We start from the raw sequence: 54,343 nt of genomic DNA on the forward strand, positions 1-54,343 counted from the left end.
ATGTTCTCTTTGTTCCCTCGTTGTTAGTCGGCGCGTCTTTTCGGGGGGGGCTGGGGGGGGTGGGGCCGGCCGCCCGCCCCGGCGCGCCCCCCCACCCCAGTGGGATCGAGCAATGCTACCGGCCAATGATGATTTTGAGTCCGTTTGGGACTACCCGCGGCCTCCACGGCTGGAGAGGCTACGGCACCGCCTGATCGTGATTTTTGAAAATGTCCTCGTCGCCGACACGCAATCCGGCCATCGCGTGCTGGAGACAAGTCATCCTCCCACTTACTACTTCCCTCCCACAGATGTCGCGCTCGCGCTGTTGCGCCGCGCTGACGGTCATTCGCTTTGTGAGTTTAAGGGCGTCGCGGAATATCGGACGATCAGCGTCGGCGACCGGGTCTCGGTACGTGCGGCTTGGGTTTATCCGCGCCCGCTCGAACCATACAAGGAGATTGCGGGCCATTTTGCCTTCTATCCATCTCGGGTCGAGGCCTGCTTCGTCGGCCACGAGCAGGCCATGGCGCAAGAAGGTGACTTCTACGGCGGCTGGATCACCTCGGGGATCAAGGGCCCTTTCAAGGGCGGCTCAGGCAGTCGGGGCTCCTGCAAATTTGCGGTCTACCCGTCTCTGCCTGACATCGGCGGCCACGAGCCACAGCCTGTTTATGTCCACTCCTGCGCCGGGAGCGAGCCGCGGCCAACTCTCGAGACTTGCCTCGATGATGGCTACGTCGCGGCTTGGACAGAGCTTCCGGCTGGGTCGCGCTGAAGCTGCTTCTTGACCATATCCGACCGCAGATGCCCAGAGAAAGCAGAGCAGGCGCTGCAGGGCCAGGTCTCAGTCGCGGTCTTTTGGCACGACCACCAGCCTCATCGCAGCCCGGATAATGTCTTCGCGCCCTCTTCGTCGCTCGCGCCATTTTTCGAGCTCGTGGAGAGTCGCAACGAGACACGCACCGAGACTGATCACCAGCCCGATGAGCAAAAACGCCTGGTCGGTGGGCTCCATGTCAGGCTCCATGCGTGTGAAGCCGAACATATTCGCCGAGATCAATGGATAACATGTCACCACGAAAAGTCACGTGCCCCATTCCGCGCAACAGAGCGAGCACATCCTGCTCAACGAGATACTCCGGACACATAAAGGTGTGATAGCCTCGTCGGCCCGCAGCAAACGCTGCGAGCTGGAGGAGGTGCCCATAGATCATGAGGCGATCTTCCGCCGCCGAGCTTGCGAACCCCAGCTCCGTGCAACCGGCAAGGGTCCGGGCCGGGTGCAATTCAATCACAGCGACGAGCGCGTCGCGCGCGATGCAGGCGATCACAGTTGCTTCGTCAGCATCGAGACCCCCGCAGTAGCGCACGATTGCGTCGTCCGACATGCCGCATCCGAAGCGTGCGCGCCGTTGATCGAATGTCAGGCTATTGAAGAAAGGGACAAGAAGGGACCGGAGTTCGCCCGCCGAGAGTGTCCTGAACGACAGCGTGGAAGCGCCGGGGCTGCAAAATTCAAGGGCATTTGACGTCTTCATGTTTTTTCCAATGCGTCTGCTGAAAAAGTGTGCACGAAAGTCCAGCCTGGATGAAAAAAGCGGGTTTCCAAACGGCGTGATGCTAGTCCGATCTCGAAATTGATGCTGTGGCGTCCTTCACAATCAGCACTCGCGTTTGGTTTAGCGAAAATCATGCCGCTGGCAGGCGTTGGTCGTGAAGGTCACAAAAGTCGCTCACGCGACAATCTATGCTGCTATGCTGCAATCAGCCCACTCGAGGAGACGCCGCTGATGATGAACCGCAACCTCGTTGCCGCGCTGGTTACGTTTGGCCTGGCTTTGCCCGCCGTAACCCGCGCGCAGGACGCACCGGTCGAGGAGCAGATCGTCGACCAGATGAACAAAGTGTTTGGTGTCCACGCTGGATTCCGCGCCAATCACGCCAAGGGCGTCGTGGCCGAGGGGAAGTTTAGGGCCTCTCCAGAAGCCGCAGGCTTGAGCAAGGCGGTGCATTTCGGCGGCACCGACATCCCGGTGACGGTGCGGTTCTCGGACTCCACGGGAGTACCAAATTTGCCCGACGGAGCGGATGACGCCAATCCGCATGGCATCTCGGTGAAATTTCACCTGCCCGACGGCAGCGACACGGACATCGTGATCAATTCGCTGAAATTCTTTCCCGTCGCGACCAGCGAGGAATTTCGCGACCTGCTCGTCGCAATCGCACAGAGCCCGCCCGACGCGGCCAAGCCGACGAAGTTTGAGCAGTTCGTGGCAAGCCACCCCACTGTCCCAGCTGCCTTCGCCACGGTCGCCACGCCGAACAGCTTTGCTAACGAGGCCTACTTCGGCATCAATGCGTTTGTGTTCGTCAACAAAGGTGGTCAGCGACAGGCCGTCCGCTACCAGATGATTCCCGAGAAGCTCGTGCACCTGGACAAGGCGGAGGCTGCGAAGATGACGCCGGACTTCCTGATGGAGGAGCTGCCCTCACGATTGAAGCAGGGGCCGGTGACCTTTCGGTTCAAGGCGCAACTCGCTGCCGAGGGCGACTCCACCAAGGACCCATCGAAGCCCTGGCCTGATGATCGCAAGCTGGTCGAGCTTGGCGTGCTGACGATCGACAAAGCCGTGGCGAACAGTGAGGAGGCGCAAAAGAAGCTCCTGTTCCTGCCGGGCCAACTCACCGACGGGATCGAGCAGTCCGACGATCCGATGGTCGATGTCCGCAACGGCGCCTACGCGATCTCGTTCTCGCGGCGCAATCCTTGACGGTCGGTTAGTCAGCAGTTCATCTCGGAATGCTAAGTGGGTTGGCCGCGACCTACTCGGAATTTCCGCCGACGCTGACCAGCAGCGCGGCGGCCGAACTGGCGTGCTTTCCAGGGCGGTACCGACTGGCTTCCGCTCGCCGATCGGATCTATTGGAACGACCGGAGCAGAGGTCTGTTAGTGGCCGATGTTCGTACACGCGATCGAGATTGCGGCAGGCGTCGTCCTCGTCGTCTTCGCGCTTCGAGACGTATTCGACACTGTGGTGGTGCCGGGAGAGAGCCGCGGTGCACTACGCGTGGCGCGACGACTCCTCACGGTCGCGCTTCCGGTTTGGAAGTGGGCTCGACGTGGCAAGAGCGGAGTCTCGACCAGCTTCGCTCCGGCGATCCTCATGGGCTCCTTCCTCATCTGGATGATCCTTCTGTGGCTGGGCTTCGGCCTGATCGCACATGCGTTGGGGGACTGGTTCTCTCCACCAGCCGATTTCCAGGAGGCACTTTTCATCGTCGGAAGCGCGCTGTGCACGGTGGGACTGAGCGGCATCGAGGCCCATGGCCCGGCACGCTGGGCCCTCATCCTGGCCGGCCTTTCGGGCCTCTCGGTCCTGACAATGGCTGTTACTTACCTCCTCCAGGTACAAGAGGGTATTTCCCGCCGCGATGCCGGAATTCTCAAACTTACGACGGCTGCGGGTCAGCCACCCTCGGCTCTCGGACTGCTGGAGCGTTACGCCGACCTCGAGTCTCCGGAGGAAATCAGGCGCGTGCTTTACAAAGGACGGGACTGGTGCGCCACCGTCCTGCAGAGCCATGCTTCCCATCCATCCCTGATCTACTTTCGATCGGTTGGCGTCGGCTCGGGTTGGCCTGCAACGCTCGGGGCCATGCTGGACCTCGCACTGATGTTCGAACTGCTGATCGAGGACCGCGAGAGCCGAGCGCTGGCGATCCTGCTCCGAAGCGAAGGATTGCGCCTCATCGACGACCTGAATGGACTGATCGGCCTCAAGCCACAATCCGACGACACCAGTGCTGCGGCAGTGCCGCGGGTGTGCGCTCGCTTGACGGCGGCTGGCTACGAGGTGCGTTCGTCGGTCGACGCTGCGGAGTTCGCGGATCGGCGGCGAAAGCACGCTGGTCGGGTGCGCGCCGCGGCAGAACATCTGGGCACGCTCACCTCACCCCTACTTCCGTAAACGCCATGTGGCATGGCGGCTTCGCTGCTCAATCAGAGCCCGCCAGCAGTTCTGCCAAAGCGGACTGCAGTTCCTGAACCTTGAAGGGCTTGTGCAGCATACGCGAATGTTTGCTTTCCTGCACCGGGCTGAGCGCCGCAGTTTCCGAGTAGCCGCTGGCGAAGATGACTGGCAGATCGGGAAGGGTCCGTCTGGCCCTCTTCGCAACTTCCGCGCCATTCATGCCAGGCATCGCGAAATCCAGTATCATCGCCGCCGCAGGGGTTTCTTGGAGAGCCCTCAGCGCCGAGGAACCGTCCTCCGCGACAATGGAGGCGTAACCCAGGCTCTCCAATGAATCTGTCAGGAAGGCTCGCACGTCGGGATCGTCATCGACGATCAGCACCGTGGCCGCAGCCGCCCGCTTGGTCTCGACGGAGTGCTCCTCGGCTCGCCGCGGCTGGATCTCCGTCCTGCGCAGGTAGAGCCGCACAGTAGTTCCGGTACCTGGCGCACTCTCGATCCTCACAGCGCCTCCGGATTGTTGAAGCGTGCCATAGACCTGACTGAGGCCGAGGCCCGTGCCTTTACCGACGTCCTTCGTCGTGAAGAACGGTTCGAAGGCACGCTCCGCGACCTCTGCGCTCATTCCGGTTCCCGAATCCTTCACCGACAGCTCCACATAGTCGCCATCCTGTAGTTCGGGATCACCCGTGAGGCGCCACGGGCGGGCGCCGATCACGAGTTGGCCTCCGCCCGGCATGGCATCACGCGCGTTCAGGGCGAGATTGAGCACGGCCAGTTCGAGCTGCGTCTGATCTCCCTCGGCGAAGACGCCGTCGGCGTCGAGATCCATGCGCAGGTCGATCGACGGTCCGATGGTCCTGCGGAGCATGTCAGCGAAGCCGGTGAGCGCGCTCGAGATGTCGATCGATGCGATATCCAACTTTTGGGTGCGGGAGAACGCGAGAAGCTGTCCGGCAAGGCGCGCGCCGCGGTCGGCCGCCTTCAGTCCCGCATCCGCCCATCGGCTTACGCGGCCTGCATCGTCTGGCTTGCGGCGGATCAGATCAAGGCTGCCGGTGATGCCTTGGAGAAGGTTGTTGAAGTCGTGAGCTATCCCGCCCGTCAGCCGGCCGACAGCCTCCATTTTCTGCGCCTGGCGCAGCGCGACATGGGCGCGCTCGAGTTCGCGGCTCCGCTCCATGATGCGCTGCTCGAGCGTCTCGTTCAACTGGCGCAGGCGAGCTTCGCTCTCCCGGAGTGCCGCCTCGGCCCGCACGCGCTCGGTCGTCTCCGAGACGATGCACAGCACGCCTCCGACGCCGCCATCTCCCTCCGGAACGGCCGAGTAGGAGACGTCGAAATAGACGGTTTCGCCGAACCCGTGCCGCTCGATGTAGAACGGCCGATCCTTGGCCGAAAATGTCCGACCGGTCTCCCGTACGCCGCGCAACAGCGGCTCCAGATCGTCCCACAGCTCGCTCCAGCTCTCTCTGGCCGGTCGTCCCAGCGCGCGGGGGTGCTTGTCGCCTATCGTGGGAGCGTAGGCGTCGTTGTACAGAGCCACGAACTCCGGACCCCAGAACAGCACGATCTGAGCTTCCGCCCGAAGCAGTAGGGACGCTGTAGTCTTGAGATCGGCCGACCAAATCTGCGGCTTGCCCAAGGGCGATCCAGACCAATCGAACCCACTCAGCAGGGCCCCGATTCGGCTGCCCACCGGAAAAACCGCTGTGTCTGAGGAGGTCCCCATAATTGCCCCGATCGCCGAGCGATCCGCGTAAGGATTGGGTTCGAAATGCAACCCTTCACAATGCTTTCGAATCCGTTTGGTTCCGAGGCTGCACAGCCACCGCGTTCGGATTACGAAAGGGATTTTAGGCAGCAGGAGTCGAGTCTTCCTTGACGCCGCGGGCGACGATTCGCAGCGCCCCGTCAGGTAGCGGCCGCTGCAGCTTCAGGGCTTCGTCCGCCGGCGCCGTCATCCAGGTCTCGACCTCATCTGGCGTGGTCAGGATCACGGGCATCGCTTTCGGGTGGATGGCGCCGACCTCGGCGTTCGGCTCCGTCGTCAGGAACGCGTAGAGGTCGTTGGTGGTCTCGCCCTCCTTGACCTTCCGGACCGACGTCCAGTTGGTCCAGATGCCGGCGAAGCAGGCGAGCGGCCTGGTCTCGTCGAGCGCGAACCAGATGTCGCCGCCCTCGGCCTTGTTGAATTCGCTGAAGCTGTTGAACGGCACCACGCATCGGTTCTCGACGCCGAGCCAGCGCGTCCAATGTTTGCTCTTCACGTTTCGGATGTTGGTGGTTCCGCCGTCCGGCTCCATCCGGAGCAATTCCTTGAAGTCGACCGTCTTGCCCTTCGCTTGCAGCTATTGGGCCCGCTTCTTGGTAGCGTCCATCAGCGCCTTCGACGACGAGGGCATGATCGTCGTAAAGGGCCTGGGTACTGGCCTGTTTCCATCGTCAGTGGCGTAAGTTGATTCAGCAGTGGCCCATTTTGATTTGGCTCTAGGCATGAGCGAGGACGAGAAGCCAAAACCGCCGCCCAAACCCTCCCGGGACAATGAAGCCCGGAAGGTCGTCCAAGACGTTGACGACCAGCGGGCGATTGCCGAGAAGCTCCGCCGCAAGATGAACTAAGGCCCTTTTTGAATCGACGGGCGGACATATAGAGAATAGGGTTCCGATTATCACCGGCCCATCACGGCCTCTAACGGTGACTGAGAGCCCCGTGCTCCCGCCAGTTCGCGGAGCCATTTATGGTCAAGATCCTCCCCTCCCTAACGGAACGCCTTACTCAATTGGCGAGCGCCGCTCGCACTCGGGCAGAATCAGCACCTCCGGGCCCCAAACGGGAAGCCTTGTTAAAAGCGGCTCAACTGAGTGAGAACGCAGTCAACATTCAGAAATGGCTGAGTTCAGGATTGCGAGCCCCTAGTTGAAGCAACCGCGCTTCAATAACGAATTAAGGCCGCCTCAGTGGGCGGCTGAAGGTGTCAAGAAGTGCCGAAGGACTGCTTAGGTTCTTCCAGGCGGCACCAGGTGGTGGCGCCCGACGCATTTCTTCCGAGATATCTTGTCTTCGCGCGGCGGGCGGCAGTAGATTTCGACGAGGCGGCGAAATCCAATGTCGACGCTGCATGCGATCCGGAAGCCGTGCCCGGTGTGCGGGCAACCGATGAAGCTCGCGCCCGAACAGACTGATCCCGGACGGGAGCGCTACGTCTGCAAGACCTGCGACGACGATCCGTTGCACGATCCTGCCGCCCGCAGGTGGGCGGAGAGCCCGCTCAGGCCGCCGGCGAAGTGACGGCGCGCCGGTTAGAATAGGTCCGCCGTAATGTTCAGACCGTCGGTTATGGCGGCCGCGAGCGACAGCAAAAGCCCGAGTCCGCAAAAGATCAGGATGGTTTTCAGATCCTCGGCCTCGACATTCATCCCCGTCGAGCGTGAGAGCGCCTTCACCAGTCCGGCCATCATCGGTCTCCTCGGAGAAAGCGGCAGCATAGCCGGTAACGGTCTAGCCGAGTGTGAACCAGCTCTCAGGTCCGGTAGCGCTCCGCTGGTCCGTCGGTCATCGACTTGGGCGTGTCCTCGGACGATCAAGAAATGATGCGGTGGACGGGGCCTGCGGTGTCGGAACCAAGCACCCGCATTCGTCTTGAATCGGAGCCAACACAACGGAGTTCCGCGTATCATGGCCCCCCGCGCCAATTGGAAAGGCTTTCTGAGGCTCTCGCTCGTCACCTGCCCGGTTGCGCTGTACCCCGCCACCTCCGAGTCCGAGAAGATCAGCTTCAACCAGCTGAACCGGGCGACTGGTCACCGGATCAAGTACCTGAAGGTCGACGCGGACACCGGCGAGGAGGTCCCGAACGAGGACATCGTGAAGGGCTACAAGGTGGACACCGACACCTTCATCGAGGTCACCAAGGAGGAGCTCGAGAACGTCGCCCTGGAATCCACCCGGACCATCGAGATCGACGAGTTCGTCGACCGCAGCGACATCGATCCGCGCTACCTGATCCGCCCCTACTATCTGCGTCCGGACGGCAAGGTCGGCCACGACGCCTTTGCGGTGATCCGCGAGACCATCCGTGAGATGGACAAGGTCGCGATTGGGCGGCTGGTGCTGACCAACCGCGAGCACATCATCGCGCTCGAGCCGCTGGACAAGGGGCTAATGGGGACGCTCCTGCGCTACCCGTACGAAGTCCGCGATCCCAAGGAATATTTCGACGAGATCGAGGACGTCAAAGTCACCAAGGACATGCTCGACCTGGCCAGGCACATCGTCGATCAGAAATCCGGCTCCTTCGAGCCCGACAAGTTCGAGGACCAGTACGAAACGGCGCTGGTCGAACTCATCAACCAGAAGCGCGCCGGCAAGCGCATCGTGCCGAAGGATCGTCCGAAAGGCGAGAACGTCGTCGATTTGATGGACGCGCTGCGCAAGAGCGTCGGCGGCGCGGCGGCGGAGAGCAAGTCTTCGAAGAAGCCGACCAAGAAAGCGAAGAAGGCGGCGGCCGGTCAGAAGGAGATGCTGATGCCGATCGCGGGCAAGAAGCCGGCGAAGGAAGCAGCGGCAAAGAAGTCCGCGGGCAAGCCGCAGCGAAGGTCCGCCTGACCCAAAATTAGGAGAGCGGCATGGATATCAAGGAAGCCTCGGCGATGACGGAAGCCTCCGGGCTGGTGAACGAGCAGGAGCAGGCCGCAGAAGAGCGCCGGCCGCGATCGATTCAAGACGCCGCCGCCGTTTGGGCGGATCGCCTCCGCAAGGCCACCGTCGAGGCGCCGCTCCAATCGCTGGCCGTCGCCTTCGTGCTCGGAATGTGGTTTAGCCGCCGTCGGTGACCGAGAGCGGTGCCCGCCGGCTGGTAGCATCTCCTAACGATCTTTCGAGCGACTGCGCCCCGAAGGAAGGGCAACCCCCGCCGATCCGCCGCGGTTTCGAGCAGTTCTCAGGCGGGCTCTAGCGGCATCGAGAACAGGAATCGGGTCTCCTCGGGCGATGAGGTCACGGTCAGAGTTCCTGCATGCGCCTTGGCGATTTGGGATGCGATGTAGAGACCCAAACCCAGTCCTTGGCGGCTCGCACGCGCCTTCCCGCGAAAAAACGGCTCGAACAGCTTATCCATCGTGTCGGGCGCGATAGGCTCTCCTACATTGGAGACCCAAAGCTCGAACGTGGCCCCGGCCGTAGCGGCATGAACGACGACGGGCTTGTTTGCCGCTCCGTGAGTCAGAGCATTACCCAGAAGGTTGGACAGGAGCTGGCCGATTCGGGTGCGATCGCATGGTACCGGCCGATCTATCTTGAAGTCGGTTTGGATTTCCCGCCCTGCGGAGGCCAGTCGAAGCTCATCGACGACCTGCGTCAGGACCGGTTCGAGCGGCTTGTCGGCATCTGTTTCCAGAGCGATACCGCCGCCCAGCCGGCCGCGCGCGAAGTCGAGCACGTTGTCGATCATCGCAGCCATCCGCATGATCGTGGTCTGCATCATTGCGATGATCTGGTGCTCTTTTTCGCTCTGCGCGGTCCGGTCGAGGATGCGCGCGCCGGCGCTGATGGATGCGAGCGGATTGCGAAGGTCGTGGCCGAGCACGGCGATGAACTGCTCGCGCAACTCAGAGCTCTGATGCTCGAGGCGCAGCACTTCCTTGGTCGCCTTCTCGGCGGTGACCGCCAGCTCGCGGGCGGCCAGAAGCTCCAGTTCGTAGCGCCGCCGATCCGTCGCCTTGATCAGCGCAAGACGTACCAGCAGCAGCTTCCCGTCCGGATCGCGGCGCTCGTTCGCGTTCGCGATCATCTGCAGCGGGGTATCGTCCGCAGCGAGCATGTCGATGGCGAATTCGTGGAAGGAGCCCTGCATCCGCAGGAGGGGCATGATGTGCGTCTCATAGTAGATGCGGCCCGGGACCGTCAGGAAATCGCTGAAGCGCTTGCCAATCATCTGCTCCCCGGAATGCCCGCTCCACTCCAGGAAGGTCCGGTTCACCTGATCGACGCGGCCGTTCGCCTGCACGGTGATGTAGCCGCAGGGTGCATTCTCGATCAGATCCTGGAAATCGGGAGCGGAGTCGTCCACTAGACAAAGGTCCGCATCGCATCGACGACTTCGGCCGGCGCGCTGAGGTTGGGACAATGCCCGGTCGCCTTCAGAACGATCATCCGGCTTTTTGGAATGCTGCGGTTCACGTAATCGCCGACTTCCTGGGATGCGATGATGTCCTCGCTACACTGCAGAACCAGCGTCGGCACGCTGACGCTTGGCAGATCCTTGCGGTTGTCGGAGGTGAAGGTCACGCGGGCGAATGCCTTTGCGATCTCGGGATCCGTTCGGCAGAAGCTGTTGGTGAGCTCGGCTCCAAGCTCTGGGCGCTCCGAGTTGCCCATGATCGCCGGGGCCATCTGCGCGGACCAGCCCATATGGTTGGATTCCAGAAACTGAAGGAGCTCCTCGATCTGCTTTGCGCTGAACCCGCCCACATAGCCTTCGTCGTCGATGTAACGGGCGGAGGGGCCAATGAGCACCAGCTTGCCGAACATGCCGGGCGCCTTCTGAGCGGCGAGCACCCCGATCATGCTGCTGACCGAATGACCGACGAAGACGGCGTCCTGGAGATCTAGCTCGCGGCCGATTTCCACCACGTCGTCCGCGTACCCGCCCAGGCTGGAATACTTGCTCCGGTCGTACGCCGCCAGATCGGAGCCGCCGGCGCCCACGTGGTCGAACACGACCGTCTTGAAGTCCTTCTCGAAAGCGGGCGCCACGAACCGCCACATGTTCTGGTCGCAGCCGAAGCCGTGAGCGAACATCATCCCCTTGCTGCCGGCTCCCCGGACGTGGACATTGTTTCGTTCGATCACGCCCGGCATCGGTAGCCTCTTCTTTTTTCGGGAGGTTTTTGTCATCGTAGTCGCCGCCGAGTGGCTCGCCAACCGATCTCTTCCTGGACCGGCCGGAGTACCCGAGGACGAGGCGGATGTCTCCGCTTTCAAGCGAAGCTCGGCCTTTCCTTGCCCATCGTCCTGATGGCCTCGACGATGCGGTCCGGGTGGTACGGTTTGTGGAGGGTCAAACTATCCGGGACCGGCCTGGCCTCGACCGGCGAAAAGCCGGTCACGTAGATCACGGGGAGCCCTGGATCGCGCTCTCGGCACCGCTCCGCGATCTGCCAACCGTCGATATGTCCGGGCAGCTTGATGTCGGTGACGAGAACGTCCGGATGTTTCGTTCGGCACAGTGACAGTGCCTCCTCGCCTTCTCCGGCCTCGATTACGTTCCAGCCTTCGTCCCGCAGCGCCTCGACTACGAATTCCCGAACGAGCGGATCGTCCTCGACTACAAGTATGCGCACCGGACGACCCTCAAGACTTTGATTCGCAATCAGTTTCGAACGTCTGAGGTACGGGGAGGTTCCGCTGCTGCCGTTCTTGGTCGAACGGCTACTCCTCGGGCTGGCACTCCGGGCAGGTATCGCCGATCGAATCCAGCACTTCGCGGACTTCCACGACAGCCTGGTCCGGGGACAAGCCGTCAGGTGGCTGCTGCCTGGCGATATTCAGCGCGTGGTCCCGCGCATGGGGATCGGCGCGGTCTTTTGCCCAGCCGTGCTCCTCGCATTCATGGATGGCACCGGCCTCCTGCAGCACGTGGATAGCCCAGCCGCGCAACGTGCGGATCGTCCGTGGTTTTTCCCTTGTCATCAGCATCGCGATAGCTCCTGCCGAGACGAATCCTTGGGGCCGCCGGCTCGTTCCTGGCGGTTAGCACGGGTCAGGGATTCCGAAATGCAGAGGCTCCGGCTTGTCCACCTGTTCCGCAGGGCTGTGCAGAACCTACGCGGCCGGCGCCGGATCTTCCTTCACGCCGCGGGCGACGATCCGGAGCGCCCCGTCCGGGAGGGGCCGCTGGAGCTTAAGCGCCTGGTCGGGAGGCGCGGTCATCCAGGTCTCGACCTCTTCAGGCGTCGTCAGGATCACCGGCATCGCCTTCGGGTGGATGGCGCCGACCTCGGCGTTCGGCTCCGTCGTCAGGAACGCGTAGACGTCGTTGGTGGTCTCGCCTTCCTTAACCTTCCGGACGGACGTCCAGTTGGTCCATATACCGGCAAAGCAGGCGAGGGGCCGGCTTTCATCGAGGGCGAACCAGATGTCACCGCCTTCGGCCTTGTTGAACTCGCTGAACGAGTTGAACGGTACCACGCAGCGGTTTTCCGGACCAAGCCAGCGCCTCCAGTGCTTGGACTTCACTTTGCGGATGTTGGTTGTGCCGCCGTCCGGCTCCATCCGGAGCAATTCCTTGAAATCGACGGTCTTGCCCTTCGCTTGCAGCTTCTCGGCGCGCTTCTTGGTGGCGTCCATCAGCGCCTTTGACGAGGACGGCATGCCCCACCGTGCGGTGGCGAGCTCGCGGCCCTCGGCGCCGGTCCGGATGATCGGCGCCTTGTAGTCCGGAAACACGCCTGGCATGGGCGCCAGGTTGCCGACGTAGCGGTTGACCACCCGGAACAGCTCGCTGATGGCGGCCTGGTTGGTCGTGATCGAGTAGAGATTGCACATTGTTCAGGGATCGGTTCGGGAATGACGCGGCTGGGTGGCGAGTTGTAGCAGAGTCGCTGCGGGTCGCCGCCCCGCTGTCGCGCATTTGCGGCAGCGCAGGCGACTCGCCAGATCGTGGATGAACGTGGTCGGCACATGCTTCATCGCGGCCAGGTCGACATCGCTCGGCGTCTTGCATCGCGGGCAACGGATTTCCAGCCACGGAAAGCCCGCGTTGATCGCCTGTTCGATCGTAGGTGAGGGATCGATCGGCTCGCCGTCCGACCACATCCGCTCGTTCCAGCTTTCGCATAGCAACCTGTCGGCCTGCTGCAGCATGATCTCGGCCTTGGCTCGCATCTCGGTCGACTGCGCAGCCAAGATGTTGGCCATCGCCCGCGACTTGCCGAGCTCCTTGTTGAGGGCCTTGCGGTCGCCTCCGGAAAGGGGCGTCGGGTGATACTTCGGCGCCATCGAGCGGCGCCTAGGCCAGGTCGAAGGTGGGCCAGCAGCCGTCTTCCTCATGGCGCCCGGTCCGGATGCTGCAGGTGTTGTCGAGCAGCCGCTGACCGACATCCCTCCAGACCGCCTCGGGACCGTAGAGCCGGGTGGCGTCCGCCTTTTGAATCTCGACGGTCCTGCCGCAGCCGGCAGCCGACCCTGAGAAGGTGGCCGGGTATCTGCCTCAGATGCAGCAGGCGTCCGGAAGGGCCCGGGCCCGGCCTGAGCGCTTCCGCGCGAGGGTCCTCCAGTAGGGCCTGCCAGTATTCCGGCGACATATCCTCGTTCGGGGCCAACCCGCGTACCGGCGGGGCCTTTCTGCCGACGTCAGGGGCCATCTTTTCCATCTGCTTGAGTGTCGGCATGCGCCAGCTCGCGGGTCGATCGGCCATAAGCAATTAGAACATATCAGGAACATAAATGTCGAGTCAGCCCAAGTCGGAAACTGGGGAAATGATGCGCGCCGCCGGCTCGGTGTCGGAACCGGGCCGCGCCGTTCGTCTTGAGTCCGAGTCCCCGTAGCTGGAGCGTTGCTACCCATGGCCCCTCGCGCGAACTGGAAAGGCTTCCTCCGACTGTCCCTCGTCACTTGTCCGGTCGCGCTCTACCCGGCGACGTCGGAAAGCGAGAAGATCTCGTTCACCCAGCTCAACCGTCAGACCGGCCATCGGATCAAGTACCTCAAGGTCGACGCCGACACCGGTGAGGAGGTGGCCAACGAGGACATCGTGAAGGGCTATGAGCTCGAGAAGGGCCAGTACATCGAAGTCTCCAAGGAGGAGCTCGAGGAGATCGCGCTGGAATCCACCCGCACCATCGAGATCGACGAACGCTGCGGCGGAGCGTTGGTCAGGAGGCCGCGCCGGCCAAGGCGGCAAAAAAGTCCGCCAAGAAGCCGAAGAAGGCATCGGCAGGCCAGAAGGAAATGCTGATGCCGATCGCTGGGAAGAAGCCGCCAAAGGAGGCCGCAGCCAAGAAGCCCGCGGCCAAGCCGCAACGGAAGTCCGCCTGACGACAGATTGGGAGAGGCGCATGGACATCAAGGAAGCCTCGGCGATGACGGAAGCCTCCGGGGTAGTGAACAAGCGCGAGCAGCCGGCAGAAACGACACGCCCGCAACCGCGGGAGGATGCTGCCATGGTTTGGGCGGATCGCCTCCGCAAGGCGACCGTCGAGGCGCCGCTGCAATCCCTGGCCCTCGCGTTCGTGCTCGGAATGTGGTTTGCCCGCCGCCGCTGACTCGCAGCGGAGGGCCTGCAGGACGGTATGCCCTAGTCCTGGCTTTCGGGGTCCGGGCGGCTGATCTCCCGCTCGGCTTGCAGCCAGAACTCCACGTCCCGTCCGGATGGGCGTCCGGCCTGCTCCCAAAGCTGATAGGCGCGTGCGGTATCTGGAGCGCCGGGAAGCGGACGGGAATAGCGCGCGCCTGAGCTGGTCTGCGAATTGCTGCAGCCTGCTCGCGGTACCATCATCCCTTGTGGACGCGGCAGTGCGGATAGCCAGTGCGATCTGATGCTCGAGTTTTTTCCTTTCATCCGTCGCGGCGCTCCGTTCTCCTCGCCCAAGACGATTCCCGCCGCGTGCAATTGTTCGCGAACCATCAACGCGTCCGTTCACTTCTGCACAAACGCCCTTTAACCTCGCCGCGATCCTCCGCTGTACCCGCCGCAGAAAAGTGCTTAGCTTTCCGCCGTTTTTTCCTCCAAGGAGCGAAGGGCATGGGCGAGTTTCCGGAACGAGTTCAAGCGAACATGGACGTGGTCCTGGAAGAGGTCTGTCGGGAATTGCCGAACGGCGGCGATCACGAAAGCCGCAGATACGTCGCCGAGGAACTGATCCAAACCGCACTGGAGGGGAAGATCACCCTCACTGACCTCACCTCTGCGGGTCGTCGAGCTCTCATTCATTTGAGGAATGCGCCTAAGTCAGCCTAGAGCGCCTCTTCAGACGCCGCAGCTTGTCTACCATCTGCGAACATGACCCGCTGCGGCCCGACGAGAGCGCTCAGGCAGCTTTTTCTTCGGGCTTCTCGATGATCTCGACCTCGGAGCAACCCATGTCGCGGAGTTCGGCAGCCTTCTTTTCGGTCGCAGCCCGCGTCTCTCGTCTCAATATGATCCGGCACGCACCGTCGCGCGCATATATGAAATAAAGCATTTTCTGATCCTATTTCGTTTGCATACACATGACATTCGTTTTTGCGCAACCATCCCGGCGTGATCGGCGGCGGGCGTGATTCTGCCGACGCGGCGGGTGGGTTTTGATTGCCGTTTCCGCATAGCGAAGCATCCTGGTTGGTGCTAACGTCCTCCTGCTACCTAAGCGCGCTCCGATCATAAGTGCGACCGGCAGGAGTTGTTCAGATGCTTACGAAACGAGACCTGCTTCGCTCTGCTTCGATGACAGCGCTCGCGGTCACCACGGCGAGGTCCGCCCCGGCGTTTGGGCAGAATAAGGCCGAATGGCCGAACCTAATCGAGGCCAAGGACATAGCCGAGGAAGGCTTCATCTACGGCTTACCGCTCGTGATGAATTATGCGGTCATGCAAGAATTTGCCGTGAACAAGAACTCGGGGCAGTTCAAGGCACCGTTCAACCAGATCAACAACGAGCACCACGTCGCTACCCCGGAGGACACCGCCGTCATCACGCCGAACAGCGACACCCCTTACTCGTTGCTCTGGCTGGATTTGCGGGCTGAACCAATAGTCGTCTCGGTGCCGACGATCGAGAAGGAGCGCTATTACTCGGTCCAGTTGATAGACGGTAACACCTACAATTTCGGCTACATCGGCGCCCGCGCCACGGGGAGCGAGCCGGGCGACTATCTGGTGGTCGGCCCCGACTGGAAGGGTGAAACGCCCAGCAGAATCAAGCAGGTGTTCCGATCGACCACGCCGTTCACGCTTGCGATTTTTCGCACTCAGCTCTTCAATCCCGGCGACATGTCGAACGTCGAGAAAGTTCAGTCCGGCTACAGGGCGGAGCCGCTTTCTGCCTTCAGTAAACAACCCGCCCCGCCGGCGGCGCCCAAGATTGAGTTTCTTCCTGCCAGCACGGCCGGCATCAAAGATAACTTCTTCCAATATCTCGATGCAGCCCTTCAATTCGTCCCCGAGACAGCGAGGGACAAGGCGATCCGTGCGAAACTTGCAAGGCTTGGCGTCGGTCCCGGCAAGACCTTCGCCTTCAAGGATCTATCCCTCGAACACAAGGCCGAAATCCTCGTGGGCATGAAGCAGGGTGACGACAAGGTCGACAAATGGCTGGCTGGTGGGAACAAAAACATCAACGGCTGGAACGTCGGTTCGTTTTTTGGCGACGAGACCTTCTACAACGGTGATTGGGTGATGCGGGCCGGGGCTGCCAAGGGCGGTCTCTATGGCAACGATGCGGTGGAAGCCATGTACCCCTATACGCGAACGGACGCGACCGGGGAGGCGCTCGACGGCAGCAAGCACAAGTACACCATCACCTTTGCGCCCGGCCAGTTACCGCCGGTCAATGCGTTTTGGTCGGTTACGATGTACGATGGCAAGAGCCAGTTCTTGGTCAAGAACCCGATCAATCGCTACCTCATCAACTCTCCGATGCTGACGGCGATGAAGAAGGACGCAGACGGCTCGGTGACGCTATACATCCAAAAGGATAGCCCCGGCGCAGATGCGGCAGCAAATTGGCTTCCAGCGCCGGATGACAGAATCTATCTTGTCATGCGCCTGTACTGGCCGAAGCCAACGCCGCCTTCGATCCTTCCGGCGGGCGCAGGGACGTGGCAGCCGCCCGGCGTCAAGCGGGTCTCGTAGCAGGCGCAGGCCGACACACTCGGTTGCGTTGCGATCCACCACCACGACCGGCCCCTCGAAGCCGGTCGGCTCCAGAGGAGCGCGGGTGCATCTCCGCATCGATCTCCGCGCCGCGCAGAACGACGATGGCCGAGATCCACAGCCAGGTCGTGAAGCCGATGATAGCGCCGAGCGAGCCGTAGGTTTCGTTGAACTTGCCGAAATTCGCCGGGTACCAGGAGAAGGCGCCGGAAACTGCGATCCAGAGTAGGGCGGCGATCGCACTGCCCCAGGCGACCCACCGCCAGCGCGCCGTCTCCCGGCTGAGCCCATAGCGATAGATCACTGCGAGCGCGAGCGTCAGGATCAGAAACATCGCTGGCCACCGTCCGATCCGGAGCAGCAGGTCGCCTGCGCCACTCAGACCGACATAGCCCAAGATGATGGGCACCGCGACAATGGACCCCAGCGCCATTATCACAAACACGATGCCGCCGAGCGGAGCGCTGCGTACCCATGGTCCCCCGCGCGAACTGGAAACGAATTTTGCGTCTCTCGCTCGTCACCTGTCCCGTCGCGCTCCATCCGGCCACCTCGGAGAACGAGAAGATCTCGTTCAATCAGCTCAACAACCTCGATCATGCGAATGGCCTAGGGGCTGAGCGGCGTGAGAGCGTTGCGCAGTGGCGCATCGGAAATTTGCATCAAACCCGCAAATGGCTGACCAAGCTCCAAGACCAGGTAGATCGCTCCCGCGGCCGACAGTGCAAAAACGAACAGCGCGCAGAAAACGGTTGTGCTGGGTTTGGCAAACAGGCCGAGGCTTCCAAAGATTATGGTGAGCCAGAAAATCAGCACCACCAGGAACGGCATGGGGATCGAATTGCTCGTTTGTTCGAACAGCAGCAGGCGGCTTTGCGCAATGTCGGTGGCGATCTGTACGGCCCTGGCCTGCACGGAGCGCTGGGCATCGTTCTGCGGCGAAAGCTGCTGCAGCTTGGTGAAGAATGCCTCGCTTGCGGCGCTCGCCTCGAAAGGGGTCCCCTTGGCCGCCTCGGAACTATTCTCGCGCCACATTCGATCGGCCAAAACAGCGACGCTGCGCCGTAACAGACGGCGTACGTCGTTCGTCTCCGGTCCGTACTGCGCCAGCAGATTGTCCAGCACTACCACGCTGCTTGTCATATGCGTCACTTGAGTGCTCTGCGTGTCGTAGGAGCCCTTCGCCGAGCCAATCAGCAGGCCGAGGACAAGCGCGGCTATCGTCCCGATGAGGCCGGTGCCCAGCCTGACCACATCCTTCTCATCGGTGCTCAGGTGATGCCCAGGAAGGAACATACCGAACAGGGCGCCGCCCGCGATGCATACAAACGTGATGCCCGATAACGCGATTGCATTCATGATTCACCAGTGTCGCGAGGCAGCGGGGTCACTCCGTCCATTTTGCGTTCCCGCAATCGCCGTGCCACGGCATGCCGCGACGTTGCGGCGTCGCCTAGGCCGCCGAAGCAACTGCGGGCCTCTTCGCGAGCAGGGCTCGTCGGTCGTGGATCAAGCCCTCCAGCCGGTGCGCTGCAACGTTCAATGTGGCATCATCCACGGCGCGCTCGTCTCCACCAGCGGATTTGGCGCGCTCCGCTCTTAGAATGCCGTCGATTTCTTCTTCGATATCCGAAAGCTCAGCCTCTGTATCGACTTTCCGAATCCGACGTGCCAGGGCGTAGAGAGAGTCGAGCGGGCCTTCAGGTGCGGGGCTACCGAGCCCCAGGAATTTCCACGCCGCCGCCAGCATAGTGGCGGCGCCGCCCAACACCATCGGCGTCAGATAGATCCAGTTGCCGTATTCATCCATGAAGCTCTGCGTGGTGCTGTTGTAGACAGCGGCCGCACCGGGGTGGAGCGGAAGGTAGGCATCCTGGTCGGTGCTGGGCGCGGTGATCTGCGCGAAAATCGGCTGCTCGCGCAGAAGATTCCTGCGCGCGCTCATGATCGCCTGCGTGAGTCTGGTCACCAGATCGGTGCCGAGCTTATTTTGCGCAACCAAGTACAACGACGTCCTCAAGGTCGTCAGATCATCTTCCGGGACCGGTGGCGATCCCCGCAGCGTGCCCTTCGGCACGTCGAAGCTTTCGAAGGCGCGTTCAGTCTCTGCAATTGCTCCCGCTGAATCGATCGGGATCAATACCGGGACCTTTTTATGGTCGAGCTGAAAGAATCCGCGAACGAGTGAGAGGTATTTTTCGGCGAGCGGAATCACGACCAGCAGGGCACTGACCTGTTTTGACTGAATGGCCTGCCGGACGTCCGCCAAAGCAACATTCTTGAACACAACTTTTGCGTTTGCCAAATCATATTCTTTGGTCAGCACATCGACAATTTTGGCGTTCGCCACCCCACCGACCACGCCGATCGCGCGTCCTTTGAGGTTTTCAATGCTGTCGATGGCCGATCCCGGCGGCGCGATGACCAGTACGACCATATGGCTGACGACGACGACGGCTTGCGCGTGCGACAAATCGCCGACATCGCCGCGAACCACGGCCAGATCGACCTTACCCGCGGAGAACGCGGCAGCGGCCTCAAGCGCTGTGCCGCTGTCGATGACCTTGAGCCGGACCGGCGCGTTCGTCGAAACGAGTTCGCTCGCCATCGCCGACATTGCCTTGGCTGCCTCGCCGTCGATCGACCCGACCGCCACGGTCAGCGTGACCGGGCGAGCGTAGTACCGATAGGCGAGGAGACCTGCGCCTGTCGCAACGATCACTACTCCGACAAGCGCGAAGAAGCGAAGCCAGAGCGGTAATTTCCTCGACATCCTCGCCACTCCAGACACGTCGTCCGATGGACATCGCTGAATCGCCTTGATTGCAGCGGCCCCTGCTCAAACGCACCGCACTATGGATCAGAACTGTCGGCCGATGCCGGCTATGCCCAAGTCGGCGCGAGAATGCGTCGCGAAGGGTATTGCCTCATCTGACCAATTGACGAGCATTGGCGGGGCGGTCTGTGCGGGGCCAATTGTGGCAAGGTCAGCGCGGCGCTGACCGCAGTGACTGCAAGGCGGCTAAGAAGGAGCTTCATTATATCGTCTCCGTTTTTAAGCCTCGAACCGAATGCGTGGAACACTACCGCGGGTTGCGATGGTTAGCTATGCCAAAAACGGCAGAGGTTTGATCGGATGTTGCGTCCGAGATTGGTGTTCACTGTGTGACAACGCAGAGACGCCCGATGACGAAGGACCAAATCAATCGTCTGAGACTGTGAAATCGAGGCGGCGATGAGGTGGGGATGGAAGATATCAGCGAGTAGCGGACGGACCTGGCCCTCCGTCGTGCCGTACGAAAATTCCTGGAAAATCGACATCATGACAGACGGGCCGGAGCGTCAAGTCGTTTGATCAGCCCCTTTCGACCCCTCGCACCATTTGGAATTTTGCGGAGGGGCCACATGGACGTGGAGGCGCATAATAGCAATGGCTGACGCTTGCGTTCGGTGCTAGGGTGATACTCGTTGAGGTAGCCGAGGTTTTTCGGCCCCTCGCGGCGATCTCGTCCTGATGATGCGGCTGTACTGGCCGAGCGAAAACGATCCCTTGATCATCGACAATTCTTGGAAGCTTCCGCCGGCGAAGAAGATGAGTTGCGGGGCTGCAAACAGCTCGAATTGATCTCAAGCCATTTGCGGCGAACAGTGACCAAATAGGCCTCGCGCGACCAGGCTGAACAATGGTTGGATGGGCTTGGCCATGCGAGCGATGCGAGCGGTAAGGACGGCGAGAAGGACGAGATCATGGGTAGATCGCTTGGACCAATGATGCTGGCCATCGCTGTTCTTTTCAGCCCGGTTGCGCAGGCGCAGCCGCTTGCGGGGGCCCACAATCCGCAGGAGGTGCTGGCCGCGCAGATACGTCTGCAGGGGTTCGCATGCGACAAGCCGCTTGGGGCGGTGAGGGACAAAAAGCGCTCCAGGCCGGACTACGCCGTCTGGACACTGAATTGCGGCAACGGGACGTACCGGATCGGACGCGCCCCCGATATGGCCGCGAAGGTCGAATCTGTTCGATGAGGGCAGGTTCTTCGGGGCACATTACTGCCTTGGCACTGGTGAGTGGGAGATTTCAGATGCCTCTCTCGATTTCGCTGATAGTTCTGAGCTCGCAATTGGTCGTCGCCGCGGCTGATACCGTCCCTAAATTTGACATCGGGGGTAGCTGCAAGGCCACTGCCAGTGCGACGGCTGGCATGTCCGAGGACCAGCCGCTCAAGCGGTGCATAAGCGACGAGCAGGACGCGCAGCGCCAGCTCGAAAGCCAGTGGTCAACATTTACCAGCTCGAGCCGAGTAAGCTGCGCCGGGATGGAAAACAGCACGCGAAGCTACGTCAGCTTGCTGACCTGCCTGCAGTTCGCCAACCAAGCCAAGTAGCTGAACCGCCCTGGTCGATGCGAAAGCGCCTGGCGAAGCGGTGCGCTTGAGATCTGCATCAGGCCTGCGAATGGCTGTCCGAGCTCCAGGACAAGGTAGATCGCTCCGGCGGCCGACGGCGCGAAGGCGACGAGCAAGGCCGGCGACGGTTGCGCCGGGCTGGGCACACAGGCCAAAGCTCACGCAGATCATGGTCAGCCAGAAAATCAGCCCGACCATGAAGGGAATGGAAGGATTGTCGTTTTCCGTGAACATCAACAGCGCAGTAGCCGCTGGATGGATTGCCGGCCCCGCGAGAACGCGATGGCCGCTGCGTCGGAGCATCGGCCAGGAGGGCGCGCCGGCGAGGCTGTTGCTCTTTCGTCGCAGTTTTTACCTTTTTTCTGGCAAATCAATCGTGAGCGAATTTTACATAGCAGTCCTGCTTTCTCCAGGGCTACAGTATCGCCGAGTTGTATTCGGAGGCGACACATCCTGCGGGGGACGGCTATGAAGGCGAGAATTGCACTGGCCTCGGCTAATGGTGCGCGGCCAATCACAGCACATCGACGCAGAGTTATTTCTGCAGCCCTCCTGACGTCCACTCTGCTGCTTTCCGCCCCGTCTGCCTTCGCCGACGAAAACGGCATCAGTTTCTGGATCCCCGGCCTCTTCGGAAGCCTCGCGGCCACGCCTCAGCAGCCGGGTTGGTCACTCGCAAATATCTACTATCACACCTCCGTATCCGCCGGCGCCGACGTCGCGCGGGCGCGCGAATTCACGCTCGGCAGAGTTCCCGCCAACCTCAACGTAAACGCGAATCTGAATTTGCATCTCAACGCCACCGGCGATCTTGGCCTTGTGCTCCCGAGCTATGTGTTTGCAACGCCGGTGCTCGGCGGCCAGGCCTCGGTGTCCCTCCTGGCAGCCTATGGCGTCGTCGGCACCAGCCTGGCGGGGACCTTGTCCGGCGTTCTCACGACGCCCTTCGGCAATGTTCCCTTCGCGCGGTCCGACACCATCAGCGACACCACGTGGGGCTTTGGGGATCTGGCGCCGCAATTCGCATTGCGCTGGAACGCCGGTGTCCACAACTACATGACCTATATCACCGGCGACATCCCAGTTGGCGCCTACCAATCCGATCGTTTGTCGAACCTCGGCATCGGACACGGCGCGATCGACGTCGGCGGCGGCTACACCTATTTCAATCCGCAGACCGGTCACGAATTTTCCGGCGTGCTCGGCTTCACCTACAATTTCAAAAACACTGCCACGCAGTATCAAAGCGGCGTCGACATGCATTTCGACTGGGGTGCATCGCAATTCCTGTCGAAGCAGGTCATGGTCGGCCTCGTCGGCTATGTCTACAAGGGGCTGGGCTGTGACAGCGGTTCTGGTGACCGTGTCGGCTGCTTCCAGTCCCAGGTGGTTGGTATCGGACCCCAGATCGGTTTCCTTTTCCCGGTCGGCGACATGCAGGGCTATCTCAATCTGAAAGCTTACGGAGAGTTCGCTGCGGAAAATCGGCCGTCAGGCTGGAATACCTGGGTCACTTTCTCTATCTCGCCGCCTGCGCCTGGAGCGCCTCCGACAACAAAACCCGTCGTCAGAAAATACTAGGAACATGCAATTGGCCCTTGCGAAGCGGCGGCATCCCTCCACGAGGTCCGCTCGTGGAGGCATGGCGGACCAGATTTTCTCACGTTGAGTTTTTCGCGTTTTGACCCAACTCGGACGTCGAACTTGTCTGCGATTTTGACTGCGCAGTCGGGAAATACCGCGCCGGTGCGTGGCATCCAGCGCGGTACATGTTTAGCTGGCTTTTTGCACCGCCGGGGGCTTCCACGAGCCGTTCAGGATCGAAGGCGACTCATCCTTCGGCCAGTACATCCTCAGCATCGGAATGAACTCGCCCTTCGGAGCCGGAAGCCAGTTCGCCTCCTTGTCCTTACCCGGCGATTCATTCTGGAAGTAAAGCGTCAGCGAACCATCGGCGTTGAACTTTGGATTGTCGCGCAGGCTGACGGTAAATTTGTTCAGCGGGTTGGGAACGAACCACCAGCCCTGGTCGATCATGTACATGGTGATCGACCAGAAGCCGTTGACCGGCGGCGTCGCGTCCTTGGCGAAGGTCAATGTGTACTTGTTTGCGCCCGTCAGCTTCTGTCCCGTCGAATCAGTCTCGGTGTAGGGATAGACGGCATCCCGCTGCTGGTTGGCGGGCCAGCCGAATGCCGCCACCACAGCGCGCTTCATGTAGCTGTCGGCGCCGTAGGTACCTAGCCCCTTAGTCACCACCCAGCCGTTCATGATCTCGCCCAAGGCTGCCTTGTTGTCTTCAATTTTTTTCAGTGCTGATTGCGGAATGTCCTTCAATGCGGCCTGCACAGCGGGATCGAGCTTGCTCATCTCAAACGGCTTGCCGGGTACGATGCCGATCTTCGCCATGCTCGCGAGGATGGGGCCATCTCCCGCCGCTGGCGGTGCATCCCCACCCATTAGCTTCGCCATGAGATTGAAATACCCCTCCGTTCCCATAGCTATGATGAGCGGTTGCGGCTTGTCGGTCATGCTGAACCCGAGATTCGGATTCACCGGCGGCGCGACAGGTGTATAGGGCTTGCCCCACGAAGAAAGCGGCGTGATCTTGTACTGTGCCTGCAACTCGTTGACTGCCTTGTAATCCTGTTCGGTGCCATCAGCATAAGTTCGGCCCAAAATAACCATGTAGCGCGTTGCCATGGGAAACTGCGTCATGCCTGCCGGTACCTCGCCCTTCCAGCCAGGCCCGGTGAACAGGTAGTTGGCGGCCTTGCCGTCAGCCGTGCGTCTGCTCGGCGATGACTCGGAATCCGACATCCAAAGGTCGGTCAGCTCGAACAAATAGAAACGATTGCCCATCTCTGGGTGACTGAACACCTGCGGTTCAGTGAGGTCGAGCCAACCCAGAGAATAAAGTGTGTCCGCATTTGGCGCCGAGACGCCACGATAATCGGCCGGCGGATAGCGCGGAACGTTGATGAACTGTCCGGTTGGCGCCGTAAGCCCTTCAACCTTTGGCACATTGCTCATCTGAACCTGCGTGACATAGGTCGTGATGAGCGAATAGCCGTAGATATATGCGCTCTCGGCGATCTGCCGCGCTTCCTCAGGAGTGACTGCTTGTGCGTGTGCAGGCAGGGGCATTCCGTTGAGGACCGTGAATGCCAAGCTGGCCGCAGCCGCGCCGTTTACGAATGATCGTCGGGTCGATTTCATGGCGAACTCCTCACTTTGGTTCAAAGGGGAGACAAGCGCTCGTCGAACCTAAGGAAAATTCAGCGGCTCAACACGACGCCCGGTTGACCTTAATCTTTGAAGCGTACCATTAATTGCACTCTAAAGCCAAGCGTGCCGTGATCGCTGTTGGTCCGACTCCGCATTCCGGACATATGGCGTTTGCACCGCTGCTAAGGGCGTAGCAGACGTCAAACGTCTCAGGCGGCAACGGCTCAACGTGTGGATAGAGGGCCTACGGAGAAGAGGGCCTGCTTGAGTTCGGTGGTCACTCCAGGCAGGTGTCACCGCTAGTCCAGGACGTCATGGACCTCGACAACTGCCTCGTCGAACGAGAGGCCCGACGGCCGATCGCGACGCACGATGTCGAGCGCGCGCGCGGGCGTGCGGGTCGGCGCAGTCCTGCATCCAGCCGTGCTCCTCGCATTCGCGGATGGCGTCGGCTTCCTGCAGCACCGAGGGGGCAGCCGCGCTGGGTCCCGACCGCCGGCCGTCTTTCCTTCCTCATCAGCACCGAAATGGCTCCTGGCCCTAACAAATCCTTGCGACAGTCCGCTCGTTGCTCGGGGTTAGCATAGGTCGCGCATTCCGAAATCCAGAGGGTCCGGATTGTCCATCTCCGTAGGCCTGTGTAGAACCCTATGGGGCAGGCGCCGGGTCTTCCTTCACGCCGCGGGCCACGATCCGCAGCGCCCCGTCCGGGAGGGGCCGCTGCAGCTTCAGCGCCTCGTCCGGAGGCGCGGTCATCCAGGTCTCGACCTCTTCAGGCGTCGTCAGGATCACAGGCATCGCCTTCGGATGGATGGCGCCCACCTCCGCGTTAGGCTCAGTGGTCAGGAATGCGTAGAGGTCGTTGATCGTCTCGCCTTCTTTGACCTTCCGGACCGACGTCCAGTTAGTCCAGATCCCGGCGAAGCAGGCGAGCGGGCGAGTCTCGTCGAGCGCGAACCAGATGTCGCCGCCCTCGGCCTTGTTGAACTCGCTGAACGAATTGAACGGCACCACGCAGCGATTTTCGACGCCGAGCCAGCGCGTCCAGTGTTTGCTTTTCACATTGCGGATGTTGGTCGTTCCAGAATCCGGCTCCATCCGGAGCAATTCTTTGAAGTCGACGGTCTTGCCCTTGGCCTGCAGCTTCTCGGCGCGCTTCTTGGTGGCGTCCATCAGCGCTTTGGACGACGACGGCATGCCCCAGCGCGCGGTCGCGAGCTCGCGGCCCTCGGCGCCGGTCCTGACGATCGGCGCCGAGTAGTCGGGAAAGACGCCCGGCATCGGGGCCAAATTGCCGACGTACCGGTTGACGACGCGAAAGAGCGCGCTGACGGCGGCCTGGTTGGTGGTGATCGAGTACAGATTTCACGTGGTCAGGTCTCCGGATCCGGATGGCGGGCCCGCTGCGTCAGCTGCAGAAGCGTGGCCGGGGGCCGACGGCCGGCCTTAGCACACTTGCTGCAGCGGAGACGGCTCGCCAAGTCGTGGACGAATGTGGTCGGCGGATGGCGCACCGCGGCCATGTCGACGTCCCGCTTGGTCCTGCAGCGCTGGCACTCGATCTCGATCCATGGGTATCCCCCATTCAGGGCCTGGTCGATCGTGGGCGAGGGGTCGATCGGCTCGCCGTTTGCCCACATGCGCTCGTTCCAGGATTCGCACAGCAGCTTGTCGGCCGTCCGGATCAAGGCCTGCCCCTTCGCGCGGGCTTCGGCCGACTGCGCAGCGAGGATCGAGGTCATCGCCCGAGCCCGGCCGAGTTCCTTGACAAGAGCCTTGCGGTCGCCTCCAGACAACGGGGTGGGGTGGTGCTTGGGGGCCATGGCGCGCCGCAGGGCTAGGCGCCGTCAAACGACGGCCAGCAGCCGTCTTCCTCGTGTCGCCCGGTCCGCTGCGAACACGTGTTGTCCAGCAGGCGCCGCCCGACGTCCCTCCAAACCGCGTCCGGACCGTAGAGCCGGACGGCATCGGCCTTCTGGATCTCCACGGTCCGGCCGCAGCGCCGACAGCCCACCCTCAGTAAATGCTGGGGAATTTTGCTCAGCCGCAGCGCCGCTCCGGAAGGGCCGAGCCGGGCTTCTGCGCGCGGATCGTCGAGGATGGCCCGCCAATATTCGATGGGGAGGTCGTCTGCCGGTCCTAGGACCGGCGCTGACAGGGTTTTCCTGCCGGTCTCGGTAGAGGAGGCGAGTTTCTGCATCTGCTGCCTGGAGGGGAAGCGCCAGCTGGCGGAGTGACCGGACATCGACCATCCCCCAGCGGTGTCTCCTATTGGCGGCGTACGAATGGCGCCACCGGCTCATCGGATCTGTCTGACGTCGGCAAAAGCGCTGTCAGCGGCCTCAAAGTGCGTTTCGCGAACGGGACATACTAGTCCACCTCGAGGCTCCTCAACCGCGTTTCTGCCGAGGGGAAGGCTTAGTCCTCTTGCCAGGAGGTTTACCGGGAGGTGAGCGCGTCTTCTGAGCCTTCCGGTTTGGTTGGAGAAGGCGGCCGCCGATCGCGTTCCCCCTCAAGTCGGCGATCCGGTACAACCTCGCGAAAACCTGCTTGTGATCGAACGCGGGTACGACGCCTGCCTCGTCGAGGGCAGCCTTCATGGTGGCGATCGGAACGTTGTGCTCCTTCGCCAACCTGAACAGCGAGATGTAGCCTTCTCGGAACCGGTCCACCGCCTCTACGGAGACAAGCTTCTGAGGGCGCCTGTTCACGGGATTGGCCGCCAAGAACGTGGCGATGTGTTCGTGCGCGACGAGAGCTGCGAGTACGCGGTCCGAAATCCTCATCCTGCGTGCCGCTTCGCATAGGGAAAGGCCGGTGTTATCTTCGCCGCGGAGCGCTCTGATGGCTTGATCCGGATCGACAAGGATACCGAGATATCCCCGGACCCCACTTGCCGTTTTTGTTTCGAGCCTCTTGTCGAGCATCAGCGCGATCACGTCCGCAGCGGAACGGCAGCATCGTTTGGCGGTATAGGGAATATTGCGGAATTTGCTGTGCCCGTGGACAACTGGCGAATTGATCCCGAGCTTCAAGAGGAAGGCATCGAGATCCGCGGAGGCGTAGCGGTCTTGACCTCCGGAGTTTGCCGCTCGATGGCGGGCCTGCACGAAGCCACGCTCGATGAGCAGCGCCATTTGACTGCGCGGCGCATTGAGATGCTCCATCGCTTCGGTAGCCGAAAGCGCATTTGCGAGGGGCGCCGCGACGGCGAGCCCGGCATCGGCGTCGAAGAGTACGTTGTGGTCCGACATATCCATCTGCTCGTCGGTCACGAGTCCCGCAGCCCGTAGATGCCTACGCAGGACTTTCGGGTGCACCGACGTCTGGCGAGCCAGGGTTTGCAGCGAGTGAAGGCGGCGCCTTCCAACCGGTTTGCCCAAAATGGACTGGCCGCCATCGATGGCGAAGTTTGCCAGAATGTAGTCCCGCATGATCCTGCGGACTACGTCGTATTCGGCGTCGTACTCGGGGTTGTCGGTCCGGGCAAGTAGCAGGTACAGCTTTCCGAACAGGACACTAGGACCATCGAGCCGTGAGCGACCGTCGACCGCATCCTTGAGACGGGCCATGAGCGAACGGAAGCTTTCGGCGCCTCCCGCAAATGCGACATAGCCGGCAGCGCCGGCGGCATCGCGCTGCTCGGCAGAGAGCTGTTTTGCGTCGAGATTCGGAAACAATGCGATTGCACCGGTCGTTTCACTTAGGCGCACGGCCGATCCGATCTTCATCGTATCCAAGAGCCCGCCACCGTTCCCGCCTGCTAGACGCCTCAGCGCGTAGGTTTGGAGAGGGCTGGGAGCCAGCGGCTGCACGGCCGCTAGTTCTTTGAGCCGAGGAAAAAGCAGTCTCACCTGTTGGGCAAAGTCGTGCCGCAACCTGACGCTATCCGTCTGGTCTGCGTATGCCATCGGAATGCGGTGGACCGGACAGAGCCGGACGATGTCGAGGAGCCAAGCGGCTCGTCCGTAAGCAGCGGATTGCGGCAATAGCTCAGGATGCGCCTTGATGTCGGCGAGCGCGCAGGCGGGACAGACCGCAAGGCGGACGCGCCGAAGGGCGATCCGGTCTAGAGGTTCTCCGTGGAACGTCCAGTGAAACGGACTGGACTTGGCGAATGCGTTGACGAGCAGCGGCTCCGGCTTCATCCCGCCAAGGGCCGCAAGTGAGCGGAGGCTTTTCTCGTCACCGTCGGCCACGTCGACGAGGCGGATCTCGAAGTGCTTGCAGAAGGCCTCAGCTCGGGTGCCGTTGCGTGCTGCCAGTCGCGAGACGTAGCTCACCGGCGTCTCGTCGGAGTGGAACGGTACGGTCAGGCGAAGCTTCTGAACGATCATGGGTCCGACCTGCGCGGCTTTTCTTTTTTCGTTTTGCGCTCGTCTTCCTCGTCATCATCCGTACGGTGCTGAATGATGCTGGTGTCGATATCCTGCCAGTAGTCGGATACGAACACGTTGAGTTCGACCGGCTGCAGCGTTCTGGCCGCGTAGGCATCCGCGTAGTCCTGCAGCGTGACGACCTTTCGGCCCGACAGAACACAGACGCCGATAGCCAAGACCGTGAGTTCGAAGAACAGCCCGAACTGACGCGCGGCACCGTGGCAGATGCGTGCGCGCAGTTCGGTTTCCTTGGCGGCCTTCAAGGAGACGCCGGCGAGCTTTTCGTACTCGCCCAATCCGCGGTCGAGATCTTCGCGGTCGTGCTTCACATCGATTGGATGGAATTCGACGAACCTGGTACGTCGCGTCAACGTGGCATGCGATTCCCGAGCCTCCGGAGTGGGCTCGTCGAGGAAGTCGTCGTCGAAGAGCCTCCTCAATTCCCGCAGTCCCGAAATAATAGGGTTCACAGGCCAGTCGAGATCCGTCATCAGACCTGCGAACGTCTCGACGATCTTGCTGCGTTCCAGGCGGTTCTTCTGTTTGATGATCCGCTGTGCTTCCTCAAAGTGGGGGACGAGAATGTTCTGGTGCTGCATCTGGAAGCGGGCAAGGGCCCAGGCCTCGTTCTCCGGTAGGTGTGTTTTCGTCCGATAACCGCACGCATGCACAGTTGCCAATCCCAGCTGACCTAAGGTCGCCGGCGCGCGGGTTTGGATCGTGATGAGGGGGCAACCCCCTTTAGGATTCCGGTAGTTCGGGAAGTAAGGGTTGTCCTTCAAGAAGTGCTGCATCGCTTTCGTCTTGCCCGCGCCGCTCGGAGCGATGATGGCGATCGCGCTGCCTTCGCCGCGGTTGTCGACACCTTCGGGACGGGACAGGTCTCGCCGGACCATATTGTCCATGATCATGAAATCGATCTTCTGAGCGAGATCATCGTCACGACTCGTCGTGACGTAGTGAGCCTTCAGCTTCTCCATCAGCGCCACATGCTTGAGCGTGGCCGGACCCGACAAGCGGCGCCATAATTTGATAGGGTCGTTGCTCGGCGGATCGCTGTCCGGCGGCGTTGACGCTGTGCGCTTCATGCCCTTAATCCTGAAGTTTGAAGATGCGCCGGAAGCCGGGGCGCCGCTGTGCCCGCTTCGGCGCGCGGGCCGCCCTCTTGGTCGCGGCTGTCGCCTTCTTGCTGTGCTTTTTGGGGCGCGACGTCGCTTTTCCGGACGAGGGGCGCCCCTGGGCGCGCGCGGTCGCGCCGCTGGCGCGCTTCTGCTTGGAGGATGCGGTGCGGCGACGCTGCGGCCCGGCGCGCAGCTTGGTGGGCCGCTTGCGCGGCCGCGCCGGCGCGGCGTCGCCGACCCCGGTGGAGGTTTCGTAGATGTCAGTCGACGGCTCGTGCGTCTCATTGTACTCGTCGTCCGGATACGCTGCGAAGACCTCCATGCGAGCCTCGGCGGCGAGAGCCCTTTCGCGCGGGAGTGGGTTGTCGCTGATGTCAGCCCGCTTGCGGCCGATCTGAGCAATGCGATCAAACTGCTGGAGAGCGTGCGTGATGAGGCTCCGGTGACCTCCTTCTTCACGTATTTCGCGTGATTGCGGAGCTCAGCTTCCGCACCAATCCACGTCTCCGCATCGACGAGGTGGAAGACCTTGGACGTTCTGACGGTCAACCAGGAGCGTTTCCCGATCTTGACTGAGATCGCTCCGAGATTGGCGGGGTGGACGCGACACTTGAGCTTGACCGGCCCGTGCTTCACGAAGATTTCGTGCAAACGCTTCGAGCGATACCTGATGTTCAGAAATCTGATGCCACCCGGTGTCAGCACGCGATCGATATCGTACCCGAAGATGTTGCGTAGCTTGTCGTGGTCTGGCGTGCCCCAGACGCCGTGCAGACGCGTGAGCCTTAGGTATTCTTCGCGGGGAGTTCTAGCGCCGAGGGCGGCCATCTGCTTGTTGTGATGGCAATCGACCGCGAACAGGACCAGCACGCGTCCGAGTTCATCGAGGGTCGTGCCCGCGCGGCCGGAGGCGTCGTACTCTCCTTTGGTGTTGATGTCGGCGAACGTGCGGCCCTCGAACCAGCTCAGGAGGCTTTCGTCGATCGACCGGAACATCCGCTCTACCATGCCGCGAAGCTGCGGCACGCCGCCTGGCGGGCAGAAGAAGCCGATTTGGAGATCGCGGAGAACGGTGTGTACTTCCCTGTTGTTGATGGGGCTTCCGCCATCCGAGTACATGTGCTCCATGACGCCGTAGATGTCGTACGGAGTAATCGCACCGGCCGCATCGGCGAACTTCTTCTTGTCGGCGAGGGTCATCTCGAGCAGGCGGAGAATGCTCTTGGTGCTGGCGGTGCGGGACAGGGTCATGCCCAAGATGACATGGGTGCGGCGGCACATGGCGATGGCCAAATGCATGCGCACTTTCTTGAGCTTCCTGCGCGACGTGCGAGTGAGCTTCTCCCAGGCGCCGCTCCAGCTCAGGATGGTCTGAAGATGGACGGTCCAGTGATCGATTTCGACGTGCTGAAGCGGTCGGAGAACGTCTTGGATGCCATCGCCGTAGCTCTGGCATTGCCTGATCGCCTCATCGATGCCTTCGCGGCCGGCCAGCACCTCGAAATGGTCCAGCATTTTGATCTCACGATAGATACGGCCATAGCTGGGAACATCCAGCGGGGCCAGCTTCTTCTTTTTGCGCTCTGGATTGAGCGTCTTCTCGATATACTGCTGCATGTCCTCCCAGCATTTCAGCCTGCTGGGCTTGTTTGGAGCGGCATACCTGCGGGCGAATTCCTTGACGATCACTGCCCGTTCATCGGCCAGTCGTTCTTCGCGGTTTCCGCTCCGGTATGTGCGTGGACAGAGCGCGAGAGGGTCTCGCCCGCCTTCGACGAAGTCGTTGCGCCACTCGCGGAATGCTTTGGGGCCTGGGGGGTCCGGGAACGTCTTGAGCCGACCCGCGCGACCGCGCTTGCCGTTATTGTCGAGCTTGCTATATCGCTGACGAACTTTCTGGTCCGCGAGGGAGATGGCCTCTTTGAGCGGATCGTCGCCGAGCGTAACCGTCTTCGGCATCTGATTTTGGAGCTTTTCGAACGCCTCGATGAGGTCCTTCTTCCAGATGACCCTCATCCGCACTTCGTACGGCAGATCGGACAGCATGCTGACGCCGGAGCGGAGCCGGGCTTTCGTCTGCCGGGGCGAATACCAGTGGCGGTCGTGCCTGTAACCGGGTTTGCTCGCCCTGACTCGCATCTCTTCGTGCGAGTAGGCCCGGGTGAATTTGGGATCGTGTTCGGCAACGAAGATATGGCCGTCGTCGTTGGTTTCCTTGCAGCGCCAGTCGCACTCGAAGCCGGGGAGGATGATGCGGTCGTCCGTTTCGTAACGGATCCGCTCCGGCTGCCCGTAGGCACCGATCACCGGAGCGGGTACGTCACGAAGGACCTTCGCCATCGTCTACTCTTCCGAGGGCGCTTTGGCGCGGTTCGGGCGCGGCCTGCCGGCCAGGAGCGCCAGCGGGTCGTAGTCGGCCTCGACGTACTTCTGGTGCCAGCGGCGCAACGCCCTCGGCGACGGCAGGCTCGAGCGGATGACGGCTCCGCACTTTCCGCTAGGACCGAAGCGTTGGCTCACCCGCTTGATGAAGCCCCGCAAGTATCCCTCGGAGAGCGAGAACTGCGGATCGCCTTGCGCCTTGATGAGCTCGAGGACGAACGCGTCCTTGAAGGCGATAGCCATCCGGGCAGCCTCCGGCAGCTCCCGTCTCATGAACCCGTCGCTGTCCCGAACGAGGTCGGGGGGGGGGGGGGGGGGGGGGGGGGGGGGGGGGGGGGGGGGGTGTTGTGGGGGGGGGGGGGGTGGGGGGGGCGTCGGGGAGGGGGGGGGGGGGCGGGCCGCCGGGGGGGGGGTGGGAGGGGGGCGGGGGGGGAGGGGGGGGGGGGGGGGCGCCCCCGGGGGGGGGCCCCCCGGGGGGGGGGGGGACCCTTGGAGCTCATTTTCGGATCGGAGGTGTTCGTCATGCCGACCTCCTAGTGCAGGGGGGCGGGCACGACGACGGCGCTGTAGTCGATCCGGCGGCGCTCCGTCATCACCAGGCGGCCGGCGGCGATGGCGCGGACGACCGCGTTGAAGCCGTAGCCTTCGCGGCCGCTCTTAGCGACCAGGTCGGCGACCTTCATCGGTCCCTTCATCCGCGTGACGAGCTTCAGGATGGCCTCGTCGTCCTCGGGGCAGTGCTGGCGGGCGACGCCGAGCATGAGCTCCGAGTTATAGAAGTCCGACGGCGTGTACATGCGCTCGGTGAAGACGAGCAGCCGGTTGACGACCCTGGGCGAGATCTGGTGTGCGATCAGAGAGTGCATCTCGCGGATGCCGCTGCTCTCGACCTTGGCGGCGGGCTTCACGTCCACCGCGACGATGCTGCCGTCCCGGCGGAACACCTTGAGGTCGAACACGTGCGTGCGGAGCTTGCCAACCCCATCGAGGTACTGCACCCGCGGCGACTGCTCGACCACGCGCACGGTATCCGGGCGCGCGCGGATCACCAGGCACGCCTTGTACTCGGCGCGGCTCTCGAAGTTAACGCGGACGCCGTCGAGGACGACGAAGCCGCGCACGGATCCCTTAGACGTGAGCTTGAACGTGCGTTCGCCCTTGGACGGCTGCGGCGGCGTCCACACCTCCCCGGACGGAGCGGGCGGGTGCACGGCATCGTTGGGCTTGAGGTACTGTTGCTTGGTCAACTTCTTCATGGTCCCTCTCTCTGGATAAGCTCCGCCGTTCCCCGGAACGGCGTTCCGGCGGCTGAGCGGTGGATAAGCGTGGATCTGAGGAGAGGGCCTCGAAGGAGCGGGCTTGCGCACGCGCCACAGAGCTGATTCAGTGGCGCTGTCTGGTTGTGGTTGCTTCCTTCGAGGTCTCTCCTAGGTTGGCTTCCTCAACGATAGGGCGATCCGGCTCGAACCCGGGTCGCCTTTTCGTTTTTGGATGTCTGGTCGGTGGGTGCCTCCTTTCTGGATATGACCGTGACGATCGCGATCGTCGCGCGCAAGAGGGGGACCTTCGGGTCCGACGTCGAGATTCGAGCCGTCCTTCGCCCGGCTTGAATCGGTGAGAGTGCGCTGGCGGCGCGGCTTCGCGACGACTCCCCGGGCGGGGATTCCGGCCCGGGCACGGTCCGGGTCGCGGACTCGTTGTCCACAGGGGAATCGTTCAGAGGGGCACCCAATCGGCCTCTTCGATCTGGTCAGCGGCCGCCTTGAGGAGTTTCCAGACGCTCTGGCGGCGGTCATGCCCCGTCAGGAGGCATTCTGCGATCCTCGACGGCGTTCTTGTGAGCGGGTTGGCTGCCTCCAGGGCAAGGATGCGGTAGTCCGAAACATCTGAAAGATCGGAGATATTTTCGATCCGCAGGCTACCGATGGACCGCTTCATGGGCTCGAAGCCGCCGGGGACGAGCTCAATGTTGATCACAAGCACTTTTGGTCTCCTTCTGGTCGGCGCCGGCGCCTCCCGGCGGAATTGGGATGAAATTCTAAAGGCCGGACGTGCTGCGCCCGAGCGCCGAGGCGACGGCGAGCCGTTGGGCGATGCGCTGAGGACCGCTTCCGGGTCGGAAGCAGGCCACGATCTCGGCGATGTCGAGGTTGGCGTCGGCGGCCTCGAGCAGGTCCTCGGCGGCGGCACGACCGGTGAAGCGTCGGATGGCGCCGCGCAGCACGGCCGCGGAGGGCGGGCCGATCCGGATTGTCATGTCGGCGGACAGGATCAAAGACCGGGGAAGGGCGCTCACGTCGACGGAAACGCCTGCTACGGACTGTCCGTCGGAGAGCTCGGCAGCCACGACCATTTCCGCATTCGTCGGCCTTCTCTCCGCGACGACGGAGAGGGGCCGGATCAGCCGCCACCGATCCCCGAAGGTCTCGCCGAAATGGCTTGACGTCGGGGCGATCCAGAAGGAGCTCGGCACCAAGACGATTACTGCGAGGCCCTGGCCATGGTGCAGCCGACGGCGGAGGGCTGCGGAGGCCGCCGCTTCGAACGCGGCGGCAACCACGCACCGGATCGCTTCCGGAGGGCCATCGTCTCCTCCGGGTCCGTCGGAGCGGAATTCGAAAGTATCGGCCGGCCAGAAGAACTCGTTGTGCTCACGGTGATCCTTAGCGCGCCGGATCCCGGCGGTCGGGCAGGCGCGGAGCGCCGCCAGGTTCTTCGGCAACATGCGGTAGCTTTTGCTCGTCGACGGCTTCTTCATGTGCGGGACCTCACGATGGTCATCGGGCCAAGTGGCAACGAAGTGAGATCGAGCTCGAGGAGTTCGCTGCAGGCCAGCGCGAGCACCGCGGCCGACGGGTCGCGGTCGCTACGGATCAGTTCGAGCAATCTGCCGAATTCCAGCGGGCCTTCGTCGGCGACTACCTTTAGAATTCCGATACGCGCCGCCGCGGGGACACGGCAATTCCTATACGACCAGACGGCGCGGCAGTTCGAGCTGCGTGGCTCGGCATTCAGTTCCGCCGCGGTGACCACCAGCGGCGCTAGGCGCAGCTCGCTGAGCGCGGTCTCAATGAGGTCTTCGTCGTCGAGATTTCGGACCCGACGCGCCGGCACGACGTCGAGATGGAAGCGACCGTCCCGGGTGAGGACGACGGCATCGAAGTCTACTTGCGCGGCCCCAACAGTCGCCGACGCAACGTGTGAGATCGCGCGGACCGTCGCATCGAGCGAAGCGACGACGAGCGCTTCTCGAAGCGCAGGGTGGCGAGCGGGGACCGGGGACGCGGTTTTTGCGGACGAGAAGAGGTGGGGGTGGCCGCGGCGGGCCATGGGGCGGAACATGCGGAAACATCCGAAATGGAGGAAGGGGCGGGGCGCATTTCGATCATGTGCTTGTCGCTATCGGTGTCGGACATGTCTGTCCCTTTCAGATTTCGATGATGAGGCTTTCGTTGAAGTTCGGATTGTCCCAGGAGGGGCGCTGCCCTGGCCACGGACCATAGCCCTTCGCATTCGAGACCACGTGGGTCTCGCCGATCACCGCGTCGAACGACTCGTGCGTGTGGCCGTAGATCCAGAGGTCCGCCGGACGCAGCACGCCGCCACCGTCATCCATTGACACCATCAGCCGGCGCAGATCGCTGCGGTAGGCCGGGTCAAGCGTGGGGTCCTCGCCCGATCCGCCCAGCTCGCTGGTCATCTCGGGGATCGGGGCGTGGTGGCTGGCCACGACGAGTTTGCCCTCGCGCGGTTTGCGCATCTCACTCATGAGAAACGCCACGGATTCGAAATGTCGGGTGAGGGCGTGGTGCGGCAGGAAGCGCCGCCGATAGGATGATATACGGATCTTCTTGAAATCGTTCATGCGCTCTCCGGCCACTTCCATCGCGCGATGGGCGTCGCCGTTGATGGAGAAGTCGGTCCAGAGCGTGCAGCAGGCGAAGATCACGTCGGCGATGCGGAGCGTCTCGTTCTCGAGCACGTGCACGTTCGTGCCGGCGGCCAAGGCTTTTGCCTTCTCGATCGTGCGGTCGATGTCGGCCCCATAGAATTCGTGATTTCCGGCCAGGTAAATCACCGGCCGGTCGGGCACGCGGTCGATCAGCCACTTCACACCTCTCTCCATGCGCGGGACGAGGTCGCCGGCGACGACCATCACGTCGAAGCTCGGGCGCGCGTTTCCCGACGGCAGGTCCCAGCCGCGCGTCGATTCGAGATGGATGTCGGACACGGGCCAGAGGCGCACGGTTTCAGTCCTTATTGGCGGTGTCGTCGGCGAGCGGCTCGGCATTCAGCAGAGCTTCGACCATTCCACCGGGCAGTTCGGATATGGGCGGCGCGAACACGACTTCGATCCAGCCGCAGCGGGGGCACTGGTGGGCCGGGGCGTAGGTGAACTCGCCTTCTCGGCCGCAAGCGGCGCAGCGATGGCGGTCGTAGCGGCTGCAGGTGTGCAGCCCTGCCATCCGCGAAGTGGCACTAGGTGCACGTTCTTGAGGCCCGAGCGGTGCTTGACCGCTGGCCGCCCTTCTGAATGCGCCGCGCAACGCTTGGTCAGCCAGCTGTCACCCGCGGAGGCGACTTTCTTGCCGCGGACTTCGCAGCTCGCCGCGTTGCGCGCCTCGGTGAGCGCGACGGCCGCTTCGATCTGGGTGCTGGCTTCCGAAAAGAGCGTGCCGCCCCAGTAGACGCGCAAGGACACCTGTTTCTCTCTGATCTGGCCGAACTTGAAGGTGCCGCCGTCGGTCTCGACCGCGTCCTGGATCCTGACGCAGAACCGATCGAGCAGGTCGCACCAGCCTTCGCCGCACTCAGGAGAACTTTCGGCACCGCCCGGGAAATCGGCCGCCGGCTGGAAGAAATCGGAAAACGCCGAGTTCAGCTCGGCTCGCCAACTTCGAGCAGGACTCTGCATTCAAGCCTCCACGATCGTATCGGGACCGAAGGGAGCGCCATCCAACTTCATCCGCACAAGATTTTCGCAGGCGAGAGTGCACACCGCAGGGATGATGTCGCAATCCAGACGCGCTCGGTCCTTGAGCTCGATTATCCGCTGGGGACCTTCTGCGAGTGCTATCGAAAGCCGTAGCCTGTCTGAGATCGACACGGCTTGACCCGCATGGGACCAGACTTTGCGTACGTTCGAAAACAACGGATCTCGTAGGATGTCGGACGCACTTCGCTCGAGCAACTGCAATCCATAGGTCTCAAGCACGAACCGGAGACGCGCTTCATCCTCCGCGCCGCGCTTCGGTTGGGCTTCGTGCACCCGAAGTAGAAGCTTCCCGCCTTTGCATCGAAGCACGACCCCCGCGAGCGTGATCGGCGGACATTCTAGTCGAGGCCCGTTCCGATAGTTGATTTCGCGTATGGAGCCATCCAGCGACGCCTGCTCCAGCGCGTGATGAACAAGAACATCATGAACAGGTATGCAACCGCGGCATTTGGCAGATCTGAAGAGCGACGGCTGCGCGTTGCTGTGGGGAGATCTGGGGAATTGTATAAGCATGGCAGAAATCTGTGGCGCGTTGCGAATGCTCAGCCGTGTTGAAGATCGGCCTTCGCCCTCGGCGCTCTTCGACCGCTACCAGGTCCCTGGATCGCGAGAGCGCCTTGCGTCGGCTGCTCAAGTGTTTCATCCGCTATGTCCGGTATACCGTACAGCCGAATTTGCGTCAAAGATTCCCGGACGACTATTTTGTGCCTATCGAAAGTTTGTCCGAAGCGTGGACGCGCTCTCTTTCGATGCGCCTCAGGAGCGGGAATTCAGTAGTTCGGCCGCATCGACTTCTAGCGCGGTCGCGATGCGCACGAGCGAGTCCAACGTGGGATTGGCCTCGCCTCGCTCGACCTCAATCACCATTGCGCGGCGGACACCTGCGCGCTGCGCAAGGTCGGCCTGCGTCAGCTCGAGCGCCCGTCTGCGGTCCTTGACCTTTTCCCCGAGAGCGGATCGGACCCGCTTCTGAATTTTAGCCAAGGACTCAGATGTAGCCATGGCTTCCCCGCAAATCCGTGCCTTTTGGTACCCAGGAGACGCGGTAAGGCAAGAAACCGAAGGAAATCTCTGCCACGGCTCTGCCGCGAGCACCACAGCAAAATAGGAATGTCCAAGGACTCGGGCGCCGGCTATTCGAAGCGTTCAGGCATTCGCTCGATCGTTCGCGTTTCTGGAACCTATACGGATTTTCCGACTCTGGGTACAGCGAACTGCTGATGGCACCTTCAGTCCTCCGCCGTTCTCGTACTGGTGCGGTTCTGTTGCAGGCGGCGCTCGACTGCTTCGTGCTCGCCTACGGAAAGGAAGACGTGCGTTCATTGGCCGGCCACTCGGTGTATCGAAAGTGCGATGCCGCCTGGCTTGCAGATTACGGACTGCACAAGCATGCTGGGGTCTGAGCAGTGCTGATGGAGGCCCGCGCGTGATCACGGCGTCTGTTCTGTACAACCTGATCGAGTGTCCGCAGCGTGTCGCTAACGACGCTTTTGGCCCCGTGGCTGAGCGGGACGAGATCAGTCCCTTCGTACGTATGCTATGGGAAAGAGGAACCCTTTTCGAGCGGGAGACGGTCGCCGCTTTGCGACAGCCGTTCGTCGACCTGTCGGACGTCCGCGAGCCGGATCGTGAACGGCTGACCCTCATCGCGATGGCAAACGGCGAACCGTTGATCTACGGGGGGTCCATAAGAGCGGGAGACTTATTCGGCAAGCCCGATTTGATCCGCAAGGAGCCCGACGGATATGTACCGGGTGACATAAAATCAGGACGCGGAAAAGAAGGGGGCGACGAGCGGCACGAGGGCAGACCAAAGCGCCACTGCGCCGTCCAACTGGCGCTCTATGTCGCGATCCTCGAGCGCCTGGGGCTTTCCGCCGGCCGTCGCGCGTTCGTGTTAGACATTCATGGCGACGAGCTCGCTTGCGATTTCGGCGATCCGCCCGGTCGGGAACTTTGGCGGGACTACGAGAAAGCGCTCGCCTACGCGCGATCGATACTTGGGAGAGAGACGGTGCCGAAGGCTGCTTACTCCAGTGCCTGCAAGCTTTGTCACTGGTACACCTTCTGCGTCCGCGAGCTCACTGCGGCGGACGACCTCACGCTGATCCCCTTTCTCCGACGATCCGACCGCGACATTATGAGCGATCGAATCCCGACTATCGCTTCTTTCGCTTCGATCGATCCCGAGGGATTCATCAAGGGTCGGAGGACCGCGTTTTCCGGGATCGGGGCCGAGCGTTTCCGCTCTCTGCAGGCGCGAGCGGTCATGCTGAAGGCTTCCTTTCCTCGGCCCTACTTGCGTCAGCCAATAAGTCTACGTTCGTTCTCGACCGAGCTATTCTTTGACATCGAGGTCGATCCCCTGCGCGACCTCTGCTACCTGCACGGCTTTGTGGAGCGAAAGAATGGAGACAACAACACCGAGCGATATGTCGCATTTTTCGCCGACGAGGTCACGCCGACGGCGGAACGCCGCGCGTTTGCCGATGCGCTCGACTATTTTGCCGCGCGACCGGATGCTGGAGTTTTCTACTATTCCAAGTATGAACGCACGATCTATCGCAAGCTCCAGAAAAAGTATTCCGACGTCTGCACGCGCGAGGATGTAGAGCGGCTGTTTGCGGCCGATCGCGCGATCGATCTTTACGGAGACGTGGTGCTCAAAGCGACCGAATGGCCGACGCGAGACCACTCCATCAAGACCCTCGCCAGGTTTCTCGGGTTCGCCTGGAGGGATGCGCATCCCTCAGGAGCTGCTTCCGTGGAGTGGGCCGATCGGTGGTGGCGCGAACGAAACCCAAGCATCCGGCAGCGCATATTCGACTACAACGAAGACGATTGCCGAGCCACTCGAGTTCTGCTGGACGGAATCAGAAACCTTGCAGCTTAAGACCTCCGGATTCGGAGCTTCACATCGTCTGAGCCAAATCCCTCTCCGCACAGGTGCCGCCCGGACCACCCGCCGGGACCGGGCAGCCATCCCGCAGAATCAGTGCAGCCTGATCGGGCGCAACCCAAGAGGAAGCAGGGTGCGTCTAGATCCTCGGCACCAGCATCATGGCCGCTCCAGCACTACGGTCCGTAGCGAAGATCGACCAGCCGCTCAACGGGTCGTTCGTGGCTCGGGATAGAGTGCTCGCGCCGCACGGCCAAGCGGAACGTCGACATGGCCGCGCTGCGTAACGCCAACCACGTTCGTCCACGATCTGGCGAGCCGTCTGCGCTGCAGCAAGTGTGCTACGGTCGGGCGCCGGCCACAGCACGCTGCTGCAAATGGTGGAGCGGACCCGCCGTCCGGATCCGGAGACCTGAGGATGTGCAATCTGTGTTCGATGACCAAGAACGCCGACGCCAACCATTTGACCTCGTGAAGGAAACTATCGAATATGGCGCTGGTCGATGGTTGGCGGGCATGCGATACAGGACTGACGAATGGCGGAGGTTCGGGTATGCGCTCGAAAGTTTCGAGCGCAGCTTGGACAATTTTCAGTACGTGAGCGTATTCGAGCCCGTTACGGGGCCACCCCCGTTGCTGTACTCGACAGGCTTCTTCACCGTGCGGCCGGGCTCGTCGACATTCGTTACTGCGACGCAGATCGAAACGATACTCTCTGCTGGAAGCCTAGGTGAACCCCAGGGCCAAGAACTTCTTCAGCCGCGCCCATTTCCCGATATTCCCCGCTGTCCCGACGCGCCCAGCCAGAACGGCGACGCCATGGAGGAGCGCCATCTGCAGCGACGCGACAAGTTGCTGGCCAAAGCACAGACGCTTTCAGGGCGCGTCCACGAGGTTCGCCGCAAAGACGTCGAGATGCTCCAGTGGCTGGAAAGAGGCTACAAGGAAGGAAACGAAAAGTACGTTGAGTTCCTGGCTGAACTGGCCCTGAAACGTCATCATTTGGCGCTGGCCTTGCAAAGGCCGATCAAGTGCCGCTTCGAACCCGATGGCAAGGTATTGTTGTGTCAGATCGAACTTCCAGACTTTGCACAACTGCCGATCGTGAAGTCGAAGGGAAAGAGCCACGATCTTGTGGCTGTATCCGCGACCGAGAAGAAAAGGCTGCAAGAGAGCTTGCTTCATTCGCTCTGTATCCGAGCCGCGTATCTCATCGCCTGCGCGGATTTCGGCGGGTTTATAGAGACGATCGCGGTGAATGCGGACCAGAGCTGGTTTGATCCGGCGACGGGCGCGCCTCGTTCGGGCACCATCGGATCGCTTCAGGCCCTGAAGAGCGATCTCGCTGCACTGCAGCCTGGCCGCTTCGAGGCTAAGGCGTGCTTCTCGCATTTGAAGGGCATCTCCACACCATCCGTCACCAACGTCGCGCCGATTCGGCCGATCTTCATCTTGGACACGGATGACCGGCGTGTGGTCGGCCACGCTGCAGGTTGAGGAGAACTTGGCCTCGTTACCTTGGGAGGATTTCGAGCACTTGGTCCGGCAACTGTTCGAGTGGGAATTCGGCAGGAATGGCGTCGAGGTCAAGGTTACACGTGCATCTCGTGACAGAGGCGTGGATGCGATCATGTATGATCCGGATCCGCTGCGCGGCGGCAAATACGTCCTTCAGGCGAAACGATATACCCGGACGGTGGATGTGGCAGCAGTACGCGACCTTTACGGGACCGTGATGAACGAGGGCGCGAACCGCGGAATCCTTGTCACCACCAGTTCATTCGGTCCGGACTCCTATGAATTTGCCAAAGACAAGCCGATCTCACTCTCGACGGTCCCAACCTCGTGGCAATGCTCCGTCGGCACGGGAAGAGCTACCGCATCGATCTGAGTGCCGCCCGAGCCGCGGAAGCGCGCGGTTGACGCCTAACGGCGAGCAGCTTCCTCTTTGGTTGCAACTGTGATAGCCATCAACCCGTTCAATAGAAGCGGGTTGGAGGATTACATGGCGAAGAGTGGCAAAGAGCGGATCATTCCGCCGTCCAAAAAGACGGATTCTCAGGCCGGCAAGGCCTTGAGGAAGGGCAGCGGCCTCGGCGGCCGCGTACTGGCGGATGCCGCGGCCGCGAAGAAGCAGGGCGTCAAGCGGCCCGGTGGTAAGTAGTAATACCCGGGACCCGAATACTTAAGTTCAGTTTTTGTTGAGGGAATGCCGGCGCAAGTCGGCAGGCCCTAGAAGTCGTGGATAATGGCTAGATGGCAGATGCTTCCAAGGTGGAGACGAACAAGAAGTGGGCTTCGCTTCGACAGATCCGCGCGGCGATCGGACACTTCGAGTTGAAGCAGTACGAATGCGCGGTGACGCTTGCCGGCGCGGGTGAGAGCATCCTGCCCGAGAATCCATTGATGCATCTGTTCAACGTTTTGAAGGGCAAGTTCCGCGGCAAGGAGCTCAATCTTTTCCGCAATTGGCTGAAGCATGCCACGGGGCCTGACAAGGTGGTGATCGACGAGCTCGAGGTCGTGGTCGCAATCTCCCGTGCGATACAGAAGTTCGTCGCCACGTACGAAGACATCCACCCTGACTTTCGGAAGTTCAGCGACTGGGCTATCCACGCCGGCTACATCAAAACACCGCTGATCGAGAAAAAGACGTGAACGCTGACGGCCGTCTTCGGCGGTTCATGGTGAAAGAATGCGGATGACTGCCGAGCAGTTTGCAGATCTTCTTGTCGAAGCATATGCCGGCCTTTCGGATGTCGGGTGGCATTGGTTCGCCTATCTTTTCTACAATGGGCCAACGCCCTTTGCGAAGAGCATCATGGAGGCGTGCGCGGATATCGACGACCTTGCACCGGGCATGGGAACGAAACTGCTCCGCGAGATGACTTCGATAGGTGGTAGAGAGCGCGATGAGAGCCAGTACGAACAGCTTCTGCAGAAGCTCAGTGAGATTCTGGTGATCCGCCAGATCGTTCGTTGTCCGTGGCCAACTGGTACTACGTTCGAGCACGAGCCTGCCGCGACTCCCGGGGGGCCGCGCCCGGAGCTGTTGGTGACATACCCCGGGGGGCGCTTGGCCGTCGAGGTCAAAACGCCCGCTCTCCTGGAGCACATCCGGCGGCGGGCTTCGAACGGCGCGCAGCTCGCATATCGTGGCGGCGTTCCCCTCGAAATTGCGAAGCAACTGGGTGATGGGGCGGTCACCCTGCCACGCGACAATCCGATGCTCGATTTCCTCAAAGACGCGGAGCGCAAGTTCACCGCGTTTCGCGCGGATCCAAACACAGCATCCCTTCTGGTCATCGTTTGGGATGATTATATCTATGAACCGGTTTCGGCGCTGGTGAATCCGCATTCGGGATTGCTAACGGCACAAAGCTTTGCCCGCGAGGCCGACGGTACCGCCCGAACGTATCCGAACGTCGATGGAATCGTTGTCCTGCGTCACCTCAACTACTTCGTTCAGGGATCGAGGGAAGAGCCGCTTGGCGATCGAGCCAGCGCGCTTGACTTCGGCGGCAATACGGCCCTGCCAAACGTGCATTTTGCTCCGTCCGGCGGCAGGTCAATACCGCAGTTCGTCCAGGATGCGTTAAGAGCCCGAGCACACGACGATCCAGAGCTCCTGCGTTTCGCAGAATACAATGTTCAGGACATCGTCTTCTGGTTCGAGCGTGGGGGAACATAGCGGCTCGCTCGACCGACTGAATTTGTTGATGCAATGGAGGCGCGGGCACGATGTGGAATGCCAAACAGCATTCGTATGAGGAACTACGCGACGTCGTCGTGGACGTCCTTCACCAGCGCATTTCCGGCAACAATCAGTATATGACGCTAGTCGAGCACACCGCTCGTGCGATCAATTTGCGGGATGGCTCTAACGCTAACCTCGGTACGGGCTTCGCCTACCAGGGCGCCTCGGCGGCGCTCCATCCGAGGGATCGAGACACTATCCTCGAAATTTTTTGGGATCTATTCAGGCAGGGGGTGATTACGCTCGGTCTGGACGACAACAACCCGCAATGGCCGTGGTTTCGCCTCAGCCGTTTTGGAGAGTCGGAGGACGCTCGACAACCATTTAGATTTCACGACACCGGCTCGTACCTTGCCATGATTTTAAAGGCCGTTCCGGACCTCCTGCCTGCCGCGAAGATGTACCTCGAAGAGGCGGTTGCGGCGTTTTATTCGGGTTGTTTCCTTGCCGCGACGGTGATGCTTGGAGTGGCCGCCGAGGCGGAGTTTTTGCGCCTCATCGACGTGGCAAGCGCGAACGGCACTCTTGGCAAGTCATTCGACCAGGCGAAGAAAGAACGCTTCATCCGCGCGAAGATTGAGGCCTTTCGTAAGGGGCTCGCACCTCACCTGAAGACGCTTTCAAACGCGGCAACAGAGGACCTCGATATCAATTTGAATGCGGTCCAATCGATCATCAGGGTCGCCCGCAACGAAGCCGGACATCCGTCCGGAGCGCGCCCACCATCGCGCGAGCAAGTCTACGTCAACCTGCAGCTATTTGCGCCTTACGCCGACCAGGTAGGGCGCTTACGCAAGGAGCTGGCCTAGTCGGATCACTCCAGAGGTGTCGGTACGAAACGGTCCGCTGGGCTCGCGAGGAGGGCGGCGGCGATCTGCGCACCGTGTTCATCGACCACTTTCTGAGCCGCAGGAATGAGCTCGTCCCTAGCCCTGCGGTAATCGTCGAGCTTGATGGGCTTCGGATTCGCTGGTGGGTCGATGCGCCTGACGGCCGGCGGACCGAGCAGCAACCGGGCCTGGTTGGTTGCGGCCAGAGACTGCAGACGCATGGCCGCGAAAATCAGGTCATACCATGTCAGTTTGCCTCCGAGGATCGACTGCAAGCGGGAAACGACGTACGGGTCATCGCCGCAGCCGATAGTCAGGACGTCGATCTGGTCCCAGTGCAGGTCGAAGCAGATCATCGCCTCGATGACCGCCAGCATGACAGGATTGTTGGCCCAGACGCCGCCGTCGACCAGCGTGTAGTCGTTGTGCTCGAGAGGACGGAAGAAGGTCGGCGCGGCGGCCGTTGCCAACGCCACTTTGACCATGGGCTCCAAGCGATCAAACTTGTAGTCGCGGTGGTGGGGCGTCTTGAAGACGAAGACCTCGCTGTGCTTGCCCTCGAAGGCTGGGATGCACAACCGCACCGTAGAATCGCCAAACAGCTTTCCGCCGAGCGCGGTCGCCAGAAGCGACTCCAGCGGTCCCCGTTCGTAGTTGTACAAGACGTAGTTGCGCGCCCCCGTCAACCACGCCCGAGTGCGTCCCCATGGGGTGTCCGACGGCTGGGGGAATACGTCGGGACCACGCGTCAGGTAGAGGTCGGCCATTTCCGCCGCGGTCAGACCGGCTCCAAGACCAAGTGCGAGGATGCCTCCGGTCGAGGTGCCGGCGACCAGATCGAAATAGCCGGCAATCGAGGTACCGCCGAGGTAGCGGCGTTCGAGCTCGCCGAGAACAGTTGCTGGGAATAGTCCCTTAATGCCGCCCCCATCCAGAGATAGGATCCGAAAACGCCGGTCCTTCGGCCAATCCTGTGGAATTCGTCGTTGCGGAATCGCTCCCTTCGAGCGCGGATCGCCGGGTCTGAAATCTCGGGCGGGTTCGGGCATTCGTTGCGCCTCCTGCGCGGGTGACGGCCCGGTCCGAGAAACTCGCCGGATATCTGCCAGTATTCAAAAAACAGCAACCATTCCGCCGCCCACGGGATGATCGTCGTCGCGATTGTCATCTCCGGGATCCAGATCATCTCGTCCGGATCCCAAAGACAGAGCGCCGGCCAGAGGGGCGCGCGGTCGTTCCAATAGATGTGCGGAAGCTCGTCGCCGTCCAGCATCAACGCCCCGATCAGGGGATCGACGACGTGGACCGTGACGTAGTGATTGGAGAGGTGCCAACCGTCGAAGAACCTGCGCCGGAAGTACACGATCCGGATCGTGTATGTCTTGGACGCCGGCCGGACCGGTCCTTCCCAGACGCCAATCCAGTCAGCCGAGGCCTTCAGCCGGAAGTCGGGAAAGAGGCGCCGGATCGCGGCGTCCTGCTCATCTACGCTTAGGTAGGTCATCGGGGTGATCACCGAAAAACCGGTGCGACGGCGCTGACCTGGCGTTGCTGGGCGTCGGAGCGCCGCCTGCGACCGCGGCTGGAATCGCGGACTTGCCTGGCATGAAGCGGCTGCCGACGGAGCCCACGTCCTTGGCAACGCGCTGAACGTGCTCCTTCACTGCCGAGCGCGCCGGCTTCTCTCCGAACAAGTCCTCGAGGATCTGCTGCATCTCGGGGAGGGCGATATCCCCACGGAGCCGCCGGATTTTGACGGCGAAGTCGGTGAGTTCGCGGATGAAGACCGCCTGGTCCCTCTGATCGGCAGGCCAACGATCGGTGAGGATGTCTTCGTGGCACATCGGATTGCTGGCGAATACCTTCTCGCCCCGGTCGTGAGCCCGCCGGACAATGGCCAGCATGCTCTCGACTTGATGGGTGAGCTCTTCAGCGAGCGAGGTCGTCTGGTTGGCGTGACTGGCCACGTAGAAGGCCAGCAGCACCGAAGGAGGGAGCCGCCGAGTCTTGTGACGCTTGTCGTAGGCCAGGTTTCGCCAGCGCTTGATCAACTGCAGACCGATCACGGCGCGTGATTTCTGATAGGCGGGGCACTGCTCCGGTACCGGCGCCGCGTCAGCGCGCTTCGACAGGATTGCACGTTGGCGATCGTAGTCCAGCGAGCGCCGCTCGAAGAAGGTGCCAAAATCCTGATCAGGTGGCGTCTGGCCGATGAACCATCGCGCGAAACCGTCTGGGTTCGCGTACAGCGACATCTTCGGCTCGGACGGGTCCTCGGGCTTGGAGTGGAAGATAAATCCCGTCTTCTCGACGGTACCCGTCAAGCGGACGGTCGGGGTCACGTCGAGGTGCATGCCGTCGTAGTTGACCGTGCTGCAGCGGGTCTTCCGGTCGGTCTTGAGATAGTAGCGAGAGCCGCGCTCGCCGCGGATCGCGTCGTGCAGTGTCGCGAGCGCAGCTTCGGGGTCGACGTCGACACGGAAGGCGAGATCGGCCATGACATCGATGTCGAATTCGTCATCGCTGGAGTGGCGCGCGACGGTGGCGCCGATCGCGAAGCCACCCTGCGTGTAGAAGTCCCGAACGTAGCCCTTGAGCGGGCTATCGTCGCGCTCGAGCCACTCGTTGATCGCGTGATAGTGGTCGACGGCGAGCTCGTAGTCGGTCGGGCTGAGCTGGATCCGGATCGCGACGTCCGCCAGCATGACGTCGATCGGAGAGTAACTCGCTATCTGACGCAGATAGCGATCGGAATAGTTCATAGCGAAGCTCCTCTACAACTCTGGCTTCAATTCCTGTTTCGTTCTGCCCGTCAGTACCGGCGAAACCGATGCGATGCAGGCGCCGCTCCGCTACTGGACCTCGTCGCCGTCCTGGAAACGGTCGTAGACCGTGTCGCAGGCTTGGCACATGAATTTGTGGCCGACGGGGAAGAGCTTTTGCTGACCGCAGCAGGAGCAGATCTCGCTCAGGTACGAAGTTTGTGGAGAGACGGGATCTGACGACAAGATCTCCCGAACTTCGTCGGCGATCTTTTGGACCCGAGCCGCAACCGCCGGTCTCGCCAGCTCCTCCTGCACCTGCTCGAAGTAGATGCGCGCGGCAGTCAAGCTCACGCCGGCCTGTACGGATACCTCGTCCGCCGAGGAGAGTACGCGCGCGGTGGAGTCGTTGATAAGGAAAGCCCCGCCGAAGACCATGGCTTGGTGCTCGGCAGACTTGAACTTTGGGATCCAGTGCGGCGTCACGTTCCCCATGCGACGCCGTGGAAGCGTCGCTCCCTTTAACAGCTGATCGATGTGAAGAACGGCGTGGCCGAGCTCATGGGCAATGGTGTACCGCGCATAGCCGTCACCCATGAAGGCCTTGTGGCGGATCCACCTTGGAATCTTCACGACGATGCATGTGCCGTCGTAAGTGGTCAGTCCAGAATCGTCTGGGAGTTCGGCATTGGACACGACTTCGAACCTGAACGGTTTTTTCCCACGAACGGTCCAGATCTCGTTGACCGATTCGAGGTCGAGAGGATCGACCCGCTCGGAGTTCTCCCACCCCAGAAAGCTGCGCAGGGCATTCGCATGCCCGAGGACTTCGAGGTCCCGCAGCGGATCGACTATGAAATCGTCACTCGGCATCGAATTGACCTCGTCGAAACGAACAATTCTTCAAATCAATGGTGCCTCGGGGCACCTGGCCTTGGGCCGGTTTATGTGTCGCCGGCGAGAGTCCAATCAGGCCTCCCGCCGGCCGGACACCCCGCGATTTAGCGGGGAATCCGTGGATTTGCGGGCCCGCGATCGCGGGCATCACAGTGGTAGTCGCGGGTTTTCTTTCGTGAAAACTACATCCGGGCGGCTTGCGCTATTGGTATCAGCTGCACCCCGTCGTGCTGCCGCACGTATCGCACTTCATGCACGTGCCATTCCGCACCAGCGTGAAGTTGCCGCACTCGCTGCACATCTCGCCCTCATAGCCCTTGGCTTTGGCTTCCGCGCGGCGCTCGGCCTTGCTGGGCACTGCGACTTGCGCGCTGCCGGCCTTGCTCCATTGCAGGGCCTCTAACTTTTCGGTGGGCGAGAGGTCGTGGGTCGCTTCCTGCTTGAGCGCGACCGCGCCTTCCAGGACGTCGCCGGCACGGCCTGCGCCGTGGGAGGCGAGCGAGGTGACCTTGCTGCCGCCCGCCGGTGCGCTGTCGTTGCCTTGCGCGACCGCGGTCGAGCCGCCGCGCATCACCACAAGGTTGTCGGTGCGGGAGCGGGTGAGGCCGCGCGACACCAGCTTGGAGGCGCGCTGGCCGTGATCATCAGGCTCCTTGCCTTCCTCGACGCCCTTGCCGAGCACGTCGAACCCGGTCTCGCTGGGATCGACATGGGCGAGGTCGAAGCGGCTGAGATAGCTCACCGCCAGCTCGCGGAAGACGTAGTCGAGGATCGAGGTCGCGTATTTGATGCTGTCGTTGCCCTGCACGGGGCCCGCCGGCTCGAAGCGGGTGAAGGTGAAGGCGTCGACATATTCGTCGAGCGGCACGCCGTACTGGAGACCGAGCGACACCGCGATGGCGAAGTTGTTGATGAAGGAGCGCAGTGCGGCGCCTTCCTTGTGCATGTCGATGAAGATCTCGCCGATACGGCCGTCGTCATACTCGCCGGTGCGCAGATACACCTTGTGGCCGCCGACGACCGCCTTCTGGGTGTAGCCCTTGCGGCGATCCGGCATCTTCTCGCGCTCGCGCATCACGATGATGCGCTCGACCAGCTTCTCGACGATCTTTTCCGAGACCTGGGCGGTGCGGGCCGCCATCGGCTTGTCGTAGAGATGCTCGATCGCATCGTCCTCGTCCTCGTCGTCGGCGATGAGCTGCGAGTTGAGCGGCTGGCTGAGCTTGGAGCCGTCGCGATAGAGCGCGTTGGCCTTCAATGCGAGTTTCCACGACAGCATGTAGGCGGACTTGCAGTCCTCCACCGTGGCGTCGTTCGGCATGTTGATGGTCTTGGAGATCGCACCCGAGATGAAGGGCTGCGCCGCCGACATCATGCGGATGTGGCTCTCGACCGAGAGATAGCGCTTGCCGACCTTGCCGCAGGGGTTAGCGCAGTCGAACACCGGATAGTGCTCGGCCTTGAGGTGCGGGGCACCTTCCACGGTCATCGCGCCGCAGATGTGGACGTTGGCCGCCTCGATCTCGCGCTTGGTGAAGCCGACGGCCTGGAGCAGGTCGAAGCCGGGGGCCGCGATCGCCTCTGCGCCGATGCCGAGCTGGTCGCGGATGAAGTCCTCGCCAAAAGTCCATTTGTTGAAGGCGAACTTGATGTCGAACGCGGTCGGCAGCGCCTTTTCGACCTTGGCGATGGCTTCGTCGGTGAAGCCCTTGGCCTTCAGCGTCGAGGCGTTGATGCCCGGCGCGTTGGAGAGCGAGCCGTGGCCGACGGCGTAGGCCTCGATCTCCGCGATCTCGCTCTCGCGATAGCCGAGCGCGCGCAGCGCTGCGGGGACCGCGCGGTTGATGATCTTGAAGTAGCCGCCGCCGGCGAGCTTCTTGAATTTCACCAGCGCAAAATCAGGCTCGATGCCGGTGGTGTCGCAATCCATCACGAGGCCGATCGTGCCGGTCGGCGCGATCACCGTGGTCTGGGCGTTGCGATAGCCGTGCTTCTCGCCGAGCTCGAGCGCCGCATCCCAGGCCGCTTGCGCATGGGTGACGAGGTCGGTCTGCGGGCAGGACACCAAGTCCATCGGCACCGGATTGACGCTGAGCGCCTCGTAGCCGTTGGACTGGCCATGGGCGGCGCGGCGGTGATTGCGGATCACGCGCAGCATGTGCGCGGCGTTCTTCTTGTAGCCGGGGAAGGTGCCGAGCTCGGACGCCATCTCGGCCGAGGTCTTGTAGGTGATGCCTGTCATGATCGCGGTCAGCGCGCCGGCGATCGCGCGGCCTTCCTTCGAGTCATAAGACAGGCCCATGGTCATCAGGAGGCCGCCGATATTGGCGTAGCCGAGGCCGAGCGTGCGGAACTCGTAGGAGAGCTCGGCGATCGACTTCGACGGGAACTGCGCCATCATCACCGAGATTTCGAGCACGATGGTCCAGAGCCGGCAGAGGTGCTCGTAGCCTTCGACGTCGAAGCGCTTGGAGGGGATGTCGTAGAACGTCAGCAGATTGGCGGAGGCGAGGTTGCATGCCGTGTCGTCCAGGAACATGTATTCCGAGCACGGATTGGAGGCGCGGATGTCGCCGGACGCCTTGCAGGTGTGCCAGTCGTTCATGGTGGTGTTGAAGTGCAGGCCCGGGTCGGCCGACGCCCAGGCGGCGTAGCCGATCTTTTCCCAGAGGTCGCGCGCCTTCAGCGTCTTGGTGATCTTCTTGGTGGTGCGCCCGACGAGATTCCAGTCGCCGTCGGTCTCGACCGCGCGCAGGAAGTCGTCCTTCAGCGACACCGAATTGTTGGAGTTCTGGCCTGATACCGTGAGGTAGGCTTCCGAATCCCAGTCGGTGTCGTAGACGTCGAACTGGATGTCCTTGTAGCCTTGCTTGGCGAACTGGATGACGCGCTTGATGTAATTGTCAGGCACGAGGCTGCGGCGCGCGAGCTTGATCTCGCGGCGGAGCGCCGGGTTCTTCTCGGGGTCGAAGCAATCGTCACCCGAGCCTTCGCAATTGACGCAGGCCTTCAGCACCGCCTTGAGGTGCTTCTGGTTGATCTTGGATCCGGTGACGAGAGCGGCGACCTTCTGCTCCTCCTTCACCTTCCAGTCGATATAGGTCTCGATGTCGGGGTGATCGACGTCGACGACGACCATCTTGGCGGCGCGGCGCGTGGTGCCGCCCGACTTGATCGCGCCGGCGGCGCGGTCGCCGATCTTGAGGAAGCTCATCAGGCCGGACGAGCGGCCGCCGCCGGAGAGGCGTTCGCCTTCGCCGCGCAGGCGCGAGAAGTTGGAGCCGGTGCCGGAGCCGTATTTGAACAGGCGGGCTTCGCGGACCCAGAGGTCCATGATGCCGCCCTCGTTGACGAGGTCGTCACCGACGCCCTGGATGAAGCAGGCGTGCGGCTGCGGGTGCTCGTAGGAGGATTTCGACCGGGTCAGCTTGCCGGTGAAGGGGTCGACGTAATAATGGCCCTGGCCGGGGCCATCGATGCCATAGGCCCAATGAAGCCCGGTGTTGAACCATTGCGGCGAGTTCGGCGCGACCATCTGCATGGTCAGCATGTAGCGGAGCTCGTCGTAGAAGGTCTGGGCGTCCTCGTCGGAGGAGAAGTAGTTGCCCTTCCAGCCCCAATAGGTCCAGCAGCCGGCGAGACGGTCGAACACCTGCTTGGCCGAGAGCTCGCTGACATAGCGCTCCTTCTCGGGCAGGAGGACGAGCGCCTCGGTGTCGGGCACGGAGCGCCACAGGAAGGAGGGAACGGATTCTTCCTCGACCTTCTTCAGGCGCGCGGCAACGCCGGCCTTGCGGAAGTACTTCTGGGCGAGGACGTCGGAGGCGACCTGCGACCACGCGGTCGGCACCTCGACATTGTCGAGCTTGAACACGACCGAGCCGTCGGGATTCCTGATCTCCGACGTGGTGAGCCGGAACTCGATGCCGGCGTAAGGTGACTGTCCCGAAGTGGTGTGGCGCCGCTCAATCCGCATGGTCTTGCCCCGTCCTATCTTTGACCGGACCGCCTCCGTTCAGGCGTACCGGGTCATCATTTCATTTCGCGGTGCTCGAGGCCGCCTGGCCCTTGGCATCGCAGTTCAGCCGGTAGACCCGGCCCATTTTCTCCCGACGCGATTCCTCGATGCGCGCACCGATCATCCGCCGGCACGTCCAGACCCATCCGCCCCAAAGGGATGAGCCCGACATGCGTTCAACGCCCCACAACGTCACGTCTTCAACCATTGCCATCCGGGCCTGTTTCCAGCCCGTTCAGGCGCCCGAAAAGTCCGCTCTCGCCGGGCAGACAAGCCCGTATCCCGCTGCCTTTGTCTGGCTTGGCGGAGTGCTGTTTTGCAGACCCTTTGGGGGAGTGCCGGCGGGACGCAAACACACTCGCGCCGAACGGATCGAAAACTAGGACTCTCCGTTGCGCCCGTCAAGAACTAGTGCGAGTTCCTGAATCAAATACTAAATATGGTGGATTGTGGGGGATAACAGGGGGCAGGCCCGCGCCTGTTGTTGAGCCAAGTATCAGTGAGTCCTCAGGGATTCCCAACCGAAAAAATTTCCATCTTGGGGCGCCGCTGAGGCTTCACCCCGCTGTTCACAGGGCAGGTATATTTTTGAATGGCGGGCTTGCCTCCGGGGGACTCACGTAGGGCTACGGAAGGTGAGGGCAGGCATTCCCGCCGGGGTGGTGGTGGGAGGGGCGAATCCGCGCCAAGCTCGATCAGATTTTGCCGGACTACCCACATGCTTGATTCGACTCGGCCGGTGCTGCGAGCGCGCATCGCCCCGGCCGGCCTGATGTTCCTCGCCATCACCTCGGTGGGCTGGGGCTTCAACTGGCCGGTGACGAAATTCCTGTTGTCCGAGCTGCCGCCGCTGACCTTGCGCGGGGTGACCGGCGTGCTCGGCGCGGTGCTGCTGGCGGCGTTGGCGCTGATGCGCGCTGACAGCCTCAGCGTCCCGCGCGCGATCTGGCCTCGGCTCGTCACCGCCGCGCTCCTCAACGTCACCGGCTGGATGGTGCTGATGGGCCTGGCGCTGCTGTGGCTGCCGGCGAGCGAAGCCGCGCTGATCGCCTACACCATGCCGGTCTGGGCCTCGCTGATCGCCTGGCCGGTGCTGGGCGAGCGGCCGACCTTGTTGCGCACCATCGCGTTGGTGATGGCCTTTGCCGGCCTCGCCTCGATCATGGGCGGCAACGGCTTTGCCGCCACCGCGGACAAGCTGCCGGGCATCGTCATGGCGCTGTGCGGCGCGCTCGGCTTCGCGCTCGGCACTGTGTTTTCGAAGAAGTACCCGATCCGACTGCCGCCGATCACGGCCGCGGCCTGGCAGATCGGGATCGGCTGCCTGCCGATCACGATCATCGGCCTCGCCGTCGAGACCACGCATCTGGAGCTGGTGACGCCGGTCGGATGGTGGCTCCTGGTCTATTCGACCGTGGTGCAGTTCTGCATCGCCTATGTCAGCTGGTTCGCTGCCCTTGCGCGCCTGCCGGCCTCGGTCGCCGCGATCGGGACCATGGCAGTGCCTGTCATCGGCGTCGTGGCATCCGCGATCGCGCTCCACGAGCCGCTGGGCGCGGGACAGATCGCAGCACTGATCTTCACGCTGGCGGCGGTGGTGCTGGCGACGCGGTAATAGGATGCGGACTCATGAAGCGGCTGGCCGCCTGATGTCCGGTTTACCGCGAACATCGGCCTCGACTGCTGCGTCTTCTGCAGCCTTGCTGCGGCTGACGATTTCGAACATGTGAAGGCGGCGAGCTTTCAAAGTTCCGCTCCCCGTGGGATGTTGGGACCATGAATCTGCGGCGAGTGCTCAGAGTTGCGTTCGCGGTCTTGGTGACCGTCGGTTTGACGTTGGCGCCCTTGGCGGCGCCGGCGGC

Annotated in this window: 56 protein-coding genes and 6 pseudogenes (1 of these 62 running past the window's edge); 25 read left to right on the forward strand and 37 right to left on the reverse strand. The window is 62.1% G+C overall.

Annotated elements, in window-relative coordinates:
• Positions 1 to 112: 112 nt before the first annotated feature.
• Positions 113 to 589, forward strand: a pseudogene (locus AC0L3A_RS04915) (DUF427 domain-containing protein); the annotation flags it as partial.
• A gap of 237 nt (positions 590 to 826) precedes the next feature.
• Here the strand turns inward: AC0L3A_RS04915 and AC0L3A_RS04920 are convergent.
• Both AC0L3A_RS04920 and AC0L3A_RS04925 read right to left on the reverse strand, forming a co-directional pair.
• Positions 827 to 997 carry a hypothetical protein gene (locus tag AC0L3A_RS04920; protein WP_456653498.1) on the reverse strand — a complete coding sequence of 57 codons (171 nt, stop codon included), beginning with the start codon at positions 995 to 997 and terminating at the stop codon, positions 827 to 829.
• 1 nt (position 998) lies between these two features.
• Positions 999 to 1,520, reverse strand: a complete 522-nt coding sequence (locus tag AC0L3A_RS04925) for a hypothetical protein (RefSeq protein WP_456653499.1) — start codon at positions 1,518 to 1,520, stop codon at positions 999 to 1,001.
• A 252-nt stretch (positions 1,521 to 1,772) separates the two neighbouring features.
• Here AC0L3A_RS04925 and AC0L3A_RS04930 point away from each other — a divergent pair, with 252 nt between their 5' ends.
• Both AC0L3A_RS04930 and AC0L3A_RS04935 read left to right on the forward strand, forming a co-directional pair.
• Positions 1,773 to 2,753: a catalase family peroxidase gene (locus AC0L3A_RS04930; RefSeq protein ID WP_473253727.1), complete on the forward strand. Its 981-nt coding sequence runs from the start codon at positions 1,773 to 1,775 to the stop codon at positions 2,751 to 2,753.
• Positions 2,754 to 2,940: 187 nt separating this feature from the next.
• Positions 2,941 to 3,951 carry an ion channel gene (locus AC0L3A_RS04935; RefSeq protein ID WP_473253728.1) on the forward strand — a complete coding sequence of 337 codons (1,011 nt, stop codon included), beginning with the start codon at positions 2,941 to 2,943 and terminating at the stop codon, positions 3,949 to 3,951.
• Positions 3,952 to 3,979: 28 nt separating this feature from the next.
• Here AC0L3A_RS04935 and AC0L3A_RS04940 read toward each other — a convergent pair whose 3' ends face one another.
• Both AC0L3A_RS04940 and AC0L3A_RS04945 read right to left on the reverse strand, forming a co-directional pair.
• Positions 3,980 to 5,599, reverse strand: coding sequence for a response regulator (locus tag AC0L3A_RS04940; protein ID WP_473253729.1), 1,620 nt, complete (start codon positions 5,597 to 5,599; stop codon positions 3,980 to 3,982).
• Between the two features lie 211 nt (positions 5,600 to 5,810).
• Positions 5,811 to 6,359 (reverse strand): annotated as a pseudogene (locus AC0L3A_RS04945) (SOS response-associated peptidase family protein); the annotation flags it as partial.
• Positions 6,360 to 6,450: 91 nt separating this feature from the next.
• Between AC0L3A_RS04945 and AC0L3A_RS04950 the strand changes: the two are divergent.
• Together AC0L3A_RS04950 and AC0L3A_RS04955 are read left to right on the forward strand one after the other, a co-directional pair.
• Positions 6,451 to 6,576: a hypothetical protein gene (locus tag AC0L3A_RS04950; RefSeq protein WP_473253730.1), complete on the forward strand. Its 126-nt coding sequence runs from the start codon at positions 6,451 to 6,453 to the stop codon at positions 6,574 to 6,576.
• A 487-nt stretch (positions 6,577 to 7,063) separates the two neighbouring features.
• On the forward strand, positions 7,064 to 7,246 hold the full coding sequence (locus AC0L3A_RS04955; RefSeq protein ID WP_473253731.1) for a hypothetical protein: 183 nt from the start codon (positions 7,064 to 7,066) through the stop codon (positions 7,244 to 7,246).
• Between the two features lie 11 nt (positions 7,247 to 7,257).
• On the opposite strand, the gene AC0L3A_RS04960 is transcribed toward AC0L3A_RS04955, so the two are convergent.
• Positions 7,258 to 7,416: a hypothetical protein gene (locus AC0L3A_RS04960; RefSeq protein WP_473253732.1), complete on the reverse strand. Its 159-nt coding sequence runs from the start codon at positions 7,414 to 7,416 to the stop codon at positions 7,258 to 7,260.
• 217 nt (positions 7,417 to 7,633) lie between these two features.
• Between AC0L3A_RS04960 and ku the strand changes: the two genes are divergently transcribed.
• Both ku and AC0L3A_RS04970 read left to right on the forward strand, forming a co-directional pair.
• On the forward strand, positions 7,634 to 8,563 hold the full coding sequence (gene ku / locus AC0L3A_RS04965) for a non-homologous end joining protein Ku (protein WP_473253733.1): 930 nt from the start codon (positions 7,634 to 7,636) through the stop codon (positions 8,561 to 8,563).
• Between the two features lie 20 nt (positions 8,564 to 8,583).
• Entirely contained in the window at positions 8,584 to 8,790 is a 207-nt protein-coding gene (locus tag AC0L3A_RS04970) for a hypothetical protein (protein ID WP_473253734.1), read from the forward strand.
• A gap of 107 nt (positions 8,791 to 8,897) precedes the next feature.
• Here the strand turns inward: AC0L3A_RS04970 and AC0L3A_RS04975 are convergent, their stop codons facing one another.
• The 7 genes and pseudogenes from AC0L3A_RS04975 to AC0L3A_RS05005 form a co-directional block, all read right to left on the reverse strand.
• Entirely contained in the window at positions 8,898 to 10,025 is a 1,128-nt protein-coding gene (locus AC0L3A_RS04975) for a PAS domain-containing sensor histidine kinase (RefSeq protein WP_473253735.1), read from the reverse strand.
• Complete coding sequence (locus AC0L3A_RS04980; protein ID WP_473253736.1) at positions 10,025 to 10,816, reverse strand: alpha/beta fold hydrolase; 792 nt, start codon at positions 10,814 to 10,816, stop codon at positions 10,025 to 10,027. The genes AC0L3A_RS04975 and AC0L3A_RS04980 overlap by 1 nt, the downstream gene beginning before the upstream one ends.
• A 119-nt stretch (positions 10,817 to 10,935) precedes the next feature.
• Positions 10,936 to 11,298 carry a response regulator gene (locus AC0L3A_RS04985; protein ID WP_473253737.1) on the reverse strand — a complete coding sequence of 121 codons (363 nt, stop codon included), beginning with the start codon at positions 11,296 to 11,298 and terminating at the stop codon, positions 10,936 to 10,938.
• 88 nt (positions 11,299 to 11,386) lie between these two features.
• Positions 11,387 to 11,653 (reverse strand): hypothetical protein, encoded by a 267-nt coding sequence (locus AC0L3A_RS04990; RefSeq protein ID WP_456652999.1) that lies wholly within the window; start codon positions 11,651 to 11,653, stop codon positions 11,387 to 11,389.
• A 126-nt stretch (positions 11,654 to 11,779) separates the two neighbouring features.
• Positions 11,780 to 12,502 carry an SOS response-associated peptidase gene (locus tag AC0L3A_RS04995; RefSeq protein ID WP_473253738.1) on the reverse strand — a complete coding sequence of 241 codons (723 nt, stop codon included), beginning with the start codon at positions 12,500 to 12,502 and terminating at the stop codon, positions 11,780 to 11,782.
• 3 nt (positions 12,503 to 12,505) lie between these two features.
• The gene (locus tag AC0L3A_RS05000) at positions 12,506 to 12,955 is read right to left on the reverse strand and encodes a hypothetical protein (RefSeq protein ID WP_473253739.1); all 450 of its coding nucleotides are present in this window, start codon (positions 12,953 to 12,955) and stop codon (positions 12,506 to 12,508) included.
• A gap of 10 nt (positions 12,956 to 12,965) precedes the next feature.
• Positions 12,966 to 13,374, reverse strand: a pseudogene (locus AC0L3A_RS05005) (hypothetical protein).
• Between the two features lie 147 nt (positions 13,375 to 13,521).
• Between AC0L3A_RS05005 and AC0L3A_RS05010 the strand changes: the two are divergent.
• Positions 13,522 to 13,994, forward strand: a pseudogene (locus AC0L3A_RS05010) (Ku protein).
• A 20-nt stretch (positions 13,995 to 14,014) separates the two neighbouring features.
• On the forward strand, positions 14,015 to 14,221 hold the full coding sequence (locus AC0L3A_RS05015) for a hypothetical protein (RefSeq protein WP_473253740.1): 207 nt from the start codon (positions 14,015 to 14,017) through the stop codon (positions 14,219 to 14,221).
• Between the two features lie 32 nt (positions 14,222 to 14,253).
• On the opposite strand, the gene AC0L3A_RS05020 is transcribed toward AC0L3A_RS05015, so the two are convergent.
• Entirely contained in the window at positions 14,254 to 14,583 is a 330-nt protein-coding gene (locus tag AC0L3A_RS05020; RefSeq protein ID WP_473253741.1) for a DUF2934 domain-containing protein, read from the reverse strand.
• 117 nt (positions 14,584 to 14,700) lie between these two features.
• Between AC0L3A_RS05020 and AC0L3A_RS05025 the strand changes: the two genes are divergently transcribed.
• On the forward strand, positions 14,701 to 14,916 hold the full coding sequence (locus tag AC0L3A_RS05025; RefSeq protein ID WP_219685060.1) for a hypothetical protein: 216 nt from the start codon (positions 14,701 to 14,703) through the stop codon (positions 14,914 to 14,916).
• A gap of 70 nt (positions 14,917 to 14,986) precedes the next feature.
• Here AC0L3A_RS05025 and AC0L3A_RS05030 read toward each other — a convergent pair whose 3' ends face one another.
• Entirely contained in the window at positions 14,987 to 15,139 is a 153-nt protein-coding gene (locus AC0L3A_RS05030) for a hypothetical protein (protein WP_473253742.1), read from the reverse strand.
• Positions 15,140 to 15,345: 206 nt separating this feature from the next.
• Here AC0L3A_RS05030 and AC0L3A_RS05035 point away from each other — a divergent pair, with 206 nt between their 5' ends.
• Positions 15,346 to 16,788 carry a DUF1254 domain-containing protein gene (locus AC0L3A_RS05035; protein ID WP_473253743.1) on the forward strand — a complete coding sequence of 481 codons (1,443 nt, stop codon included), beginning with the start codon at positions 15,346 to 15,348 and terminating at the stop codon, positions 16,786 to 16,788.
• Here AC0L3A_RS05035 and AC0L3A_RS05040 read toward each other — a convergent pair.
• Entirely contained in the window at positions 16,772 to 17,254 is a 483-nt protein-coding gene (locus AC0L3A_RS05040; RefSeq protein WP_473253744.1) for a YihY/virulence factor BrkB family protein, read from the reverse strand. The two genes, AC0L3A_RS05035 and AC0L3A_RS05040, sit on opposite strands and share 17 nt — an antisense overlap.
• A gap of 29 nt (positions 17,255 to 17,283) precedes the next feature.
• On the opposite strand from AC0L3A_RS05040, the pseudogene AC0L3A_RS05045 reads away from it, so the two are divergent.
• Positions 17,284 to 17,397, forward strand: a pseudogene (locus AC0L3A_RS05045) (non-homologous end joining protein Ku); the annotation flags it as partial.
• Positions 17,398 to 17,418: 21 nt separating this feature from the next.
• Here AC0L3A_RS05045 and AC0L3A_RS05050 read toward each other — a convergent pair.
• The gene (locus AC0L3A_RS05050; protein ID WP_473253745.1) at positions 17,419 to 18,168 is read right to left on the reverse strand and encodes a bestrophin-like domain; all 750 of its coding nucleotides are present in this window, start codon (positions 18,166 to 18,168) and stop codon (positions 17,419 to 17,421) included.
• A 94-nt stretch (positions 18,169 to 18,262) separates the two neighbouring features.
• On the reverse strand, positions 18,263 to 19,582 hold the full coding sequence (locus AC0L3A_RS05055; protein ID WP_473253746.1) for a TAXI family TRAP transporter solute-binding subunit: 1,320 nt from the start codon (positions 19,580 to 19,582) through the stop codon (positions 18,263 to 18,265).
• Between the two features lie 914 nt (positions 19,583 to 20,496).
• Between AC0L3A_RS05055 and AC0L3A_RS05060 the strand changes: the two genes are divergently transcribed.
• The 3 genes from AC0L3A_RS05060 to AC0L3A_RS05070 all read left to right on the forward strand — a co-directional run bounded on the left by AC0L3A_RS05060 (position 20,497) and on the right by AC0L3A_RS05070 (position 22,793).
• Positions 20,497 to 20,832 (forward strand): hypothetical protein, encoded by a 336-nt coding sequence (locus tag AC0L3A_RS05060; protein WP_354201478.1) that lies wholly within the window; start codon positions 20,497 to 20,499, stop codon positions 20,830 to 20,832.
• Positions 20,833 to 20,888: 56 nt separating this feature from the next.
• Complete coding sequence (locus AC0L3A_RS05065; RefSeq protein WP_354201479.1) at positions 20,889 to 21,191, forward strand: hypothetical protein; 303 nt, start codon at positions 20,889 to 20,891, stop codon at positions 21,189 to 21,191.
• A gap of 489 nt (positions 21,192 to 21,680) precedes the next feature.
• Entirely contained in the window at positions 21,681 to 22,793 is a 1,113-nt protein-coding gene (locus tag AC0L3A_RS05070) for a SphA family protein (protein ID WP_473253797.1), read from the forward strand.
• Positions 22,794 to 22,985: 192 nt separating this feature from the next.
• Here the strand turns inward: AC0L3A_RS05070 and AC0L3A_RS05075 are convergent, their stop codons facing one another.
• From AC0L3A_RS05075 to AC0L3A_RS05140, 14 genes are all read right to left on the reverse strand, one after another.
• On the reverse strand, positions 22,986 to 24,431 hold the full coding sequence (locus AC0L3A_RS05075; protein WP_473253747.1) for a DUF1254 domain-containing protein: 1,446 nt from the start codon (positions 24,429 to 24,431) through the stop codon (positions 22,986 to 22,988).
• 657 nt (positions 24,432 to 25,088) lie between these two features.
• Positions 25,089 to 25,802 carry an SOS response-associated peptidase gene (locus AC0L3A_RS05080; RefSeq protein WP_473253798.1) on the reverse strand — a complete coding sequence of 238 codons (714 nt, stop codon included), beginning with the start codon at positions 25,800 to 25,802 and terminating at the stop codon, positions 25,089 to 25,091.
• A gap of 11 nt (positions 25,803 to 25,813) precedes the next feature.
• Positions 25,814 to 26,263 (reverse strand): hypothetical protein, encoded by a 450-nt coding sequence (locus AC0L3A_RS05085; RefSeq protein ID WP_473253748.1) that lies wholly within the window; start codon positions 26,261 to 26,263, stop codon positions 25,814 to 25,816.
• Positions 26,264 to 26,277: 14 nt separating this feature from the next.
• On the reverse strand, positions 26,278 to 26,685 hold the full coding sequence (locus AC0L3A_RS05090) for a hypothetical protein (protein WP_473253749.1): 408 nt from the start codon (positions 26,683 to 26,685) through the stop codon (positions 26,278 to 26,280).
• Positions 26,686 to 26,830: 145 nt separating this feature from the next.
• Positions 26,831 to 28,777 (reverse strand): TniQ family protein, encoded by a 1,947-nt coding sequence (locus tag AC0L3A_RS05095; protein WP_473253750.1) that lies wholly within the window; start codon positions 28,775 to 28,777, stop codon positions 26,831 to 26,833.
• Positions 28,774 to 32,280 carry a hypothetical protein gene (locus tag AC0L3A_RS05100; RefSeq protein WP_473253751.1) on the reverse strand — a complete coding sequence of 1,169 codons (3,507 nt, stop codon included), beginning with the start codon at positions 32,278 to 32,280 and terminating at the stop codon, positions 28,774 to 28,776. The genes AC0L3A_RS05095 and AC0L3A_RS05100 overlap by 4 nt, the downstream gene beginning before the upstream one ends.
• 3 nt (positions 32,281 to 32,283) lie before the next feature.
• Entirely contained in the window at positions 32,284 to 32,565 is a 282-nt protein-coding gene (locus AC0L3A_RS05105) for a hypothetical protein (RefSeq protein WP_473253752.1), read from the reverse strand.
• A gap of 290 nt (positions 32,566 to 32,855) precedes the next feature.
• Positions 32,856 to 33,578, reverse strand: coding sequence for a hypothetical protein (locus AC0L3A_RS05110; protein WP_473253753.1), 723 nt, complete (start codon positions 33,576 to 33,578; stop codon positions 32,856 to 32,858).
• Positions 33,579 to 34,038: 460 nt separating this feature from the next.
• The gene (locus AC0L3A_RS05115; protein ID WP_473253754.1) at positions 34,039 to 34,305 is read right to left on the reverse strand and encodes a hypothetical protein; all 267 of its coding nucleotides are present in this window, start codon (positions 34,303 to 34,305) and stop codon (positions 34,039 to 34,041) included.
• A gap of 55 nt (positions 34,306 to 34,360) precedes the next feature.
• Complete coding sequence (locus tag AC0L3A_RS05120) at positions 34,361 to 35,080, reverse strand: hypothetical protein (protein ID WP_473253755.1); 720 nt, start codon at positions 35,078 to 35,080, stop codon at positions 34,361 to 34,363.
• Positions 35,077 to 35,664 (reverse strand): hypothetical protein, encoded by a 588-nt coding sequence (locus AC0L3A_RS05125; protein ID WP_473253756.1) that lies wholly within the window; start codon positions 35,662 to 35,664, stop codon positions 35,077 to 35,079. The genes AC0L3A_RS05120 and AC0L3A_RS05125 overlap by 4 nt, the downstream gene beginning before the upstream one ends.
• Positions 35,665 to 35,749: 85 nt before the next feature.
• On the reverse strand, positions 35,750 to 36,553 hold the full coding sequence (locus AC0L3A_RS05130; protein ID WP_473253757.1) for a metallophosphoesterase: 804 nt from the start codon (positions 36,551 to 36,553) through the stop codon (positions 35,750 to 35,752).
• Positions 36,554 to 36,613: 60 nt separating this feature from the next.
• Positions 36,614 to 37,237, reverse strand: coding sequence for a hypothetical protein (locus tag AC0L3A_RS05135; protein WP_473253758.1), 624 nt, complete (start codon positions 37,235 to 37,237; stop codon positions 36,614 to 36,616).
• A gap of 837 nt (positions 37,238 to 38,074) precedes the next feature.
• Positions 38,075 to 38,320: a helix-turn-helix domain-containing protein gene (locus AC0L3A_RS05140; protein ID WP_473253759.1), complete on the reverse strand. Its 246-nt coding sequence runs from the start codon at positions 38,318 to 38,320 to the stop codon at positions 38,075 to 38,077.
• A 218-nt stretch (positions 38,321 to 38,538) separates the two neighbouring features.
• Here AC0L3A_RS05140 and AC0L3A_RS05145 point away from each other — a divergent pair, with 218 nt between their 5' ends.
• The 8 genes from AC0L3A_RS05145 to AC0L3A_RS05180 all read left to right on the forward strand — a co-directional run bounded on the left by AC0L3A_RS05145 (position 38,539) and on the right by AC0L3A_RS05180 (position 44,783).
• On the forward strand, positions 38,539 to 38,721 hold the full coding sequence (locus AC0L3A_RS05145; RefSeq protein ID WP_473253760.1) for a hypothetical protein: 183 nt from the start codon (positions 38,539 to 38,541) through the stop codon (positions 38,719 to 38,721).
• A 23-nt stretch (positions 38,722 to 38,744) separates the two neighbouring features.
• The gene (locus AC0L3A_RS05150) at positions 38,745 to 40,211 is read left to right on the forward strand and encodes a TM0106 family RecB-like putative nuclease (protein ID WP_473253761.1); all 1,467 of its coding nucleotides are present in this window, start codon (positions 38,745 to 38,747) and stop codon (positions 40,209 to 40,211) included.
• A gap of 435 nt (positions 40,212 to 40,646) precedes the next feature.
• Entirely contained in the window at positions 40,647 to 41,714 is a 1,068-nt protein-coding gene (locus tag AC0L3A_RS05155; protein ID WP_473253762.1) for a hypothetical protein, read from the forward strand.
• Complete coding sequence (locus AC0L3A_RS05160; protein ID WP_473253763.1) at positions 41,680 to 42,108, forward strand: restriction endonuclease; 429 nt, start codon at positions 41,680 to 41,682, stop codon at positions 42,106 to 42,108. Before AC0L3A_RS05155 ends, AC0L3A_RS05160 begins: the two co-directional genes overlap by 35 nt.
• Positions 42,109 to 42,222: 114 nt before the next feature.
• Entirely contained in the window at positions 42,223 to 42,381 is a 159-nt protein-coding gene (locus AC0L3A_RS05165) for a hypothetical protein (protein ID WP_473253764.1), read from the forward strand.
• 92 nt (positions 42,382 to 42,473) lie between these two features.
• Positions 42,474 to 42,875, forward strand: coding sequence for a hypothetical protein (locus AC0L3A_RS05170; protein ID WP_473253765.1), 402 nt, complete (start codon positions 42,474 to 42,476; stop codon positions 42,873 to 42,875).
• 43 nt (positions 42,876 to 42,918) lie between these two features.
• Complete coding sequence (locus AC0L3A_RS05175) at positions 42,919 to 43,908, forward strand: hypothetical protein (protein ID WP_473253766.1); 990 nt, start codon at positions 42,919 to 42,921, stop codon at positions 43,906 to 43,908.
• Positions 43,909 to 43,958: 50 nt separating this feature from the next.
• Complete coding sequence (locus tag AC0L3A_RS05180; protein ID WP_473253767.1) at positions 43,959 to 44,783, forward strand: hypothetical protein; 825 nt, start codon at positions 43,959 to 43,961, stop codon at positions 44,781 to 44,783.
• 5 nt (positions 44,784 to 44,788) lie between these two features.
• Here AC0L3A_RS05180 and AC0L3A_RS05185 read toward each other — a convergent pair whose 3' ends face one another.
• From AC0L3A_RS05185 to AC0L3A_RS05210, 6 genes and pseudogenes are all read right to left on the reverse strand, one after another.
• Positions 44,789 to 45,853: a CBASS cGAMP-activated phospholipase gene (locus AC0L3A_RS05185; protein ID WP_473253768.1), complete on the reverse strand. Its 1,065-nt coding sequence runs from the start codon at positions 45,851 to 45,853 to the stop codon at positions 44,789 to 44,791.
• 29 nt (positions 45,854 to 45,882) lie between these two features.
• Positions 45,883 to 46,308 (reverse strand): annotated as a pseudogene (locus AC0L3A_RS05190) (type II CBASS E2 protein); the annotation flags it as partial.
• A complete protein-coding gene (locus AC0L3A_RS05195) occupies positions 46,286 to 47,509 on the reverse strand; it encodes a nucleotidyltransferase domain-containing protein (protein ID WP_473253769.1) in 1,224 nt (407 codons plus the stop codon). The gene AC0L3A_RS05195 and the pseudogene AC0L3A_RS05190, both read right to left, overlap by 23 nt.
• 147 nt (positions 47,510 to 47,656) lie before the next feature.
• Positions 47,657 to 48,439, reverse strand: a complete 783-nt coding sequence (locus AC0L3A_RS05200; RefSeq protein WP_473253770.1) for a hypothetical protein — start codon at positions 48,437 to 48,439, stop codon at positions 47,657 to 47,659.
• 235 nt (positions 48,440 to 48,674) lie between these two features.
• On the reverse strand, positions 48,675 to 52,439 hold the full coding sequence (locus AC0L3A_RS05205) for a vitamin B12-dependent ribonucleotide reductase (protein WP_473253771.1): 3,765 nt from the start codon (positions 52,437 to 52,439) through the stop codon (positions 48,675 to 48,677).
• A gap of 61 nt (positions 52,440 to 52,500) precedes the next feature.
• Positions 52,501 to 52,695, reverse strand: a complete 195-nt coding sequence (locus AC0L3A_RS05210) for a hypothetical protein (protein ID WP_219683924.1) — start codon at positions 52,693 to 52,695, stop codon at positions 52,501 to 52,503.
• A 504-nt stretch (positions 52,696 to 53,199) separates the two neighbouring features.
• On the opposite strand from AC0L3A_RS05210, the gene AC0L3A_RS05215 reads away from it, so the two are divergent.
• Together AC0L3A_RS05215 and AC0L3A_RS05220 are read left to right on the forward strand one after the other, a co-directional pair.
• The gene (locus AC0L3A_RS05215; protein ID WP_007591662.1) at positions 53,200 to 54,096 is read left to right on the forward strand and encodes a DMT family transporter; all 897 of its coding nucleotides are present in this window, start codon (positions 53,200 to 53,202) and stop codon (positions 54,094 to 54,096) included.
• 161 nt (positions 54,097 to 54,257) lie between these two features.
• Positions 54,258 to 54,343: the 5' portion of a hypothetical protein gene (locus AC0L3A_RS05220; RefSeq protein ID WP_473253772.1), read on the forward strand. Its footprint extends 268 nt past the window's final position; only the first 86 of its 354 coding nucleotides appear in the window; the start codon lies at positions 54,258 to 54,260; the stop codon falls past the right edge of the window.

Source organism: Bradyrhizobium sp. MI1.3 (genome assembly GCF_055811695.1).

Excerpts from the sequence above, each read along its gene's own strand:
- AC0L3A_RS04920 (WP_456653498.1), bottom strand. The coding sequence starts at position 997 with ATGGAGCCCACCGACCAGGCGTTTTTGCTCATCGGGCTGGTGATCAGT.
- AC0L3A_RS04925 (WP_456653499.1), bottom strand. The coding sequence starts at position 1,520 with ATGAAGACGTCAAATGCCCTTGAATTTTGCAGCCCCGGCGCTTCCACG.
- AC0L3A_RS04930 (WP_473253727.1), top strand. The coding sequence starts at position 1,773 with ATGATGAACCGCAACCTCGTTGCCGCGCTGGTTACGTTTGGCCTGGCT.
- AC0L3A_RS04935 (WP_473253728.1), top strand. The coding sequence starts at position 2,941 with ATGTTCGTACACGCGATCGAGATTGCGGCAGGCGTCGTCCTCGTCGTC.
- AC0L3A_RS04950 (WP_473253730.1), top strand. The coding sequence starts at position 6,451 with ATGAGCGAGGACGAGAAGCCAAAACCGCCGCCCAAACCCTCCCGGGAC.
- AC0L3A_RS04955 (WP_473253731.1), top strand. The coding sequence starts at position 7,064 with ATGTCGACGCTGCATGCGATCCGGAAGCCGTGCCCGGTGTGCGGGCAA.
- AC0L3A_RS04960 (WP_473253732.1), bottom strand. The coding sequence starts at position 7,416 with ATGATGGCCGGACTGGTGAAGGCGCTCTCACGCTCGACGGGGATGAAT.
- ku (WP_473253733.1), top strand. The coding sequence starts at position 7,634 with ATGGCCCCCCGCGCCAATTGGAAAGGCTTTCTGAGGCTCTCGCTCGTC.
- AC0L3A_RS04970 (WP_473253734.1), top strand. The coding sequence starts at position 8,584 with ATGGATATCAAGGAAGCCTCGGCGATGACGGAAGCCTCCGGGCTGGTG.
- AC0L3A_RS04980 (WP_473253736.1), bottom strand. The coding sequence starts at position 10,816 with ATGCCGGGCGTGATCGAACGAAACAATGTCCACGTCCGGGGAGCCGGC.
- AC0L3A_RS04990 (WP_456652999.1), bottom strand. The coding sequence starts at position 11,653 with ATGCTGATGACAAGGGAAAAACCACGGACGATCCGCACGTTGCGCGGC.
- AC0L3A_RS04995 (WP_473253738.1), bottom strand. The coding sequence starts at position 12,502 with ATGTGCAATCTCTACTCGATCACGACCAACCAGGCCGCCATCAGCGAG.
- AC0L3A_RS05000 (WP_473253739.1), bottom strand. The coding sequence starts at position 12,955 with ATGGCGCCGAAGTATCACCCGACGCCCCTTTCCGGAGGCGACCGCAAG.
- AC0L3A_RS05015 (WP_473253740.1), top strand. The coding sequence starts at position 14,015 with ATGGACATCAAGGAAGCCTCGGCGATGACGGAAGCCTCCGGGGTAGTG.
- AC0L3A_RS05020 (WP_473253741.1), bottom strand. The coding sequence starts at position 14,583 with ATGGTTCGCGAACAATTGCACGCGGCGGGAATCGTCTTGGGCGAGGAG.
- AC0L3A_RS05025 (WP_219685060.1), top strand. The coding sequence starts at position 14,701 with ATGGGCGAGTTTCCGGAACGAGTTCAAGCGAACATGGACGTGGTCCTG.
- AC0L3A_RS05030 (WP_473253742.1), bottom strand. The coding sequence starts at position 15,139 with ATGCTTTATTTCATATATGCGCGCGACGGTGCGTGCCGGATCATATTG.
- AC0L3A_RS05035 (WP_473253743.1), top strand. The coding sequence starts at position 15,346 with ATGCTTACGAAACGAGACCTGCTTCGCTCTGCTTCGATGACAGCGCTC.
- AC0L3A_RS05050 (WP_473253745.1), bottom strand. The coding sequence starts at position 18,168 with ATGAATGCAATCGCGTTATCGGGCATCACGTTTGTATGCATCGCGGGC.
- AC0L3A_RS05055 (WP_473253746.1), bottom strand. The coding sequence starts at position 19,582 with ATGTCGAGGAAATTACCGCTCTGGCTTCGCTTCTTCGCGCTTGTCGGA.
- AC0L3A_RS05065 (WP_354201479.1), top strand. The coding sequence starts at position 20,889 with ATGCCTCTCTCGATTTCGCTGATAGTTCTGAGCTCGCAATTGGTCGTC.
- AC0L3A_RS05070 (WP_473253797.1), top strand. The coding sequence starts at position 21,681 with ATGAAGGCGAGAATTGCACTGGCCTCGGCTAATGGTGCGCGGCCAATC.
- AC0L3A_RS05075 (WP_473253747.1), bottom strand. The coding sequence starts at position 24,431 with ATGAAATCGACCCGACGATCATTCGTAAACGGCGCGGCTGCGGCCAGC.
- AC0L3A_RS05085 (WP_473253748.1), bottom strand. The coding sequence starts at position 26,263 with ATGGCCCCCAAGCACCACCCCACCCCGTTGTCTGGAGGCGACCGCAAG.
- AC0L3A_RS05090 (WP_473253749.1), bottom strand. The coding sequence starts at position 26,685 with ATGTCCGGTCACTCCGCCAGCTGGCGCTTCCCCTCCAGGCAGCAGATG.
- AC0L3A_RS05095 (WP_473253750.1), bottom strand. The coding sequence starts at position 28,777 with ATGATCGTTCAGAAGCTTCGCCTGACCGTACCGTTCCACTCCGACGAG.
- AC0L3A_RS05100 (WP_473253751.1), bottom strand. The coding sequence starts at position 32,280 with ATGGCGAAGGTCCTTCGTGACGTACCCGCTCCGGTGATCGGTGCCTAC.
- AC0L3A_RS05105 (WP_473253752.1), bottom strand. The coding sequence starts at position 32,565 with ATGGCTATCGCCTTCAAGGACGCGTTCGTCCTCGAGCTCATCAAGGCG.
- AC0L3A_RS05110 (WP_473253753.1), bottom strand. The coding sequence starts at position 33,578 with ATGAAGAAGTTGACCAAGCAACAGTACCTCAAGCCCAACGATGCCGTG.
- AC0L3A_RS05120 (WP_473253755.1), bottom strand. The coding sequence starts at position 35,080 with ATGAAGAAGCCGTCGACGAGCAAAAGCTACCGCATGTTGCCGAAGAAC.
- AC0L3A_RS05125 (WP_473253756.1), bottom strand. The coding sequence starts at position 35,664 with ATGTTCCGCCCCATGGCCCGCCGCGGCCACCCCCACCTCTTCTCGTCC.
- AC0L3A_RS05135 (WP_473253758.1), bottom strand. The coding sequence starts at position 37,237 with ATGCAGAGTCCTGCTCGAAGTTGGCGAGCCGAGCTGAACTCGGCGTTT.
- AC0L3A_RS05140 (WP_473253759.1), bottom strand. The coding sequence starts at position 38,320 with ATGGCTACATCTGAGTCCTTGGCTAAAATTCAGAAGCGGGTCCGATCC.
- AC0L3A_RS05145 (WP_473253760.1), top strand. The coding sequence starts at position 38,539 with ATGGCACCTTCAGTCCTCCGCCGTTCTCGTACTGGTGCGGTTCTGTTG.
- AC0L3A_RS05160 (WP_473253763.1), top strand. The coding sequence starts at position 41,680 with ATGACCGGCGTGTGGTCGGCCACGCTGCAGGTTGAGGAGAACTTGGCC.
- AC0L3A_RS05165 (WP_473253764.1), top strand. The coding sequence starts at position 42,223 with ATGGCGAAGAGTGGCAAAGAGCGGATCATTCCGCCGTCCAAAAAGACG.
- AC0L3A_RS05170 (WP_473253765.1), top strand. The coding sequence starts at position 42,474 with ATGGCAGATGCTTCCAAGGTGGAGACGAACAAGAAGTGGGCTTCGCTT.
- AC0L3A_RS05175 (WP_473253766.1), top strand. The coding sequence starts at position 42,919 with ATGACTGCCGAGCAGTTTGCAGATCTTCTTGTCGAAGCATATGCCGGC.
- AC0L3A_RS05180 (WP_473253767.1), top strand. The coding sequence starts at position 43,959 with ATGTGGAATGCCAAACAGCATTCGTATGAGGAACTACGCGACGTCGTC.
- AC0L3A_RS05185 (WP_473253768.1), bottom strand. The coding sequence starts at position 45,853 with ATGCCCGAACCCGCCCGAGATTTCAGACCCGGCGATCCGCGCTCGAAG.
- AC0L3A_RS05195 (WP_473253769.1), bottom strand. The coding sequence starts at position 47,509 with ATGCTGGCGGACGTCGCGATCCGGATCCAGCTCAGCCCGACCGACTAC.
- AC0L3A_RS05200 (WP_473253770.1), bottom strand. The coding sequence starts at position 48,439 with ATGCCGAGTGACGATTTCATAGTCGATCCGCTGCGGGACCTCGAAGTC.
- AC0L3A_RS05205 (WP_473253771.1), bottom strand. The coding sequence starts at position 52,439 with ATGCGGATTGAGCGGCGCCACACCACTTCGGGACAGTCACCTTACGCC.
- AC0L3A_RS05210 (WP_219683924.1), bottom strand. The coding sequence starts at position 52,695 with ATGGCAATGGTTGAAGACGTGACGTTGTGGGGCGTTGAACGCATGTCG.
- AC0L3A_RS05215 (WP_007591662.1), top strand. The coding sequence starts at position 53,200 with ATGCTTGATTCGACTCGGCCGGTGCTGCGAGCGCGCATCGCCCCGGCC.